Annotated in this window: 40 protein-coding genes and 2 pseudogenes; 10 read left to right on the top strand and 32 right to left on the bottom strand. The window is 71.2% G+C overall.

Annotated elements, in window-relative coordinates:
- Window positions 1–133 precede the first annotated feature (133 nt).
- From ACFT4A_RS30395 to ACFT4A_RS30410, 4 genes are all read right to left on the bottom strand, one after another.
- Entirely contained in the window at window positions 134–538 is a 405-nt protein-coding gene (locus ACFT4A_RS30395) for a hypothetical protein (RefSeq protein WP_382836234.1), read from the bottom strand.
- A 544-nt stretch (window positions 539–1,082) separates the two neighbouring features.
- Complete coding sequence (locus ACFT4A_RS30400; protein ID WP_382836237.1) at window positions 1,083–1,661, bottom strand: dihydrofolate reductase family protein; 579 nt, start codon at window positions 1,659–1,661, stop codon at window positions 1,083–1,085.
- Window positions 1,662–1,821: 160 nt separating this feature from the next.
- Window positions 1,822–2,358 (bottom strand): hypothetical protein, encoded by a 537-nt coding sequence (locus tag ACFT4A_RS30405; RefSeq protein ID WP_382836240.1) that lies wholly within the window; start codon window positions 2,356–2,358, stop codon window positions 1,822–1,824.
- Between the two features lie 430 nt (window positions 2,359–2,788).
- Window positions 2,789–3,082 (bottom strand): hypothetical protein, encoded by a 294-nt coding sequence (locus ACFT4A_RS30410; protein ID WP_382836243.1) that lies wholly within the window; start codon window positions 3,080–3,082, stop codon window positions 2,789–2,791.
- Between the two features lie 845 nt (window positions 3,083–3,927).
- On the opposite strand from ACFT4A_RS30410, the gene ACFT4A_RS30415 reads away from it, so the two are divergent.
- Entirely contained in the window at window positions 3,928–4,182 is a 255-nt protein-coding gene (locus tag ACFT4A_RS30415; protein ID WP_382836390.1) for a DUF6193 family natural product biosynthesis protein, read from the top strand.
- A 21-nt stretch (window positions 4,183–4,203) separates the two neighbouring features.
- Here ACFT4A_RS30415 and ACFT4A_RS30420 read toward each other — a convergent pair whose 3' ends face one another.
- From ACFT4A_RS30420 to ACFT4A_RS30430, 3 genes are all read right to left on the bottom strand, one after another.
- Window positions 4,204–5,541, bottom strand: coding sequence for an erythromycin esterase family protein (locus ACFT4A_RS30420; RefSeq protein WP_382836246.1), 1,338 nt, complete (start codon window positions 5,539–5,541; stop codon window positions 4,204–4,206).
- 113 nt (window positions 5,542–5,654) lie between these two features.
- Window positions 5,655–7,616 (bottom strand): spermidine synthase, encoded by a 1,962-nt coding sequence (locus ACFT4A_RS30425; RefSeq protein ID WP_382836249.1) that lies wholly within the window; start codon window positions 7,614–7,616, stop codon window positions 5,655–5,657.
- Window positions 7,617–7,723: 107 nt separating this feature from the next.
- Complete coding sequence (locus ACFT4A_RS30430; RefSeq protein ID WP_382836251.1) at window positions 7,724–8,602, bottom strand: oxygenase MpaB family protein; 879 nt, start codon at window positions 8,600–8,602, stop codon at window positions 7,724–7,726.
- A 204-nt stretch (window positions 8,603–8,806) separates the two neighbouring features.
- Between ACFT4A_RS30430 and ACFT4A_RS30435 the strand changes: the two genes are divergently transcribed.
- Both ACFT4A_RS30435 and ACFT4A_RS30440 read left to right on the top strand, forming a co-directional pair.
- On the top strand, window positions 8,807–11,338 hold the full coding sequence (locus ACFT4A_RS30435; RefSeq protein ID WP_382836254.1) for a SpoIIE family protein phosphatase: 2,532 nt from the start codon (window positions 8,807–8,809) through the stop codon (window positions 11,336–11,338).
- 103 nt (window positions 11,339–11,441) lie between these two features.
- Window positions 11,442–11,864 (top strand): DUF350 domain-containing protein, encoded by a 423-nt coding sequence (locus ACFT4A_RS30440; RefSeq protein WP_184598941.1) that lies wholly within the window; start codon window positions 11,442–11,444, stop codon window positions 11,862–11,864.
- 65 nt (window positions 11,865–11,929) lie between these two features.
- On the opposite strand, the gene ACFT4A_RS30445 is transcribed toward ACFT4A_RS30440, so the two are convergent.
- The 19 genes from ACFT4A_RS30445 to ACFT4A_RS30535 form a co-directional block, all read right to left on the bottom strand.
- Window positions 11,930–12,985, bottom strand: a complete 1,056-nt coding sequence (locus ACFT4A_RS30445; protein ID WP_382836257.1) for an NAD(P)/FAD-dependent oxidoreductase — start codon at window positions 12,983–12,985, stop codon at window positions 11,930–11,932.
- 10 nt (window positions 12,986–12,995) lie between these two features.
- On the bottom strand, window positions 12,996–13,514 hold the full coding sequence (locus ACFT4A_RS30450; protein ID WP_382836259.1) for an isoprenylcysteine carboxyl methyltransferase family protein: 519 nt from the start codon (window positions 13,512–13,514) through the stop codon (window positions 12,996–12,998).
- Complete coding sequence (locus ACFT4A_RS30455) at window positions 13,511–14,599, bottom strand: type III polyketide synthase (protein ID WP_382836262.1); 1,089 nt, start codon at window positions 14,597–14,599, stop codon at window positions 13,511–13,513. Before ACFT4A_RS30455 ends, ACFT4A_RS30450 begins: the two co-directional genes overlap by 4 nt.
- A gap of 94 nt (window positions 14,600–14,693) precedes the next feature.
- The gene (locus ACFT4A_RS30460; RefSeq protein ID WP_382836265.1) at window positions 14,694–15,545 is read right to left on the bottom strand and encodes a UbiA family prenyltransferase; all 852 of its coding nucleotides are present in this window, start codon (window positions 15,543–15,545) and stop codon (window positions 14,694–14,696) included.
- 251 nt (window positions 15,546–15,796) lie between these two features.
- Window positions 15,797–16,297 (bottom strand): hypothetical protein, encoded by a 501-nt coding sequence (locus ACFT4A_RS30465; RefSeq protein WP_382836268.1) that lies wholly within the window; start codon window positions 16,295–16,297, stop codon window positions 15,797–15,799.
- A gap of 102 nt (window positions 16,298–16,399) precedes the next feature.
- Window positions 16,400–19,339 carry a hypothetical protein gene (locus tag ACFT4A_RS30470; RefSeq protein WP_382836271.1) on the bottom strand — a complete coding sequence of 980 codons (2,940 nt, stop codon included), beginning with the start codon at window positions 19,337–19,339 and terminating at the stop codon, window positions 16,400–16,402.
- 2 nt (window positions 19,340–19,341) lie between these two features.
- Window positions 19,342–21,180, bottom strand: coding sequence for an HSP90 family protein (locus ACFT4A_RS30475; RefSeq protein ID WP_382836273.1), 1,839 nt, complete (start codon window positions 21,178–21,180; stop codon window positions 19,342–19,344).
- Between the two features lie 87 nt (window positions 21,181–21,267).
- On the bottom strand, window positions 21,268–22,260 hold the full coding sequence (locus tag ACFT4A_RS30480) for a hypothetical protein (RefSeq protein WP_382836276.1): 993 nt from the start codon (window positions 22,258–22,260) through the stop codon (window positions 21,268–21,270).
- Between the two features lie 154 nt (window positions 22,261–22,414).
- A complete protein-coding gene (locus ACFT4A_RS30485) occupies window positions 22,415–23,080 on the bottom strand; it encodes a hypothetical protein (RefSeq protein ID WP_382836278.1) in 666 nt (221 codons plus the stop codon).
- A 183-nt stretch (window positions 23,081–23,263) separates the two neighbouring features.
- Window positions 23,264–24,469, bottom strand: a complete 1,206-nt coding sequence (locus ACFT4A_RS30490) for a glycoside hydrolase family 64 protein (protein WP_382836281.1) — start codon at window positions 24,467–24,469, stop codon at window positions 23,264–23,266.
- A 167-nt stretch (window positions 24,470–24,636) separates the two neighbouring features.
- Window positions 24,637–31,896, bottom strand: a complete 7,260-nt coding sequence (locus ACFT4A_RS30495) for a MupA/Atu3671 family FMN-dependent luciferase-like monooxygenase (protein WP_382836393.1) — start codon at window positions 31,894–31,896, stop codon at window positions 24,637–24,639.
- Window positions 31,897–31,943: 47 nt separating this feature from the next.
- Window positions 31,944–35,228 (bottom strand): type I polyketide synthase, encoded by a 3,285-nt coding sequence (locus ACFT4A_RS30500; protein WP_382836283.1) that lies wholly within the window; start codon window positions 35,226–35,228, stop codon window positions 31,944–31,946.
- The gene (locus tag ACFT4A_RS30505; RefSeq protein ID WP_382836285.1) at window positions 35,228–36,490 is read right to left on the bottom strand and encodes an MFS transporter; all 1,263 of its coding nucleotides are present in this window, start codon (window positions 36,488–36,490) and stop codon (window positions 35,228–35,230) included. Before ACFT4A_RS30505 ends, ACFT4A_RS30500 begins: the two co-directional genes overlap by 1 nt.
- A gap of 290 nt (window positions 36,491–36,780) precedes the next feature.
- Entirely contained in the window at window positions 36,781–38,943 is a 2,163-nt protein-coding gene (locus ACFT4A_RS30510; RefSeq protein ID WP_382836288.1) for a glycoside hydrolase family 127 protein, read from the bottom strand.
- Between the two features lie 34 nt (window positions 38,944–38,977).
- On the bottom strand, window positions 38,978–43,195 hold the full coding sequence (locus ACFT4A_RS30515) for an Ig-like domain-containing protein (RefSeq protein WP_382836291.1): 4,218 nt from the start codon (window positions 43,193–43,195) through the stop codon (window positions 38,978–38,980).
- On the bottom strand, window positions 43,150–45,084 hold the full coding sequence (locus ACFT4A_RS30520) for a glycoside hydrolase family 127 protein (RefSeq protein ID WP_382836294.1): 1,935 nt from the start codon (window positions 45,082–45,084) through the stop codon (window positions 43,150–43,152). Before ACFT4A_RS30520 ends, ACFT4A_RS30515 begins: the two co-directional genes overlap by 46 nt.
- A 70-nt stretch (window positions 45,085–45,154) precedes the next feature.
- Entirely contained in the window at window positions 45,155–45,976 is an 822-nt protein-coding gene (locus ACFT4A_RS30525; RefSeq protein WP_215124615.1) for a carbohydrate ABC transporter permease, read from the bottom strand.
- A 31-nt stretch (window positions 45,977–46,007) separates the two neighbouring features.
- Window positions 46,008–46,961, bottom strand: a complete 954-nt coding sequence (locus ACFT4A_RS30530) for a carbohydrate ABC transporter permease (RefSeq protein ID WP_382836296.1) — start codon at window positions 46,959–46,961, stop codon at window positions 46,008–46,010.
- 52 nt (window positions 46,962–47,013) lie between these two features.
- Entirely contained in the window at window positions 47,014–48,333 is a 1,320-nt protein-coding gene (locus tag ACFT4A_RS30535; RefSeq protein WP_382836299.1) for an ABC transporter substrate-binding protein, read from the bottom strand.
- A gap of 267 nt (window positions 48,334–48,600) precedes the next feature.
- Between ACFT4A_RS30535 and ACFT4A_RS30540 the strand changes: the two genes are divergently transcribed.
- Complete coding sequence (locus ACFT4A_RS30540) at window positions 48,601–49,632, top strand: LacI family DNA-binding transcriptional regulator (RefSeq protein ID WP_382836303.1); 1,032 nt, start codon at window positions 48,601–48,603, stop codon at window positions 49,630–49,632.
- A gap of 21 nt (window positions 49,633–49,653) precedes the next feature.
- Here ACFT4A_RS30540 and ACFT4A_RS30545 read toward each other — a convergent pair whose 3' ends face one another.
- Window positions 49,654–50,895, bottom strand: coding sequence for a glycosyltransferase (locus tag ACFT4A_RS30545; RefSeq protein WP_382836306.1), 1,242 nt, complete (start codon window positions 50,893–50,895; stop codon window positions 49,654–49,656).
- 154 nt (window positions 50,896–51,049) lie between these two features.
- Complete coding sequence (locus ACFT4A_RS30550; RefSeq protein WP_382836309.1) at window positions 51,050–51,439, bottom strand: cupin domain-containing protein; 390 nt, start codon at window positions 51,437–51,439, stop codon at window positions 51,050–51,052.
- Window positions 51,440–51,639: 200 nt separating this feature from the next.
- Between ACFT4A_RS30550 and ACFT4A_RS30555 the strand changes: the two genes are divergently transcribed.
- On the top strand, window positions 51,640–52,026 hold the full coding sequence (locus ACFT4A_RS30555; RefSeq protein WP_382836312.1) for a hypothetical protein: 387 nt from the start codon (window positions 51,640–51,642) through the stop codon (window positions 52,024–52,026).
- Window positions 52,027–52,029: 3 nt separating this feature from the next.
- Window positions 52,030–53,004 (top strand): tyrosinase family protein, encoded by a 975-nt coding sequence (locus tag ACFT4A_RS30560; RefSeq protein ID WP_382836315.1) that lies wholly within the window; start codon window positions 52,030–52,032, stop codon window positions 53,002–53,004.
- A 1-nt stretch (window position 53,005) separates the two neighbouring features.
- Here the strand turns inward: ACFT4A_RS30560 and ACFT4A_RS30565 are convergent, their stop codons facing one another.
- Entirely contained in the window at window positions 53,006–53,452 is a 447-nt protein-coding gene (locus ACFT4A_RS30565) for a hypothetical protein (protein WP_382836318.1), read from the bottom strand.
- A gap of 89 nt (window positions 53,453–53,541) precedes the next feature.
- On the opposite strand from ACFT4A_RS30565, the gene ACFT4A_RS30570 reads away from it, so the two are divergent.
- The 4 genes and pseudogenes from ACFT4A_RS30570 to ACFT4A_RS30585 form a co-directional block, all read left to right on the top strand.
- Entirely contained in the window at window positions 53,542–54,240 is a 699-nt protein-coding gene (locus ACFT4A_RS30570; RefSeq protein ID WP_382836322.1) for a helix-turn-helix transcriptional regulator, read from the top strand.
- A gap of 62 nt (window positions 54,241–54,302) precedes the next feature.
- Window positions 54,303–54,557, top strand: a complete 255-nt coding sequence (locus tag ACFT4A_RS30575) for an EF-hand domain-containing protein (protein ID WP_189729715.1) — start codon at window positions 54,303–54,305, stop codon at window positions 54,555–54,557.
- A 310-nt stretch (window positions 54,558–54,867) separates the two neighbouring features.
- Window positions 54,868–55,020, top strand: a pseudogene (locus tag ACFT4A_RS30580) (transporter); the annotation flags it as partial.
- Window positions 55,021–55,058: 38 nt separating this feature from the next.
- Window positions 55,059–55,340: pseudogene (locus tag ACFT4A_RS30585) on the top strand (hypothetical protein); the annotation flags it as partial.
- A 96-nt stretch (window positions 55,341–55,436) separates the two neighbouring features.
- Here ACFT4A_RS30585 and ACFT4A_RS30590 read toward each other — a convergent pair.
- The 3 genes from ACFT4A_RS30590 to ACFT4A_RS30600 all read right to left on the bottom strand — a co-directional run bounded on the left by ACFT4A_RS30590 (window position 55,437) and on the right by ACFT4A_RS30600 (window position 57,561).
- Complete coding sequence (locus ACFT4A_RS30590; protein ID WP_382836325.1) at window positions 55,437–56,444, bottom strand: trypsin-like serine peptidase; 1,008 nt, start codon at window positions 56,442–56,444, stop codon at window positions 55,437–55,439.
- Window positions 56,445–56,666: 222 nt separating this feature from the next.
- Entirely contained in the window at window positions 56,667–57,143 is a 477-nt protein-coding gene (locus ACFT4A_RS30595; protein WP_382836328.1) for an SRPBCC family protein, read from the bottom strand.
- Between the two features lie 127 nt (window positions 57,144–57,270).
- The gene (locus ACFT4A_RS30600; RefSeq protein WP_382836331.1) at window positions 57,271–57,561 is read right to left on the bottom strand and encodes a zinc-ribbon domain-containing protein; all 291 of its coding nucleotides are present in this window, start codon (window positions 57,559–57,561) and stop codon (window positions 57,271–57,273) included.
- Between the last annotated feature and the right edge of the window lie 110 nt (window positions 57,562–57,671).

The following is a 57,671-nucleotide window of genomic DNA, read 5'->3' on the forward strand; positions in this document are numbered from 1 at the left end:
CTCTCGAGGAGCGGGGCCCGGGCCGGGTCGCGTCGGGCGGAACCTGGACCACGGGGCTCTGAGGGAGGCCCGGGCTACCCGATCTGTGCAGGGCCGTTGTCCCTCACTGGCCGAATGGTCCTTTTGGGCCAGCTCAGCCGGTGGGCTCCTCCTGACTGCGACGGCGCCGGAGGCGTTCCAGGACGGGTGACCGCGGTCGGCGGTCGGCGACCTCGTTCAGGAGGCGGCGCAGCTCGCGATCGAGATGCCCGGCGTCCGGGGTCGCGGCGAAGCCGGGGTCGGACAGAAGATCAGCGCACTGCTTCATGAGACGGGTGAGCCGGCTTCCTCCGTCGGCGACCGCTATCTCCGTGGCTCCTTCGGTTCCTGCCCCCCGTATGCCCGAAGTGATCGCTTCGGCGAGGGTGACGCCGCTCGCACCGGACTGCAGGACCGTCTCTTGCGCGGCGTCGTATTCGGCCGCGGACGGCGACCATGTGCTGGCGGCCAGCTCGCTGCGCAGAGATGCCATCGCGGCGTGAGCGTCGGTGAGTGTCATGCCTGTGAGCCTACGGCGTGGCGTCCCGCTGGCCGATCCGGCCAGTCAGGGCAGGCCTCCCCGGGCAACGCCACGGCAGCAGTCGCCGTCAGCGGCCGCGGCGCAGTTCCTCAGCTCAGTCCTGGAGCGGCACGGCCCCCGGGGGTCCCGGCCAGCCCTCCAGGAACCCGCGCCGCACCCTGCGCGCGAGGGCCGGGACATTGGCGCAGTCCCGATCCCGTACGACGGTCCCGTCCTCGCTGCGCCGTCGACCCGGCCTGCTCCACCACGGCCCCGGCACGCGGGTATCGCGCGGCCACCGTAAGCGGGCACGCCTTCGCCGGGCTCGGGGCATGGTGGAGGTCGCAGCCGCCGTCGAACAGGCCGCCTTCAGGGGGCAGGAATTGATCGGCGCCCGGTGCGCGAGCCGGACTGGACCGGTGTCGGGCCGCGCTGCTTCCTGGGCCTGCACCGACGGCCCGGCGCGTAGCTCTGGCCGGGGCGGTTGGTTTGGGCGTGGCTGGGGTGGCATCGTGTTCCGCGTCCTCCCCGTGGGTGGATGGGCTCAGGTGTGCAGGGTGGGCCGGTAGATGAGTTCTTGGATGTGGCCGTCGAGCGTCCGGTGCTCGATCAGCTCGAGGTCAAAGTCGGCCGCACCTCGAAAGACCGGATCCAGCCCGGTCTGAGCGGTGATCACAGGGAAGAGCGTCACCTGGACTCGGTCGACCAGACCGGCGGCCATCAGCGCACGGTTCATCGACAGGCTGCCGTGCGAGCGCAACGGCACCTCGGACTCCTCCTTGAGCCGGGCCACGACATCGACGGCATCGCCGCTCACGACGTCCGCGTCCGGCCAGTCGAGGGGACCTTCCAGTGTGGTCGACACCACCGTTGCCGGCAGGCTCCTCATCCGTGTGACCCATGGGTCACGGACCTCGGACTCCTCGGTGCTCGAGGCCAGCATCCGCGCGAACGCCCGGTACGTGTGGGCACCGAAGACCATCCGCTGCTCCTCGCCGTACAGGGCGAGACGGTGGTCCAGAAGCTCGGGGCCCTGCTTGCCCCAGTAGCCCGTCCAGTCACCGCCGGCGGCACCGAAGCCGTCGAGGCTGGAAAAGACGTCGAATGTGTAGGCAGCGGTCATGATGCTCTCCTCGGGGCCGGTCGATCGCGTGCTGGAGTTAGAGACCGGCCGCCACGGCGGGACTCATCGCCCACGGACTCATGAAGTTCGGCCGCCCCGGAAGCAGGCCCCGGGGTTTGGTGGCCTGATCAGCCCGTGCGGCACGTTGGCGGCGGAAGGGTCAGGCGGTCCGGCAGAGCATCGCCGGGCCGGCCGGTGCCGCGGCGCGGGCCACGGTCGCGTGCACGGGGCGGGCGGTGCGGGCAGCGGCCGCGGTCGCGGTCGCGGCCTGAGAGTGGTGGTTCCGCGCGAAGACGACAAGGCGCAGCACCGCGAACCGTGCGACACCGGCGAGCGCGCCGGCGGACAGATAGACGGCCTGCTCGAGCACCGCACCGGGTGCGGCCACCCACTGGTGCAGGGCCAGCATCGCCACGCAGGTGGCCGCATAGGCGGCCGCCGCGGACCCTGCCGACTGCGCATGCTGGCGCCACGTCGCGCGCCCGCCGGCGCCGAAGGTGAAACGGGCGTGCAACTCGGTGGCGATGAGCGTGGAAACCGCGGTGACCAGGGCGTTGGCCAGAACCCACGGGATCCAGGAGGCGAGCGCCGCCACGGCGAAGCTGGAGGCGAGTCCCACTCCGCCGCCGCACAGCACGAAGCGTGCGAAGGCGATCGTGACGCCGGGTGCCGCCTCTTGCCGACTGTGCGCTGCCATGACCCAACCCCCTTGATCGGCCACTCCCCGAAACGTGCACCTCTCGGCTTGTTGCGCCGCCCCCAGGTGTAGTTTCTTACGATGGAAACGCTACGTTGCGTTCGCAGTATGGGCAAGCATATTCCCCGCCGAGAGTCACCATTTGCGCAGGCAGTGGCCCCAAAATCGTTGCAATAGCTTCAGGATAACGCAACGACCAGGAGCTGTTCATTGCAATGGACTGAAGGTGAACGCTCAGGACGACCCGAAGAGATGCGCTGGGCGGGTCGGCGGTCGGGGATGCCGCCGAGTGCAGCGTCAATGACCGGGCCAGCGAGCATCGGGGCTAGGTCGCTGCAGCAGTGAGGGTGGTGACGGCTGATGAACGATCGAGAGGCTGATGCCGACGGCGGCGAGTGTCGTGGTCACCTGCTACGACGAACTCGCCGGCCTAGGCGTTGGCGTGGCGGCGCCGGGCCATCTTCCGTGGAGCGGCATGGTGCGCGGGCTCACCCGGATGAGCTGCGTGCTGACGCCACAGCCACAGCGACGTCATGGACAGCAGAGCGGTGAAGACAGCCAGGAACAGCACCGATACCCACATCTGCCGGCTTCCTGGGGCTGCCCATCCCGCCGATGCAGCCGAGGCGGCCCAGAGGGCGGCACCTCCGGCGTAGAAGATACGCATCCTGCGCAGCTGCCGCAGGGCTCGTACGGATTCGGCGTGATCAGTTTCCGGTGCCATGGCGACGCAGGTACCCCGATGCACGTCTCCATCACCTGATCGTGCCGGACTCCGCCAGCCGCATGACGAACGGCAGTTGAGCGGGGAAGACTGGGGAGGTCAGTACACAGCCCGGCGGCTGTGTCCGCACGCGTCCTGCCTGTCAGGTTCTGCCGCGCTGGGCGTAGTAGAGACGGGTGGTCAGGTAGCTGGAGTACACGCCGGGTTCGTAGACCGTGTCGGGGTCGAATTCGATGGTGGTGGTCGTGGACGAGCTGTAGTGCAGGCTGGTTCCGCCGCATCCGGCGCTCTGGCTGTATGGATGTCAGCGCCAAAGCCCTGGCGAATTCCGTTCCGGTGAGGGGCGGGACGACGAATCCCGGATCGTCGAATGCTCCTTCCATCCAGCGGGCGAACTGCTCGGCGTTCATGGGGATGCGGCGTTCCTCGCGGCGTCTCCGGTCCTCAGTGGAAATGATCATGGTTTCGTAGTCGTTCCAGACCACTTCGGACAGATCCCGGTCGGGAAAGGTGAGTTCGTGGGCACAGAGCAGGGCGGGCATCCGTTGGTCGCACTGCCGGGCGTAATCCTCCGCGCTCTCTTGAGGCCCTGGACGCAGGGTGTCCGTGGTCGTCGTGGCAGTACTGCGCCACCTGCCCGGGGCTCGAGCAGGGCGCGCAGTGCGGTCTCGAACTGCTCGATCCAGGCGGTCCGTGGCGGGGTCCTGCGGCTCAACTGTTCCCGGGCCCGACGGCGGAGATTGTCGATATCGATGAAGGTCCTGTACGCCGACGTCGCGGGCTCCGGCAGCCTCGCCGGAGCGAGGCGGAGGGCGGTCTCGATGCCGTCGCCGTCGAGTCGCCGGATGCCGCTCCGCTGGTCCGTGCGATCGTCACGAGTTCCCTGGCGCACCGGGAGCCACTGGGCACTGCGCTTCTCGTCCACCACCCGCCCGCGCCTGACTGTGGTCCGATCGTGCCTGGACGCGGACAGCGGCGGCACGTACTGGGTGGGCAGGGGGGCCGGCAGCCAGGTCCTCGGGCGATTCGGAACAGCGTACGAGGCTGTGGCACTGACTGTGCGTCAGTTGCCGTCCGGCCTGAGACCCGCCCTGCCTTGAAATGACTTGCCCTGCGGTGGCCTACCGGTCCCGCAGTCTCGCCGCCTCCACCCGGTGCAGGTGGATGAGGATGTCGTGGGTGCGGGCCAGGGGTATGTCGTACTCGCGCTCGGGGTAGACCGTGCCGATGCTGCGGGTCGGGCGGGCTTGCTCCAGCCAGTCGCGGGCGGGTTGCGGCACCGTTCGCAGGTCGACGGCGTAGTCCCGGAGGCCGACGCGGTCGAGTGTGTGCTCGTTGAGGCCGGGAGCGGCCGCGGGGACGGTGAAACGCCGCACCGTGCCGTCCGGCCCGGTCGAGTTGAACGAGCCCCGCTCGAAGGTGAAGCCCACGCTCACGTACGCCTCCCCCAGGCGGTCGCGCAGGAACGCCCCCTGCATTCTGGGGTAGTTGGCCGGGTCAGGGGTTTCGAAGCCGACGTGGGCGTTGTGCGCCGACAGCAGGATCCTGGTGCCCGTGTGCCGCTGCCACCAGGCCGTGTTGTCCGCCATGACCTGGTCGCGGTAGCGCATGACGTCCGCGTGCTGGGTCTGGTCGTCGAAGGAGTAGAAGCGCGCGACCTGGTCGATCGCCCTCGCGTGCTGTACCGCCCAGTCGCCCGCCGTCCCCCTCGGGGACCGCTTGAGCAGCAGGTCGAGGGCCTCGCCGGTCCGGGCGGCCATCTCCCGGCGCTCGGCGAGGGGCCGGTTCATGTACTGCTCCATGTACGCGCCGAGCGACACGGTGGGCCGCAGGCCTCGATACAGCTCCGTCATACGGGCCTGGAGGTCCGGGTGGGCATGTGCGACGTAGTCGGTGACCTTGTCGTACAGCTCCGGTCCGGCCCAGCCGAGGTCGTCGCCCATGAAGCGGACGGGGTCGGTGGGGTGCCGCCGGTTGTGGGCGCGCATCCATTCGACGAGCGCCAGGTAGTCGGTGTTGTTCCACCAGAGGTAGGTGCCCTGGAACTCCTCCCGCATGATGCGGCGCGGGTCTCCCTTCCCGTACAGGACATAGTCGTTGAGGCGCAGGCCGGTGCTCCAGCTGACCTCCAGTGCGAAGGTCCTGAAGCCCTTCTCCTCGACCAGGTGGCGGAAGAGACGGTGTTTCATGGCGAAGAAGTCGTGCGAACTGTGCGTGGCCTCGCCGACGCCGACCACCTTCGCGCCGCCGATCATCCGGGCAAGGGCGCGCAGGTCGCGGGTGTCACCGCCGGGTTCAACGGTGCGTAAGGGGTGGGCGGCGCGGTCGAGGGCGGCCACGACGGTGCCCTCCGTGGCCGTTGTGGTCGTCGTGGCGGAGGCTGTCTGCGGCAGTGTCAGCGCCGTGCCGGTGAGGCCGGCGAGCAGGGTGAGGGCGAGTCCCGTCCGAAGCGATTTCATGATCCCAGGTTCTCGTTGCGGACCGGCGTCGCCCATCCGGCTCTCCTCCGAACCCGGGTGGGGAGGACCACCGGCCGCGAAGGGGGTTCTCCGCACCTCGGCGAGGAGAGGCATCAGGTCCTGGAAGCCGCCGTCCCGCTGCCGGCCACGCGCATGGCGATGCCCGCCCCCAGGTAGAGCACGGCTACGACCAGCAGGAGTGTCTGATAGCCCGTCACCAAGGCCAGGTACTCCAGCGCGCCGCCGGTCAGCGCGCCCAGCAGGTTCGCGCCGAAGGCCGAGGTCGGGTCCGGGGCGTGGGCGAGGCGGTCCGAGAAGATGAGGTTGGCGCAGAAGATGGGGGCGAAGGCCAGGGCGATGGCGCAGGCGAGGCGGGCGGGGAACGGCAGGGACAGGACGGCTTCCGCCGGGACGAGCCAGGCTGCGGCGAGGGAGCTGAAGAGGAGCAGCTGCAGCAGGATCTGGTTGACGTGCCGCAGCTTGCGCCGGACCTCGACCGCTGCCAGGACCGCCAGGAGCACGCCGATGAAGACGAGGGCGTTGACCAGCCAGGTCGTGCCGAAGTAGAGGGCGAAACCGATCACGTTCTTGGTTTCCAGCAGCATGAAGGCCGCGCCCAGCAGGAACATGTCGGTGTAGCGGACGGTGCTGCGCACGCGCACCCCGGCCAGGCGGACCGAAAGGAGCGTCACCAGCAGCATGGCGCCGAGCGCGCCCAGGTAGAGGGTGGGAATGCTGCGGTGGAGCAGGTAGGGGAAGGGGTGGTCGTCGGTCGCGGCCGCCGGGACCGTGCCGCTGGGGCGCCAGACCTGGTCGCAGGACTGGTCGGCGGTGGTCATTCCGGCCACCAGCACGGCCGCGTTGCGTTTGAACGTCGTCAGGCAGGGGGCGTGGCCGTAGACGTCGTCGAGGGTGCCTGCGAAGCGGTCGACCAGCCAGCTCTTCCGGTAGTAGTTGTACATGGCGAACGCGCCGTCGGGGGTGAGATGGTCGCGCGCGGCCTCGAATGCCTCTCGGGTGAACAGGTAGCTCTCCAGGCGCAGATTGCTCGCGCCGGCCACCAGGGTCAGTGAGTCCGGCAGGGCCAGGACGATGAGGTCGTACTTGGTGTCCGTCCGCTCGAGGAAGGCCCGGCCGTCGTCGATGTGGACGTGCACCCTGGGGTCGTCGTAGGGCCTCGCGGGGTGCAGTTGGGCGCCGATCTGCTGCAGCCGGGGGTCGATCTCGACCGCGTCCACGTGTTCCGCTCCGTATGCCAGGGCGACCGCGACGTCGTTGCCGTTGCCCGCTCCGATGACCAGCACCCGCTTGTGGGGGTTGTCGGGCGTCTGTTCGTAGGCCTCCCGGTAGGGCGAGTTCGCGCGCATCAGCACCGGGAGGGGTGCGGTGCTCTGGTGCGGGACGCCGTTGGCGGAGATGTAGTAGGTCCGGGTCTTGGTCGGTGAGGGTTCGAGCTGGATCTTGTAGTAGGGCGACCAGGTGATGCCGGTCGTCGTCGACTCCAGGAACAGCACGACGACCATCGCCGTCAGGGGAATGCCGTACAGCAGTGTGTTGCGCCGGCCGCCGAGGATCAGCAGGGCCACGGCGGCCAGTACGCCCCATACGACCGAGGGGGCACGCAGCCAGGACAGCACGGCGAAGGACACCGAGCCGGTGAGGCTGCCGAGCAGGTCGTAGCGGTAGGCGTTGAGTGAGGGGAGCAGGCGGAAGAGATCGGCGGTGATCTTGCCGATGCCGGCCATGATCAGCGCGGTCAGCAGGAAGATGACCGGCAGCGTCACCCACTCGGGCAGGCCGGTGGTCTTCACGGCGGTGAAGTAGATGACCTGGCCGCTGCTCTGACGCACCTGCACCGGGAATTCGCGGACCAGGACGACGAGCAGTACGAGCGGGACCGGTGTCCAGCGTTTGAGCCACTGTCCGCGCTCGGCGGGGATCAGGAACCCGATGCCGATGCCGAGGAACGATCCCAGCAGGATGAAGTTCGAGAAGTAGCTGAGGTGGACGACGTTGGCGCCGGCCCACCTGATCAACGCCAGCTCGACGAAGAGCATGGTGCTGCTGGCCAGCATGAGTCTCAAGCGCACCGAGCTTTCGGTTTGCCCGGTTTCGACCCGCTTCATACGCATGCACAGTGCCAGCTCGGGAGCGGCGAGTCGAGGTGCCTTGCCGGTGACTGCTAGGCCGCGTCGCGGGACGGTGACATGGCCCAGCGGATGCCCGCGGTCACGGCCGTGCCGAGCGGGCGGACGCACGGGCTCTCGGCGACGGGGAGCCGTGGCAGCCGCAGGTCGCGCGAGGCCCAGAGCGGCAGGAGGGAGACGGCGTTGGCGGCGATGACGCCGTACGGGAGGCGGGCGAGGAGCGGGACGGGCGGGTTCAGCAGCAGGAAGCGGGCCGAGCTGCGCGCCTCTTCGGTGGCGCGCAGCTCGCCGCGGTAGTCGGCCAGGCGCGCGGCGAGTTCGGCGGCGTTCACCGGCGGGTCCGGGACGCCGAGCGCCATGGCGATGCGTGCCATGTCGGCGACGTAGGCGTCGCGTCCCTCGGCGTCGAGGGGATGCGCCCCGTAGCGCTGATGGGAGCGCAGGAAACTGTCGACCTCGGCGATGTGCACCCAGCACAGCAGATGCGGGTCCGCGGCGGAGTAGGACCGGCCGTCGGCGGTCGTGCCGCGCACCGTCTCGTGGACGGCCCGTACGCGGTCACAGGCTTCCTGCGCGCTGCGGGCGGGCCCGTAGGTGGTGACCGCCAGGAAGGTGCTGGTCCGCTGCAGCCGACCCCAGGGGTCTCCGCGGAAGCCCGAGTGCCCGGCCACGGCGGCCATGGCCAGGGGATGGAGCGACTGGAGCAGCAGGGCCGACAGACCGCCGATGAACATCGAGGCGTCCCCGTGCACCCTCCTGACGGGCCGCTCGGGGCCGAACCAGCGGGGACCGGGTGTGCCGTGAATACGCGCCCGGTTGCCCGGGCCCTCCGGACCCGCCACACGGGAGAAGATCTCCCTGCCGAGCCGGTCACGCAGCGAAAGGCCGCCTTCCGGGAGGAGTCTCCTGGGCATCGCGTCCTCCTGACCAGGGCGACGGATGGATCGGTTCCTCTATGACTTCTTCTGCCCCGGTTCCTCTCTCGGAGGCCTCTCGCGGGCGTGGCAGCCGGGTGCGGTGGGTGAACAGCTCTACTAGCCTGGACACTGCTCGACGAACGTTCTGCACGGAACCTGTGCGTCCACCGCCGGCGGTCGGACGACCTAGGTGGGCGGATCATGAGGACACGGCCCGGGGGTGGGAGCAGGCCCCTGGGGCTGACCAGTACCTCGGTCCTGGCGAGCGGCTTCCTTGCGGTGCTGATCGGTGTCGCGTTCGCCGTCCTGCTGCAGGTCATCGGTGACTCCCGCGGCTTCACGGCCGACGCGCGGGCCTCTCGCGAGGCCATCACCGCCGCCAGCACGTTCGAACAGCATCTGATCGACCTGGAGACCGGGCAGCGCGGCTTCGTCATCACCCGGGACGAGGCCTTCCTTCAGCCCTGGCAAGCGGCCCGGGAGTCCTATCCGGCCGAGGCCAGGCGGCTTCTGGCGTCGGCGACCTCGCCGCAGCAGCGCCGCCTCGCGGGACAGATCAACAGGGACGTCGACTCCTTCCTCACGGACTACTCGGTCCCGCTGGTCGAGGCGGTCCGGCGGGACGACCCCTCGGCCTCGAGTGCGGCGGTGACGGCTGAGGGCAAGCGGCGGGTGGACGCGCTGCGGGCCCGGTTCACCACGTACATCACCGATGAGCGGGCCAAACTCCAGGAGCGCCAGGACGCCACGGACGCCAGCGCCCAGCGGGCCGTGGTCGTGGCGTGTGCGGGACTGGCCGGGCTGACCGGGCTCATCGTCACGCTCACCGTGTTCCAGCACCGGGCCATCGTGCGGCCGCTGCGGCGCGCGGCCTCGGCGGCCGGGCGGCTGGCGAAGGGCGATCTGGAGGTACGGGTGCCGTCCAGCAGGGTGGCGGAGGTCGCCGCGCTGGCAGCGTCGTTCAACACCATGGCCGCCTCGTTGCAGGAGAGCCGCGCGCGGACCGAGGAAGCACGTGAGCGTCTGGAGTTCTTGTACACGCGCCTGGAGCTGCTGTACGGGGCGAGTGTGTCGGTGGGGACGGGGCTGGACGTGGAGCAGACGGCCCGCGAGTTGGCACGGGTGGCGGTGCCGGAGTTCGCCGACTTCACCACCGTCGACCTGCTGGAACCGGTTCTGCGCGGCGACGAGCCGACCGCCGGCATCGACAGGCGGCTGCGCCGGGTGGCCGCGGACGGGGTCAGGGACGACGCCCCCTTGCTGGGTCTGGCGGACCCGCCGGAGCTGACCTCGCCCCCGCCTGAGTCCCGGGCGCGGCTCTCCGTGCGGGCCAGGCTCGACGCGGACCTGCGGGACAGCACCGAGTGGACCTCGGAGCAGCCGGAGGCGGCGGCGCGCGTCCTCGCGTACGGCATCCACTCCAGGATCAGGACACCGCTGCAGGCCAGAGGGGTGACGCTGGGCACGGTGGACTTCTGGCGCAGCCGGCCCGATCCGTTCGGGCCCGACGACGTCGCCTTCGCCGAGGAGCTGGCCGCCAAGGCGGCGGTCGCCGTCGACAACGCGCGCCGGTACACCCGGGAGCGGTCCACCGCGCTGGCCCTGCAGCGTCACCTGCTGCCGCAGCATCTGCCCCACCAGACGGCCGTGGAGGTGGCCTCCCGCTACCTGCCCGCCAAAACACGGACCGGGGTCGGCGGTGACTGGTACGACGTGATCCCGCTGTCGGGCAGCCGGGTCGCCCTGGTCGTCGGGGATGTCGTCGGGCACGGCCTCCAGGCCTCGGCGGCCATGGGCCGGCTGCGCACCGCCGTGCGCACGCTGGCTGATGTCGACCTGCCGCCCGACGAACTGCTCACCCACCTCGACGACCTCATCCTGCACCTCTCCGAAGGCGAACCCGCACCCGGCGGGCAGGGGGACGACGAAGGGGTGGACGGCTTCTGGTTCTCCGCGGCGGACCTCGGTGCCACCTGCCTGTACGCGGTGTACGACCCGGTCTCCCGCCGGTGCGCGCTGGCCACGGCCGGGCACCCGATGCCCGCTGTCCTGGCTCCGGACGGCACGGTGCACGTCGTGTCGGGGCATGTCGGACCCCCGCTGGGGATCGGCGGGCTCCCCTTCGAAGTCACCGATCTGGACCTGGACGCCGGGAGTGTGCTCGCCCTGTACACCGACGGCCTTGTCGAGGCGCGCCACCGGGACATCGACGTCGGGCTGGCCGAGTTGTGTCTCGCCCTGGCGCGGCCCGCGGACTCTCTGGAGGAAGCGTGTGACACGGTGATCGGTTCCCTGCTCACCGACCGGGCGGCCGACGACGTGGCGCTGCTGCTGGCCCGCACCCGCGCGCTGCCGGCGGAGCATGTCGCGACGTGGCAGGTCCCGGCGGAGCCGGTCCAGGTGGAGCGCGCTCGCAAGCTGGTCGTGGAGCAGCTCGACGCCTGGGGGCTGACGGAGGCGACGTTCGTCATCGAGCTGGTGGTGAGCGAGCTGGTCACCAACGCCATCCGTTACGGGCAACCGCCGATCAAGCTCCGGCTCATCCGCGATCACACTCTGATCTGCGAGGTGTCCGACACCAGCAGCACCGCACCGCATCTGCGGCGTGCCCGGGCCTTCGACGAGGGCGGGCGCGGACTGCTGCTCGTCGCCCAGCTCACGCAGAGCTGGGGCACCCGGCAGACGACGACGGGCAAGACCATCTGGTGCGAGCAGGCGCTGCCCGCGCAGTGACAGCGCCAGGGGGGCCGGTCGGGGCGCCGAACAGGTGCGTTACATTTTGCTGTTCCTTGACCGCGATCATTCACGATCTCTCACGCTACGGAGCCGCCCACCCATGAGCGACATCGTCAACGGACTTGGCAGGGCCACCGCTTACGGCGGACTGGGACTGGTTCTGCTGGTCCTCGGCATCGTCCTGGTCGACGTGCTCACGCCCGGAAAGCTGGGCCGGCAGATCTGGGAGCAGCGCAACCGCAACGCCGCGATGGTGCTCAGCTCCGCGCTGCTCGGTATCGGCGGCATCGTGTTCACGTCCATCTGGACGACCTACGAGGACTTCGGCAAGGGACTGGTCTCGACGGCCGCGTTCGGGCTGCTGGGTCTGGTGATGATGGCGGTGGCGTTCCTGGTGGTGGACCTGATCACGCCGGGGCGCCTGGGCGCTGCGCTGGTCGAGCCGGAGCCGCACCCCGCGGTCTGGGTGACGGCGTCCTGCAATCTCGCGGTGTCGGCCATCCTGTCGGCGTCCATCGCCTGACGGGTCTTCCCGACGAGTGGGCCGGTCAGCCCCCTGCCGGAGGTGTCCGGCCAGGGGGCTGACCCCTACCCGGTCGGCCGGCCGGACCCGGACCGCTCCCCCGCCGGCCGCGCCAGCATGCCGACGGCCGCGGAGAACAGCCACGGCAGGCGTTGTGCGAGGGGTACCAGCGCCGCGCGGGCCGGGAGCGGTCTCGTCGCGGCGAGGAGCGCGTGCGTCAGCCAGCGGTAGCGCCGGGTGAGCTGCCGCCACTCCCTCTCGTAGGCCGTCGGATCACCGGCGGTGATGGCCCGGATCGCGGCGGACGCCTGCGCGAGCGCCAGGGCGATGCCCTCGCCGGTCAGCGCGTCGACGTAGCCGGCGGCATCGCCCACGAGCAGCACCCGGCCGGCCGTGCGCGCGCTCGCGGTCTGGCGGAACGGGCCCGCGCCCCGTACCGGTCCGGCGGGGACGGCCCCGGCCAGCCGCTCCCGCAGTTCGGGGAAGGCGGCGAGGTGCTCGTCGTAGGGCCGGCGGGCGGTGGTGAGGACCGCGACGCCCACGAGGTCGTCGGCCACCGGGGTCACATAGGCCTCCGCTTCGCGGGACCAGTGGACCTCGACATGGTCGCTCCAGGGGGCGAGCGCGTAGTGGCGCCGCAGGCCGTGCCGCGGACGGGTCCGGCGCGGGCGGTTCAGCCCGAGGGCACGGCGGATCGGTGAGTGGAGGCCGTCGGCCGCCACGAGGTGGTGGGCGCGGGTGCCGTCGACCGTCACCCCGTACTTGTCCTGCTCGATGTGACGCGCGGTGCGCTGGTCGACGCGTACGCCCGCTGCCAGCACCGCCTCGCGGAGCAGCGCGTGCAGCGTCGTACGGCGCACTCCGCGCCCCGGGCCCGCTCGGAAGTCGGCGTCGACGCGGCGGGGACCGGCGACGTAGCGGATTCCCCGCAGGTCGCGCCCTGGCGGGTGCACTCCCAGTGCGGCCAGGGCGGTGACGGCGCCCGGCATCAGGCCCTCGCCGCAGGCCTTGTCGACGATGCCGGGGCGCTGCTCCCAGACGGAGACGTCGAGCCCGGCCCGGGCCGCGTGCAGGGCCGTGGCCAGGCCCGCCGGTCCGCCGCCGACGACGAGCAGATCCATGGGTGTCTCCTCAGGCCAGCCGTGCCAGGGCGGCGTCCTCGGCGCGGATGCGGGTGGCGAGCAGGGACGCGTTCAGCGCGGTGAAGACGATCGCCGTGGCCCAGGCCGAGTGGACGAGGGGCAGCGCGAGCCCTTCGACGGCGACGGCGACGTAGTTCGGGTGCGGGATCCAGCGGTAGGGGCCGCCGGTCACTCGCGCGGCGCCGGGTACGACGATCACCCGGGTGTTCCACTGCCGGCCGAGGGTGGCGACGCACCACCAGCGCAGCCCCTGCGCGATCGCGACGAGGGCGAGCATGGTCCAGGCCAGGACCGGTACGACGTCCGGACGGCTCATCCACACCTCCGCGAGGGCACCGGCGAGCAGTCCCGTGTGCAGCACCACCATGAACGGGTAGTGCCCCCGCCCGGACTCGACGCCGCCCCGCGCGAGACTCCACGCGGCGTTGCGACGGGAGACGGCCAGCTCGGCCACCCGCTCCAGGGCCACGGCCAGCACCAGGATCGTGAACAGGGTCTCGCTGGTCACTGCCCACCGCCCGGTGCGCGAAGGAGCACGAGTTCGGAGCAGAAGCCCGGGCCCATGGCGAGCATGAGCCCGTAGGAGCCGGGCGGGGGCGGCCGGTTGGCGAGTGTGTCCGCCATGACGTGCAGCACCGAGGCGGAGGACAGGTTGCCGATCCGGCGCAGCGAGTCCCAGGTCACGCTCAACGCCTCCCGCTCGACGCCGAGGGCGTCCTGCAACGCCTCGAGGACCTTGGGGCCGCCGGGGTGCGCGACGTACCACTCGAGATCGTCGCGGGTCAGGCCGTGATCGGCGAGGAAGCCGCGGACGTCGTCGCCGACGTGGCGGCGCACCAGGTCGGGGACAGCGGAGTCGAGCACGACTCTGAACCCGCCCGAGCCGATCTCCCAGCCCATCATGCGTTCCGAGTCGGGGTAGAGACGGCTGCGCGAGGCGAGCACTTCGGGAGCGGCCGGGTCGTCGGACTGTGCGAGGGGGTGCTCGGACCCGACGGCGACCACCGCCGCGGCGCCGTCCCCGAACAGGCCGCTGGCCACGAAGTTGGCGACCGAGGTGTCGTCGCGCTGGAGCGTGAGCGAGCACAACTCGACCGACATCAGCACCGCCACCGCGTCCGGGCGGCCGCGCAGCAGGTCGTGCAGGCGGGCGATGCCGGCCGCGCCGGCGACGCAGCCGAGGCCGACGAGGGGCAGGCGCACCACGTCGGGGCGCAGGCCGATCTCCGCCGCGACGCGGGCCTCGAGGGAGGGCACGGCCAGGCCGGTCACCGTGCACGAGACGATGTAGTCGACGTCGGCCGGTGTGAGGTCGACGCTCTTGAGCGCGTCGACGACCGCGCGACCGCCGAGTTCGACACCGGCCCGGATGAAGACGTCGTTCGACTGGCCGAAGTCCTCGATCCGGCCGTACTCCTCCAGCGGGAGCACGGTGTGCCGGGTTTCGACACCCACGTTGCGGTGGAACCGTTCGACGACGCCGCGATCGACCGTGTTGCCGACCAGTGTGGTGGTGACGGACTCGGTGATCTCCTCCTGCCGGTGGCAGTGCTCGGGCAGGGTGCCGCGGACGCTGAGGACGCGCATGGTCATGCTGGCTCCTGGGATCGGGCGGTGGGGGGCGACGAGCACCCGGTCGGCGCGGTCGGGTGGGGCCGCCGGGGCGGTCGCGAGGTCTGCCGCGCCATCAGCCGGCCGTCAGCAGTGCGACGTCGAGCAGGGCGATGGTCATCGCGGCGCGGAAGGGAGCGCGCCCGCGGGCGCACAGCGTGACCACCGCGAGGACGGCCACCAGGGCCAGGGCCGGCCATGTCCACGCGGGAGGGGAACCGGCGGGTCCGGCGACGGCGAGCACCGAGGCGGCGGTGAGCAGCACGGCGGCCAGGACGCGCGAGCGGTGTTCGCCGATCCGGTGCGGCAGGCCGCGGACACCGGTGCGTTCGTCGTCGGCGAGGTCGGGCAGCACGTTGAGCAGATGCGCTCCGACGCCGAGCGCGGCGCCGGCGCCGGTCGTCCACCATGGCGCCCAGTCCGGGTCCGGGCCGGCGAGGGTGACGACCGAGGGCAGCGTCCCGAAGCCGCACGCGTACGGCGCCCAGGACCACGGGGTGGCCTTGAGCCCGAGGTTGTAGGCGTGGCCCGCGCCGGTGGCGAGGACGACGTTGACCAGCGCGCTGCGCCAGCCGCCGAGCGCGGACAGCACGAGGGAGGCGACCGCGGCCCCGGTCAGGGCCCGCGCCACCCAGCCGGCCGGGAGGGAGCCGACGGCCAACGGCTTGTCGGTACGGCCCACGGCGCGGTCGCGCGCGAGGTCGAGCAGGTCGTTGCCCCAGCCGATCGTGAGCTGGCCGGTGAACACCGCCGCCGTGACGGCGACGGCGTGGAACGGGTACAGGCCGCCGCGGAGCGCCAGCAGGCCCGTGATGACAGTGACCGCCAGAGCGGGCCCGCCATGGGCGGCGGCGAGCAGCGCGAGCACACGGGACGGTCTGTGGCGCGCCGGGGTCGTACCGGCCGTGTCGGCCGCGTCGGCGGACATCGGCGTCACCGCGCCGCTGCAGGCGCCTGAGACGTCCGGCAGGTCGCGTCGTCGCACGCGTCGGGGCCGCCGGGCCGCCGCCGGGCGCGGCCGACGAGGGCGTGCAGGCCCTCGGCCCGAGGGCGGCGTCCGACGGAGCCGGTGTGTCCGGTCGACCCGGTGAGCACGATGCGCATGGAGCATCGGTCCCACATTGCCCGTCCGCTCACACGAAGCGGTCCGGCATCCGGTGGAACGGGCATGCCCGGCCGCTACGCGGCGTCGTGGATGACGAGCTTGAACTCGGCGAGGGTCAGGAGGCGGGAAGCGGCGTCGTTGTGCGTGACGCGGAGCGCGACCGGAGTGCCCGGGGCGACGAAGATGCCGTGGTTCTTGACGTAGTACTGGCCTCCTGGTGTCGGCGTGCGGTGCTCGGTCGCCGTGGTGTCGTTGGGGTTGGGCGTCAGGCCCAGCGGGTCGCGGACGTACTGGTCACGCAGCTCTGTGTAGCCGCCCGTGCCACTGGCGGAGTCCCACTGGATCATCGCGTGCAGATGGCCCCAGCCGGCTTTGGACGGCCAGATCAGACCGCTGCGGTCGTCCGTCGCCCAGTTGTTCACCACGTAGCCGTCCGGCTGGACGGCCTGGTGCATCTCGAATGCGTCCGTCGGCTCCGCCGCGCCGAAGGGGAACCGCACGATCTTGTACGTGGTTCCCGGCGCGATGAGCTGAGGGGTGTCGACCTTGAGCGAGCAGACCTGGACTCCGGGCACAACGCCACCTTCCGTAGACCTGGTTCAGCTCTGCCCGTCGTCGGCCGACGGCATGCGGCGCCGGTGCGGCCCGCCGGAGGCGGGGCGCTCACGCCCGCCGGGTCACTCCTCGTCGCGCAGTCGGGCCGCCAAGGACGTCAGCGACTCGGTCTCCTCGGTGTGGCCCAGGGCGGTCAGGCGGGAGATCGCCGCGTCGAGGCGGGTGAGGGCCGGGGCCGGGCGTTTCAGGTACAGGCCCTCGACGGCACCCGCGAGGCGGACGCACTCGGCCCATTCCTCGGCTCGGTCGTCCTCCGCTCCCGGCTCGCCGAGCAGGGTGAGGGCCTTGTCCAGGGCGGCCAGGGCGTCCTCGTACTCGCCCACGTAGGCGTTGACCCGCCCGTATTCGTAGGCCAGGGCCGTGTCCAGGGAGCGGCCGCGTGCCTCGTACTCGGCGGCGCGGGCCTCGTCGGCGATCCGGCCCGCGTCGGCGAGCAGGGCGAGGGCGTCGGGCAGGCCGTCGGGGCCCTGCTGCTGGGCCTGGAGGCGGGCGAGTTCACGCAGGCAGTTGCTGAGCTGCTCGTAGCGCGGGGCCCGGGCATGGGCGGCGCGTGCCTGGTCCGCGACGTCGCGGGCCCGGCCGAACTCGCCGGACTCGCCGAGGAGTACGGCGGTCTCGGCGGCGATCATGACATGGCTCCCCGGGTCGTCGTCCCAGCCGGCCGACTCGGCCGCGAGGGCGATGAACTCCGCCGTGGCGGCCTTGAGGTCCTCCCCCGCGTGCAGGGCGCGGGCGCGGGTGAGGCGCAGCTGGGCGACGAGCCGGTCGTCCAGCTCTCCGGCGGCGGCGTCGGGTTCGGCCAGCAGGGAGTCGAGCAGGGCGATGCAGTCCTCGACGCGGCCCAGGTCGAGGCTGAGCTGGGCCGCGTTGCCGTAGGCGCAGAACGCGTCCGTGCGGCTGCCGCGGCGGAGGTCCAGCTCCGCGGAGCGCGTGAGGTGCCGCAGCGCCTCGTCGGGGCGGCCCAGGTGCATGCAGGCCTCGGCCAGATCGCCGTGGAGGCGGGTGGTGTCGACCGTGTCGGCGGGCCAGTCGGAGGCCCGTCGCATGCCCTCGGTCAGGTCCGCGTGCGCGGCCTGGGCGTCCTGGAGGCCGAGCTGGAGCCGGCCGCGCAGTCCGAGTGTGCGGGGCAGGTGCCAGGCGGGGCCCTGCGCCTTCAGCCGGTCGAGGAGAGCGTCGATCTCGGTGACCGCGGCGGGCAGGTCGCCGGAGATGGCGTACGTGCTGGCCCGCAGCAGCAGGGCGCCGGAGATCTGGCCGGGGACGTCGTGCCGGGTGGCGAACGTGTGCAGCAGGTCCACCTCGGCGAAGACCGGCGCGATGTGGTCCTCGCTTCTCGAGGTCTGCAGGCGCAGGGCGAGGGCGGTGGCCCGCATCCGGAGCAGGCGCGCCTCCAGGTACGGGGCGAGGTCGGGCGTCTCCTCGTGCAGGCGGACCATGGAGGCGTGGGCGTCGGTCAGCGTGGCGGCCTTGGTCCCGGCTTGGTCGGCGTCCTCCGCGGGGAGTTCGGCCGTGGCGAGCAGGGCACAGGCGCGGGCGAGCGCCGCGTGCCCCGGTGCTGCGGCGTCGTCGTACAGGGCCGCGGCCTCTTCGTGGAGGGCGGCCGAGTCGGCGAACTCGTCCTTCTCTCCCGCCCGGTTGGCCTCTTCGGCCAGCAGGTCCGCGCGCAGGAGTACGAGCGGGCCCACGGCCGGGTCGTCGGGGTGGGTGTAGTCGCGGGCGGCGACGAGCGTGCGCAGCCGCGCCCAGCAGGCCTGTGCGTCCGGGTGTCCCTGCTCGTCCAGGGTCCGTGCCCGGAGGATGAGTTCGGGCAGCGACTCGGGGACGGCGGCCTCGGTGCGGGCGGCGGTGGCAGCCACCGGGGCGGCCGGGGCCACGTCGTCGAGGCTGCGGGGGCGCAGGGTCAGTTCCAGCGACTCCAGGAGCGGGGCGCGGTCGAGGCGGGCCCTGCGGCGGTCGGTGTGGGCCGTGGTGGCGTTGCGGGTGTCGAAGCGGGCGGCGAGGTCGGCGGCGCGGCTCCGCACCTCGGCGCGCAGGGCGGCCACCGTCCAGGTGCGGCCCGCGTAGCCGGGGGCGGGCAGTTCGCCGCGGCCGAGGAGTTCCACCCGCTGGAGGAGGACTTCCACGCCGGTGAGGAAGCCGAGCAGGTCCAGCGGCGAGTCCACCTCGTCGAACAGGCTCCGGTTCTCGGCGAGCAGTTCCAGGCCGCGTGCCTCGTTGCCGGTCAGCGCGCAGAACTCCAGGTGTCTGCCGACCTCCTGGGCCATCGAGGGGTTGCGGCGGCAGCCGCGGTAGCCGGCGAGGTGCAGTTCGCGGGCCCGGTCGGTGCGGCCGGTGCGCAGCAGGGGCAGCAGCGCGTACGAGACGGAGCGGGCCGGTTCCTCCTGGCAGGACTCTTTCCCGGCGAGGACGGGTTCCCAGGCGCGCAGCGCCCGCTCGTCGTCGCCGGCCGTGAGGTGGTACAGGGCGCGTTCGCAGGTTTCGCAGGCCTCGCAGTCGCTGAGCGGGGTGCGGGTGCGGCTCGCCCAGAGCTCGTAGGCGAGGGCGGTGTCCTCGCCGACGTGGACGGCGAGCTGGTACGCCTGTCCGTAGTAGGGCTGGAGGCCGAGGCCGGCCTTCTCGTAGCGGTCGCGCATCTCCTGCTGCCACTGGCGCAGGCTGGCCAGGGGTATCTCGGGCAGCGCGCGCAGGGCGTTGGCGACCCACTTGAACCGCCAGAACAGCATGTGGCGCAGGCGTTCGTCGAAGACGTCGGGCTGCTCGTCGAAGAGGGTGAGCAGGCGGGCGAAGACGACGGGCGACTTCCGGGGTTCGGAGCCGTAGGTGTACGCCTCCTGCAGTTCGAGGAGCGCGTGGACGAGGGGGACGGTCTCGGCGAACTGCTCGGCGGTGTCGACGAGTTCCTCGGCCGTGACGGTGCGGGTGCGGCCGTAGGGGCGCCGGTCGTTCTCCTGGAGCGCCTGGTACAGCTCGTCCGTGTTCTGGGGATGGGGTGCGGTCGGCATCGTCAGCTGTCCTTGCGGAGGGCGTGGGCGAGGAGGTCGAGGAAGGAGCGGTTGATGAGGCTCGACTCGGCGGGCCTGAGCGGGCGCCGGGACAGCATCGCGGCCTGCCCGTAGAGGGCTTCGGCGCTGGTGCGGGCCAGTTCGGGTTCGTCGATGGTGACGGCGGTGCGCACCAGCGGGTTGAGCTGGTTGAGGATCAGCTGGGCCCGCGGGGCCTCCTGGCGGAGGGCGCCGAGGATGTCGCCCCACAGGCCGCCCTCCTGCTCGCGGGCGAGCTGGGAGCGGGTGCGTTCGTGCCGGGCCTCGCGGCTGTCGACGAGGAGGGCGGGGGCGGAGGCGGGCTGGAAGGTGCGCAGCGCGACATCGCAGTCGAAGACGGCGAGGGCGTCTCGGGCCTGGGCCAGGTAGGCAGCGGCGGCCAGTTCCGTCTCCCGGTCGACGGGGTCGAGGTGGGCGGTGAGGGTCGCCGGGTCGAGGTCGGCAACGGCGGCCTCGGGCCTGATCTCGGGCAGCCGGTGGACCAGTTCGCGGTCGTAGGTGTAGCCGCCGTTGACGACGCCGAGCCCGGCGGCCGAGGCGATCGCCGCGACCTGCCGGAACTCCTCCACGCTCGATGTCACGAGCACCGTGCGGTGGGTGCGGGCGAACTCGTCGAGGGTGGTGTGCCCGTCGGTGGTCTCGAACGGCAGCCAGGGCAGCAGCATCCGCAGGATCTCGTCGTCGTGCACCGCCAGCGATTTCACGGCCAGGTGGTGGGCCTGGAGGAAGCGGTGGAGCAGGTCCGGGTCGCTGGCGGCGGCCCGGGCGATCCAGGCGCGCAGCCGCTCGGCGAGGGCGTCGCGGACGGCGGCGAGGGTGTCGTCCTCGTACAGGGACTCGCGGGACGCGGTCGGGCGCAGGCTCTCGGCGTCGACGACGCAGCGGACGAAGAAGGCCCACTCGGGCAGGATCTCCTCGGCCTGCTCGGACAGCAGCATGCCCTTGACGTGCACGCGGTGGCCGTGGCGGCGCCCGGCCGGCACCGTCTCGGGCAGCACGCAGGCGATGCCCTTCAGGCCTACGGCCGGCAGGTCCAGCTCGATGGTGTCCAGCGGGGTGAATCCGAAGACCTCTTCGCCGTACGCGGCGAGCGCGCGGGAGCGGGCGCCGGGGGTTGGGTACGTACGGGACCAGGGGGCGGGCTCGGGGTTGACCGGCGCGCCCGGACCGCCTGTGCCGTCGTCGAAGGTCACGGGATGACGCAGCAGGGAGCCGAAGTGGCGGGCCAGCGAGTGCACTTGCGCCGGGCGGGTCCACTCGCCCGCGTCGGCGCGGGGTGTCAGGGTGACGGTGGTGCCGGGCCGGGGGCGGGCGGAGGAGGGCAGGGTGCGGACGGAGTAGCTGCCGTCGCCGCGTCCGCGCCACTCCACGGCGGGTGCGTCGGGGGTGCGGGCGGAGCGGCTGAGGACGTGGATCTCGTCGGCGACCAGGAAGCAGGAGAGCAGGCCGATGCCGAACTGGCCGATGAAGTCGGCACGTTGCTCGGCGACCTGCTCGGCGCGCTTGCTGCTGCGGCCGATGGTGGCGAGGAAGGTGTGCACATCGGCCTCGGTGAGACCGACGCCGTCGTCCTCGACGCGGACCACGGAGCCGTCGGCGTACAGGCGGATACCGAAGGCGCCGTGAGGCTCGACGGCGTGCCGTGCGGTGAGGGCGTCGACCGCGTTCTGCATGAGTTCGCGCAGGTAGACGCGGGGGCTGGAGTAGAGGTGGTGGGAGAGGAGGTCCACCAGGCCGCGGAGGTCGACCTGGAAGGTGCGGTCGGGGGCGGCGTGGTTGGCCGTGTTGTCGCGCAGGGGCATGGGTCAGTCCGGGGTGAAGGGAGCGGCAGGAGTGGGCGGTGGTCCGCGAGACCGGCCTAAGACGGGTGGGACGGTGTGGCCGGTGGCTCAGAAGGCCTTGCGGAAGCGCGCGTACGCTTTCTCCGCGTCCGCCATGAAGGTCCACGGCCACTCGGTGATCACACCGTCCAGCTCGCGGAAGACGTTGGAAGCCTTGCTGCTGCCCGCCAGCGAGAGGGCCATGGCGAACATGTTGTAGTCGCCCTGCCAGCCCAGACGGCGCTCGTACGCGTGGTGCAGGATGCTGCGCTCCGCGGCCTCGCGCAGCTCGGTCCGGATCCGCGGATGCTGGAGGCAGTCGCGGTCGTCGGACTCCACCCAGTCCTCGATGTGCGCCATGGCGATGACGCAGCCGAGCGGGTGTCCTTCGGGCGCGGCGGCGAAGGCCTTCCGGGCGAACTCCAGGGCCTGGCCCGGCTCTCCGCCCCAGCGCGGCTGGAGGTGCGACACCCACTCCAGATGGATGTCCGGGTTCAGCGGATCACGGCGCAGACCCGCCGCGAGCCGGGCGTCCTGGACGCTGTCGTCGAGGGACATGCCGCGTCCCGAGGTGAGCAGATGACGCCACGGCGTGACCCAGTCGGGCCGCAGCTCGGCGGCCTCGAGCAGGTGCTCCTCGGCGATGCGCAGCCGCTCGTAGAAGGTCTGCCACTGGTCGCGGGTGACGTCCACGGCACGGGCGGAGGTGCGCGCCTCCCAGCCCCAGGCGACATGGCGCGCACCCGATATCAGCAGTGCGGTCGCCCGGAGCTCCTTGTCGTCCTTGTCCTCCTCGGCGGCCCGGACGATCCACTCCTCCAGACCGTCCACATCCGTCAGCTGCCCCAGGATCGACTGCTCGCGGCCGAGGTCGAAGGGGGCCAGCGCCGCCTTGACCGCCGCCCAGTCACCGGCGTCGGCCGCCTCCAGCAGCGCGAGCACCCGCGCGTCCCCGAGCGCGCGCAGCCTGTACACGCCGTTCTTCTGTCTGCGCGGGACGGGAAGGGCGTGCGGATCCGCCTCCGGTCTCTCCGCGCCCCTCCCGAACAGCTTGCCGAACATGCCGCGCCCTCCCCTGGTCCCGCGTGATCGTCCGGAGCAGCATAGACCGCACCACTGACACCGCTTCCACAGGGTTTTCACCGGTACTCCACGGGACCGGTGCACCGTACGGCGGGTCGATCGCGTCACGGGCCCGCGAGCGACGCCGGCACACTCATGACCTGGTGAAGACCTTGTCCTGGGTGTCGCCGGTGGAGCACAGCTTCTTCTCGTCGGCCGTCATCTTGCGGGACTTGACCACGACCGCGCTGTGCTTGCCGTCCGTGCCGTTCGGGGCGGGGCCGGTGACCACGTCGGGGACGAACCAGTAGTAGTGGCCCCACTTGGGGTCGTCGTAATGGGTCTGCCAGGTGCCGGATATGCGCTGCATCACCTGGGCGCGGGAGATCCAGCCGACTTCTCCCGGCTTCACGTTCACGGTGAAGGAACTCGTCTCCGTGTGCGAGCTCTGCCAGGTGTAGTTGTACGTCGCGGTGACGCTGGCCGTGATGATGCCTTCGATGCCTCCGCCGACGGTGACCGAGCCTCCCACCGAGTGGGAGGAGCCGACGGTGTCGGCCCAGGACATCGACTGGGCGGCGGGTGAGTCGGTGCAGTTGAAGAGCAGTTCGGACACCTGGCGCGGCTCACCGAGGTACGCCTTGCCGAGTTCCGGGGAATTGAAGGAACACTTTCCCTCTCCGGAAGCGCAGTCGGCCATGATCTGCGCCTCGGTGGGCTGTTCTTCGGCCGCGGCGGGCACGGCCGCCGTCGCGATCGCCCCGAGGGCCGTCGCCGTCAACGCCAGCGTGCGTCCGCCGTTACGCAGGGTGTGATTCATCGTCATTTCGTTGGTGCCTCTCACCATCGCATGGGGGACAGTGACCAGACCCCTCCTGTTACGGGAGGGGTCTGCAATCACCGCGTGGTGTCAATGAGGCTCACGTAAACCGCAGTTCATCTACACCAAGGAACAGTAAAGTTGTATTTGATTTTCAGAATTGCTGAACCGTCAACTTTGCCGTCAGTCGAGCGGGTCGAGGGTGAGATAGGCCTGGCGCGGACTGCCGTCGTGGACGAGTGACTCGTGGTGGCCGACGTCGTCGAAGGCGAATGCGTAGGCCTTGCCGTCGACCGTCTGCGCGTGGATCTTGCGCGCGTAGTGGTTGGTGACGTTGTCCCTGTAGAAGGCGTCGGCGCCGGAGTCCGGCTGATTGGGGTTGACCAGCAGCGTGGAGCGGTTGAAGCCGGCGCACAGGGTGCGTGAGATCGGGCCGCGGACCAGGTCGTTCGGCGCGTCGAGTTTCCGGTGGCAGCCGAAGACCGAGGAGGCGTCCGGTCTTTCGAAGCGGGTGACGGTGGCGCCGGCACTGTTGGTGAAGTTCATGACGCCGCCGGAGACCCGGCCGTAGTACTTGGTGCCGGGCTGGTCGGCGAACGGTGCGACCGTCAGGGTCGAGGTGGAGTACTTCTGCCAGACGCGGTTGATGTAGTCGTCCATGACGCTGGCCGGCAGTGCGCCGGTCTCCAGTCCGTACAGCGGCGACAGGGCGCGCAGTACGGCGCCGTCGGACCGGGTCTGGATCAGGTTGGCCCAGCCTCCGGGCTGTCCCCTGAGGGCGTTGAAGAAGCCGTTGTACCCACCGGGCTTGAGCCGGCCGGTGCGCGCGGTGCTTCCGTCGGCTCGCTGCACTCCCACCGCGTAGGGCACGGAGAACATGTCGACCTGTGTGCTGTTGATCCACAGGCCCGAGTCGTTGAGGGTGTACTCCGACCAGTTGAACAGGATGTTCCGGTTGGGGTCGGTCGGGTTCTGCACGGCGGGCTGGACCAGGCCGCCGGTGGTCAGCTTGAACACCAGTTTCTGGCCGTAGGAGAAGTACACGCGGCCGGAGAACTTCGGCATGCGGATCGTCGCCGACTGGCCCGCGGCCGGGCCCGGGATCGACGCGTCTGGGGCAGGGGTCGGCGGGTTTCCGCCCGCCGGCCAGGGGTGGAAGGTGCCGTTCGCGTCGGCCCAGCCCTGCCGTCCGGTCGACAGTTCCGTGCCGAGGTTGTAGATGTACACCTGCTCGCCACGGGCCGAGTTGTTGGTGATCTTCAGGGGGATCGTCGCCGGGACGGCGGCCTGGGCCGGAGCGGCGGCCCCGGTTGCGAGCAGTGAGCCGCTCAGGACCGTCGCGAGGGACAGTCCGACGGCCGTGGCCCGGCGTCTGAGGGTCCGTAACATGCTCTTTCTCCGTTCGGGCAGGGGACCGATGCGGGAAGCTTTGAGAGCGCTCTCAGAGCGTGCCGTTTTGGTACGGACCTGTCAATGAGTCGGGACGCACGGTCTGGCGCGCGTGGCAACGGGGTTGTCCGTGCCGCCACCCCTCGGGGCGGCGGCACGGACCGGGGTCAGTCCCCGAGCGCGCTGCCGGTCTCGTCGCGCAGGAGGGCGACGTAGTCCCGGGTCCAGCCCTCGATCGTGGTGCGGTCCCAGAGGTCGGCCGAGTACTCCACGAAGCCCTGGAGCCGGTCCCCGGCCGGGACGAGGCCGACGGTGAGTTCCGTGCGGGACGCGGCGGGCGCGAGGTCCTCGATGGCCGTGGTCAGCCCGGGCAGTTCGATCTCCGCGTCCAGGGAGCTCTGGTAGGCGAAGCCGACGTCCAGCCGGTCCGGCACGGCCACGCCCGTGCGCTCCCGCAGCGCGGGGGCGATCAGGCGTACCGGCATGGCCCGGTCCATGCACTCCACCGCCGTGCGGGCGATGCGGTCCGTGAGGCCGGTGAAGGAACCGGCGGCTCCGTCGCGTACGGGCAGCGCGAAGCCGGTGATCGTGCAGGCCAGCAGGGATTCGAACGCCCGGCGTTCACGGTTGGCGTAGGAGATGTTGAACACGACGTCGCGCTGTCCGGACTTCCGCGCGAGCAGCCGGCCCAGGGCAGCCGCCGTGACCACGAAGGGCGTCGTGCCGCGCTGTCGTGCCAGGCGTTCGACGGCGGTCCGCACCTCGGCCGGCACGGTGAACATCACGGCACCGCCCCGGCCACTCGCCTTCTCGGGCCGCGGGCGGTCCAGGGGCAGGTCGACGTTGAACGGCACTCCGTCGAGTTCGCGCAGCCAGAACCGCAGCTTGCTTTCGTCGGCGGCCTTGTCCGCCTGGCCCCGCTGCCAGTGGGCGTATTCCACGGGCTGGCACTCGACGGGAGGCAGGGCGTGGGGTTCGCCCCGGACGGCAGCGCCGTAGAGCGCGGCCAGTTCCTTCAGCAGCAGGCTGACGGACCAGCCGTCGCAGGCGGAGTGGTGCAGCACGAGGAGCAGGACCCAGGTGCTCTCGCCGGTGCGCAGGAGGCGTACGGCGATCGGCGTGTCGTGGGCGGGGTCGATCGGTGTCTCGGTGACTTCCGTGGCGGCCTTGTCCAGGGCTGTCCGCCGCTCCCCGGCGGGCCGTGCGGTGAGGTCCTCGATCGGCAGGTCCACCGCACCGGGCCGGAGCACCTGCTGCTCCCAGCCGTCGCCGCTGGGGACCAGACGGGTCCGCAGTCCCTCGTGCCGCTCGACGAGGCCGGTCAGGGCCGTGCCCAGGGCCGCCGCGTCCAGATCTCCGGAGAGGGTGATCCGCAGGGCGACGTTGAAGACCTGGGGCAGGTTGTGTTCGGCGTGTACCGCGGCGAAACGGGACTGCTGGGCGGTGGCGGGCGCCCGGCGTTCCACCGAGCCGGGTCCTTCGTCGGGGTCGGATCCCGGGCCCGACCGCATCTCGTCCGCTGCCAGGGCCAGTTGGGCCGTCATGGCCCGCAGGGTCGGCTCCTGGTAGAAGCTCAGCATCGGGTACTCGGTGCCGAACTCCTCGCGGACCTGGTTGACCAGCCGCATCGCGGTGATCGAGTGGCCGCCCAGGTCGAAGAACGAGGCGTCGGCCGCGATGGCGTCCGCGTCGATGCCGAACTCGTCCGCCCACAGCTGCCGTACGCGCCGCTCAATGTCCGTGCGGTGACCGGCTTCCGGGGCATCGCCGACGGTGGTGCCCGGCCTGGGGGTCGGGGCGGTGGTGACGAGGTCGGGCGTCGGCAGCGCGGACCGGTCCAGCTTGCCGTTGCCCGTGACGGGAAGGTCCGGCAGGACCCGCCAGGCGCGCGGTACCAGGTACTCCGGCAGCCGGGCCGCCAGTTCCTCGGCCACGAGGTCGGCGAAGGCCTGCCGGTCGTCGGCTTCCGTGCCGATCGGGTCGGCGGGGACGGCGTAGGCCGCGAGGTAGGCCTCACCGCGGTCGTTGCGGCGGGCCAGCACGGCCGCTTCGCGGACTCCGTCCAGGGCGTTGAGTACGCGGGAGACCTCTTCCGGCTCGACCCGGAAGCCCCGGATCTTCACCTGGTCGTCGGCCCGGCCGCAGAACTCCAGCGTCCCGTCACCGCTCCAGCGGACCAGGTCGCCGGTGCGGTACCGGCGGGCGTCCGGGCCGCCGTGCGGGTCCGGCAGGAAGCGCTCCTCGGTGAGTTCGGCGCGGTGCAGATAGCCGAGGGCCACGCCGGGGCCGCCGACGTACAACTCCCCCACCGTGCCGACGGGCACCGGGCTGCCGGACGCGTCGAGCACGCTCAGCGTCACGTTGTCGACCGGGCGCCCGAGCGCGATCGCGGCGGCGGGGTCCTCGCCCTGTGCGGGCACGGTGTGCGTGGTGCACAGCACGGTGACCTCGGTCGGCCCGTACACGTTCACCGTCTCGTACGTCGCCTCGGGGCGCGGCCGGGTGCGCAGCACATCGCCGCCGAGCAGCAGGTGACGCAGGGGCGGCTGGTCGGCCGGGGGCAGGCGGAGCACTTGTTCGCCGAGGGCGGTGGGCAGGATCGAGAAGGTGATGCCCTGCTCGGCGTACCAGCGGGCCAGGGACCGCGGATCCCTGCGCAGTTCCTCGTCGGCGACGACGACCGACGCTCCCGCGGTCAGTGCCGGCCAGATCTCCAGGAGCGAGGCGTCGAAGCTCTGGCTGCACACGACGGCGCTGCGGTCGGCCCGGGTGAAGGCGAAGCGCCGGTGCTGCCACGCGCACAGGTCGACGACGCCACGGTGTGCCACCACGACGCCCTTGGGCGTGCCGGTGCTGCCCGAGGTGTAGAGGACACAGCACGGGGACCGGCCGTCGGGGGCGGACGCCACGTCATGCAGGGGCGGTGCTGTCGCGTCCGGCGGTACGACGGTCACGTGCCCGGGCAGCTTCAGGGCCGCCGCCTCCTCGCGCGTCGACACCAGCGTCCCGGCCCCGCACTCGGCGATGATCTGTTCGGCGCGTGCCCGGCCGAGGGAGGGGTCGAGCGGGACGTAGGCGCGGCCCGTCTTCAGCACGGCGAGCATGGCGACGACGAGGTCGGCGGAGCGCGGCAGCCACAGGGCGACCGTCCCCGCCGTGTCGCCGCCGGTTGTGTGGCGCGGCTGGAGGGCGGAGGCCAACTGCTCTGCCCGGGCGTCCAGTTCGCCGTAGGTCAGTCGGGAGGTTCCGCTGATCACCGCCGTGCTGTTCGGCTGCGCGGCTGCCTGCCGGGCGACGAGGGCGTGGACGGTGGTGTCCGCCGACGGGCGGGAGGGGCCGTGCTGCCAGGACCGCGGTACGGGGTCGCCCTCGGCCGCTGGGTCGACGGCCGTGGCGGCGAGCCGTGACAGGGGTGCCTCGGGGGTGTCGACCGCGGCCGTGAGCAGGTCCTGGAAGGTGGCGAAGAACCGGTCGACGGTGTGCTGGTCGAACAGGTCGGTGTTGTACTCCAGATGGCAGCGGATGCCGTGCGGCTGGTCGGTGAAGTAGACGGTGAGGTCCGTGAGGGACTTGTCCGGGCCGGCGTCCAGGGGCGTGGCCTCGATGCCGGGCAGGTCGAAGCGGAACGGTTCGGCGCGCTGGAACTCGGCGAAGGCCTGGAACACCGGGGTCCGGTCGACCGCCCTGGTCGGGGCGAGTTCGCGCACCACCGTCTCGAAGGGCACTCGCGCGTGGTCGTACGCGTCGAGGGCGACCGTGCGCACGCGCTCCAGCAGCGCGGAGAACGCGGGATCCCCGGACAGGTCGAGGCGCAGCGCGAGGGTGTTCACGAAGAAGCCGAGCAGATGCTCGGCCCGCTCGGGACGGTCCGAGATCGGGGTGCCGACGACGATGTCCGTCTGTCCGGTGGTCCGGTGCAGCATCGTCGCGTAGCCGGCGAGCAGGGTCATGAACAGGGTGCTGCGGCTCGTGCGGCTCAACTCGCGCAGGCGACGCGAGAGTTCCGGGTCGAGCGTGTGGAAGACCGCCCGGCCGTTGGAGGTCATCGTCGCGGGGCGGGGCCGGTCGGTCGGCAGGGCCAGGACGGGCAGCTCGCCGCCGAGGGTGCGGCGCCAATAGGCCAGGTCCTCCTCAGCCTCGGGGCTGTTCGCGGACGCCGCCAGTTCGCGGGCGTGGTCGGCGTAGGTCCAGGTGAGGGCCGGGAGGTCGGGTGTGGTGGACTCGCGTTCGGCCCGGTAGAGGGCGGACAGGTCGCGGGCGAGAACGGTGGCGGAGGCCGCGTCGACCACGATGTGGTGCAGGGACAGCACGAGGACGTGCTCCGCCTCGGCGAGCCTGACCAGCCGGGTGACGAACAGCGGGCCGTCCGCCAGGTCGAAGCGGCGTGCGCTCTCGGCCGACAGGACCTGCCGCAGTGTGCTCTGCGGGCTGCCGGTGGCGTCCACGAGCTCGACATCGGGCTCGGCGGAGGCCCGCACCACCTGCCGGGGTTCGCCGCCGGTCTCCCGGAAGACCGTGCGCAGGCCCTCGTGCCGGGCGACTAGGCCGCGCAGCGCCGCGCGCAGGGCGGGGACGTCGAGGGGGCCGTCGAGGCGGATCGCCTTGATCTCGTTGTAGGCGGTGCGTCCCGGGAGCAGACGCTCCAGGAACCAGATCCGTTCCTGGCCGGGCGACAACGGGGCGTCGGTGGGGGCGTCCGGCGCCGGGGCGGGCGCGGCGGGCGGCCGACCGTACTCGCGGCGCAGGGTGTCCAGACGCGGCAGACCCCCGCGTAGCGCCTCCTCCGCGACACCGAAGTCGACCAGGGCGACGATCTCGTCGGCGCCGGCAGCGGTCACCGCGTCCACCACGGGCCGCACGCTGTCCACCGTGCCGATCAGGGCTCGCTGGTCGCAGTAACGGCCGTAGGCGCGGCGGAACACCGCATCAAGGTCGTCCTCGCTCAGGTCGGCCAGGTCGATGCTGTGTCCGAGGCTGTTGGTGACGCCGCTGAACACGGACAGGGACGCGCGCATATAGCGGGACAGCGGTTCGTACGCCTCGGTCCGCGCGGTGTCGTGGTCGTCGGCGAGGTAGGTGTGCAGCAGGACGGCCACCCGCCCGGCGTCCGGGTCCAGGCCGTGCGAGGCCCGGGTGCGCCGGTAGAGGGCGATGTTGTCCCGGAGCTGTTCGACGGTCTGGGTCATCAGGTTGGTGACGATGCCCAGGTCGTGTCGGGCGGCGAGTTCGTACGAGGCGGGGTTGCCGACCACCGCCGTGTACAGGGGCGGGGCGTCCTGGACCGGCCGGGGGAAGAGCCGTACCTCGGCCTCGCCGTCCCCGCTGGTCCGGCGCACGGCGTCGCCGCGCCAGAACTTCCGTACTTCTTCCAGCTGTTCGTACATCAGCTCCTTGTGCCGGCCGAAGCGGTCGGGGAAGAAGACGAAGTCGTTGGCGCTCCAGCCGCTGGCGACACCGATGCCCACGCGGCCGCCGGAGAGGTTGTCGACCATCGACCACTCCTCGGCGACCCGGATGGGGTCGTGGAGGGGCAGGACGACGGAGCCCGCGTTGAGCCGGATGCGGTCGGTCTCGCGGGACAGGGCGGCGGCGAGCACCGCCGGGTTGGGGAAGAGACCGCCGAAGGAGTGGAAGTGCCGTTCGGGCATCCACAGCGAGTGAAAGCCGTGCCGGTCGGCGAACCGGGCCACGTCCATGAGGAGTTCGTACTGCCCGGTGCGGGGCGTGGCGGTGTCCTGCGGGTAGTCGCCGAAGAAGTACACGCTGAAGTCGGGCGTGCGCGGAACGGCTTCCTTCGTGGGTGCCGTGCGAGGTGCGGTGACCGCCGCGGCGTTCCAGGCCATGGAGGCCACGGGGGCGACTGTCGGTGCGGGAGTGGCCGGTGCCGGTTCCGGCGGTGCCGGCTTCAGGGGGGCTGCCTTCGGCGGTGCCGTCTTCGGCGCCACGGGCCGTGTCCCCGGGAAGAAGCCCGCCGACCGCAGTTCGCGCAGCGATTCCCGTACGGCGTCGGCGATGAACTCGATGTCGCCGTCCGAGTGGGCGGTGGACAGGAAGAAGTTGCGCCACTCCCAGACATGCACGCCACGCAGCATCAGGTGGTGGTAGAGCAGCTCCATGTCGGCGCGGTGCTCGAAGCGGAACTGGGAGCCGAAGTGGCTCATCCGCAGCGGGTACTCCTCGGCCTCGAAGAAGCCGTTCAGTGTCGCGGCCAGTTCGGCGGTGCGCGCGTTGAGGCGCTCCTGGAGGTGCGGGCTGTGCTCCTTGAGGTGGGTCAGGACGGCGCGGGCGGCGACCATCGACACCGGGTGCTGGATGTACGTACCGCCGAAGAAGGTGGTGTCGGCGGGCGGGTAGCTGTCGTCGCCGTAGGACCAGTAGCCGCCGTCGACGCCGTCCATGATGTCGGCGCGGCCCGCGATGGCGCCGATGGGGAAGCCGCCACCGAGGAGCTTGCCGTAGGTGGCGAGGTCCGGGGTCACGCCGTACAGCTCCTGCGCTCCGCGCGGGGCGGGGCGGAAGCCGGTCAGCATCTCGTCGAAGAGCAGCACGATGCCGTGGCGCTGGGTCAGCTCCCGCAGCCTGCGCACGAACTCGACCGGCTGGAGCTCGGGGTGCCGGCTCTGCACCGGCTCCACCACGACCGCGGCGATGTCGCCGGCGTTCCGGGCGATCGCCTCCAGGGCGGCCTCGCTGCCGTAGTCGAGGACCAGCAGGTCGGAGACGGCGGCCTGCGGGATGCCCCGGGAGACGGGCACGGTGATCTGGCCGGTGCCGCTGTTCGAGGCCCGGCCCAGGACGTTGTCGGCGTGGCCGTGGTACGCGCCCAGGAAGGAAACGATCTTGTCGCGGCCGGTGGCGGCGCGGGCGAGGCGGATGGCCGCCGAGTTCGCCTCCGTACCGGAGTTGGCGAAGGCCACCCGCTCCAGCCCCGTGAGGCCGGCGAGGAGTTCCGCCGCCTCGCCGGTCTCGATGGTGCGGGGGCCGAGCTGGATGCCCCGGGACAGGTGCTCGCGCACGGCCTCGGAGACGAAGTCGGGCTCGTGGCCGAAGAGCAGGACGCCGAAGCCCATGGTGATGTCGACGTACTCGTTGCCGTCGACGTCCTCGAGCCGTGCCCCGCTCGCCCGGCGGCCGGCGATGGGGTACAGCATCTCCTTCGTGCCGCTGCGGAAGCCGACGACGGCGCGGCTGTCGGCCAGGACCCGGCGGTAGCGCTGGGCGATCCGCTTGGACGTCGGCGTCTTGGCCGTGTAGCGGCGTACGAGGTCGGTCAGGTGCTCCTGCTGGGTGTGCGGCGAGACGTCCTGGACCATGCCGGAGGACTTCGCGACCGTCACACGGGGTCCGTGGATCCGAGGCGACTGCGGGGCTTCCGGAGCGGGGGCACCGCCCATCTGCTCGGCGATGCGCTGCGACAGTTCGGTCATCGCCGCCAGGTCCTGGTCCAGCGCGGCGGAGATGCCGTTCAGCCCGGTCACTTGGCCACCTTGCCGTTGAGGCGGTCCGTCACCGAGGCGGTCTGGAGGGCGAGCAGCTGGGAGAGCTGGGACATCATCTGCAGCTGTATCTGGGACATCTGCTGGATCTTGGCCGCGAGGTCCTCGAGTTCCTCGCGGGTCGCGTACTCGGGAGCGGAGGCCGTGCCGGCGGGGGCGGGCTCCGGCGTCGGTGCCGGTGCCGGTGCCGGTGCCACGGGAGTGGGTGCCGGTGGCGGTGCCACGGGCTGTGCCGGCTCGGCGCTCTGGACCGGCGATTCGGTCGGTGCCGTCCCGGTCGCGTCCGGCATGTGGGCGACGATGAACTCCGCCAGCCGACGCGGCGTGCCCGTCTCCTCGAGCAGCTGTCTCATCGTCACCTTGACGTGGTGCGCCTGCTCCAGTTCCCGCAGCACACTGATCATCTGCAGCGAGTCCGCTCCGAGGTCGAAGAAGTTCGCGTCGCCGACGATCGCCGACGGATCCCCGCCGAGGTGCCGGGCGGTCGCCTCGACGACGCTCTGGAGTACCCGTGCGACCGCTGCCTCTTGCTGCACCACTTCGGTTCCCTTTCTCGCTGCTGTTCTCGTACTCGGGGGCGTCGACCGGTGCCCCATCCAGTGGTCCTGGTGCTGGAATCGGTATCCGGGCAGCGGGACGCGTCTGCCGCCGCTGCCCGCCAGGAGCGCGTCCCAGCCGACGTCCGCTCCGGCGCAGTGCAGTCCCGCCGCCGCACCCCAGAGGGTCCCGAGTCCGGTGCCGCGCCGCAGGGACGGCAGCGCCGGTACGCCGGGCAGCGCCCGGCGGGCCAGACCGCTGAGGGTGGTGTGCGGGCCCATCTCGAGCAGGACGCCGGGCGACTCGGTGCCGATGCCGCGCAACGCCTCGTCGTAGCGGACGGGCTCGCGGGTATGGCGTAGGAAGTAGTCCGTGCCGGGGATCCAGCCGGGCGGGCGGGTCGCACCGTCCAGGGCGCTGACGAAGGGGATGCGCACCGGCCGGAAGTCCACGTCGTCGAGGACCTTCTCGAACTCCACCAGCATGGGTTCCATCAGGGCGGTGTGGAAGGCGCGGGTCACCGGCAGCCGCTGCCCCGGTGTGCCGCGTTCGTCCAGCAGCGCGCACGCCCGGTCGACGGCGGTGACGGGCCCGGCGAGCACCTGGGTCCGGTCTCCGTTGCTCACGGCCGGCTCCAGTCCGGGAACCTCGGCGGTCAGGGAGAGGGCGGCCGCCCGGTCGATCGGCGCCGCGACCATCGCGCCGGGTGCGCAGCGCTGCTGCATCAGCCGGCCTCGTTCGGTGGTGAGGCGCAGCCCGTCCTCAAGGGACAGGGCTCCGGCCGCGTACAGCGCGGCGTACTCCCCGACGCTGTGCCCGGTCACGGCGTGCGGTTCGACGCCGGCGTCGCGCCACAGCCGGACGAGGGCGCACTGCAGGGCGAACAGCGCGGGCTGCGCGGTGTCCGTGCCCCCGAGCGGCCCCTCCCCCGGCGCGTCCGCCGGGTCCGCCGTGCGCAATCCGTCGAGCAGGGAGTCGCCGGTGAGGTCGCGGTAGTGCCGCTCGCAGGTGTCGAGCACGTCGCGTACCGCGGGGTAACGCGCGTAGAGGGCGTCGGCCATTCCCGGGTACTGGCTGCCCTGCCCGGTGAACTGGAACGCCACGCGCGGGGTCCTCTCCCCGGATGCCGTCCCCGTGGTGACCGCCGCGGGGGCGGTTCCGGTCAGCCAGGCGTCGAGGGCCTCGGCCAGGGCTGCCGGGGTGGAGCCGCGGACCGCGAGACGGTGACGCCCGTGGGCGCGGCCGAGGGCGGCGGTGGTGACGAGGTCCGCGAGGTGCGGTGCGGGCGGCTGACGTAACCGGTCGCGGAAGGCGCGGGCGTTGTCCGCGAGGGCCTCCCGACTGCTCCCCGAGACCAGCAGCACATCCGGAGGCGCGGTGTCGCCGGTCCTGGGTGCCGGCTCGGGGGCCTGTTCCAGGATCAGATGGACGTTGGTGCCGCCCACGCCGAGTGAGGTGAGGCCCGCGCGGCGGGGGACGTCGCTCTTCGGCCAGGGCCGGGCGGCCCGGGGGACGTAGAAGGGGCTGTGGTCGAAGTCGATGAGCGGGTTGGGTTCGCTGAAGTTCGCCATCGGGGGGATGACTCCGTGGCGCAGGACCAGCAGGGCCTTGACGAGGCCGGCCAGTCCGGAGGCGGCGTCGAGGTGGCCGATGTTGGCCTTGGTCGAGCCGAGGGCGCAGTAGCCGTCGCGGTCGGTGTCCTCGCGGTAGGCGCTTGCGGCTCCGTCGAACTCGATCGGGTCGCCCTTGAGCGTGCCGGTGCCGTGGGTCTCCAGGTAGCCGATGGTGTCGGCACCGACCCCGGCGCGTCGCAGGGCCTGGCGGACGGCCGCGCGCTGGCCCCGGGCGCTCGGGGCGGTGAACGCCTTCTTGTCCGCGCCGTCGTTGCTGATGCCCCAGCCGCGGACGACGCCGTGGATGGTGTCGCCGTCGGCTTCGGCCCGCGCCAGCCGCTTCAGGACCACGGCCAGGACGCCCGTGCCTCCCACGGTGCCGTCGGCGCCGGCGTCGAAGGCGCGCAGGCGGCCGGACCGGGACAGGATCGAGCCCTTGACGTAGCGGTAGCCCAGGACCTGCGGTACGTGGACGGCGGTGGCGCCGACGAGGGCGATGTCGCAGTCCCCCATGATCAGTGACTGCGCCGCCGACTGCACGCCGACCAGGGAACTGGAGCAGCCCGTCTGGACGTTGACGGCGGGTCCGGTCAGGCCCAGCCGGTAGGCGACCCGGGTGGCGGTGAAGTCGGCGTAGTTGCCGACCGTGACCTGCATGCCCGAGGTCCAGTCGGGCACGGGCCCGTTGGGCAGGACGTTGTTGAGCAGGTAGTTCTGCATCGTGTACAGGTGATAGCCGGTGCTGGCCCAGACGCCGACGCGGGTGCCGTCCCGCTCGCCCGGGTAGCCGGCGTTCTCCAGGGCGTGCTGGGCGCATTCCAGGAACATGCGGTGCTGCGGGTCGGTGAGCTGCGCCTCGCGGGGGCTCATCGCGAAGTGCCGGGCGTCGAAGCCGGCGATGTCGTCGAGGAGCCCGGAGGCGCCGACGAAGTCCTCCGCCTCGTACTCCTCGGCGGGCACCCCGGCAGCGGCGAGTTCCTCGTCGGTGAAGCGGGTGATGCAGTCCGTGCCGTCCCGGATGATCCGCCAGAAGTCCTCGGGCGTGTCGGCGCCGGGCAGCCGGAAGGCCATGCCGATGACGGCCATCCGCGGGTCGGGCTCGCTGGTGCTCATCAGCCGCGTCCCTCCGTCACCGTCGGCTGGTCACGGCCGGCCGGTTCCTCCGCGGGCGGGTCGGGTTCCGTTCTGCCCCGGCGCAGCAGCCACCCGAGCAGGATCAGGCACAGGACGATCGCGAGGCCGTGGAAGGCGCCCACCACCTGCAGCGGCGAGAAGACCTCCAGGAGCGCGCCGCTGACGAGCATGCCGAGCCCGAACCCGAAGTTCTCCACCGAGGCGGTGAGCCCGAAGAGGCGGCCGCGCTGCTCGTCGGGTGCGGTCTGCAGCCTCGACACGTAGACGATCTCGGTGAACCCGTCGGCGGCTCCGGCCACCAGCGCGGCGATGACGGCGGGCACGGTCGGCAGCCCGCTGAAGACCACGATGAACCCGGCCGACATCACACAGGCGCCGAGCGCGAACGCCCGCTCCCCCGGGGTCTGTCCGGACTTCTTGGTGACCCGGCCGATGACCTGCTGGGCGACGATGTTGCCTATGGCCCAGGTGGCCCAGAACTGGCTGATGAACGTGGCCGGATGGTCGGGGTCCAGGCTACTGGAGTAGATGGGGAGGGCGACGTTGTGGGACGAGGAGCCCAGCCCGTCGACGGCCCGGATGGCGACCATCGCCATGAGGACCGGTGCGGTGCCCAGCAGCATCCGGGCCGTCCAGCGCGCGGCACCGGAGTCCTTCGCGGAGCCGGAGCCCGTGGCGGCGGGGGCCGACCGGGTGCGGACGGGCAGCAGGAAGAGCATGGTCGCGGAGACCAGGAAGGTCGCGGCGTCCAGCGCGAACGCCGCGGAGTAGCCGAGTTGCGCCACGACCACGCCCGATGAGGCGAAGCCGGCGATCATGGCGAGCGAACGCCCGGTCACGAGCAGCCCGTTGGCCCGGACGCGGTGTTCCGCGCCGACGATCTCGGGGATGCTGCTGCGCAGGGCCACCTGGGAGAGCGTCGAGCAGCCGCCCGTGACCACGGCCAGGACGTACAGCAGTCCGGGGCGTATCCCGTCGGGGGCGAGCAGCAGCGACAGCAGGGCCACGGCCTGGCACAGATCGGCGCCGACCATCAGGCGCTTGCGGTCGTAGGCCGAGACGAGCCTGCCGCTCACCCAGCCCGACACGACACTGGTCGCCAGGCGTACGGCCATGAAGAGGCCGGCGGCCAGCGCGCTGCCGGTGGCGTCGTAGACGAAGACGTTCAGCGCCACCATGTTCAGGTAACTGCCGTACGCCGAGATGCCGTTGCCCAGAACGAGCAGACGGAAGTACCTCATGCACCTTCCTCAGGTCTGCATCAAGGGGTGTGAAGGGTGTGAGACCGGGATCGCCTGGCCCGCCCGCTCAGTGGCGGTGCGGAATCCAGGCGGACGGAAGGGGCCGGTGAGGTCGCCCGTCGTATGGCGTGTTCATGCCCTGTTGCCGGCCCAGCACAGAAACCATTCCCCCCAATACGCCACCGGATGGCGGCCATTGAGTCGACACCCAAGCAGACCCGGACAGGCCTGTTCAAGACTCGGAAGTGGTCCAGACGACTTCCGGTCCGAATTTGGCGATTTCGGAGCGTTCAGCGTCTCAGGTCCGCGTTGTTCGCGGCCGTGACGACCCGGTCGCGTTCGGTGCGGGTGAACAGGTTTTCGGACAGCCAGCGGTCCGCGAGAGTGCGTACGGCGCGCACGAACTGGGCGGAGGCCGGGAACGGGGCCTGTTGCCACAGGGCGTCGAGGAAGCTCTCGCCGTCGGAGCGGGCGCGGTTGGGGACGCCCGAGTCGACGGTGCCGAACACGATGACGGGTTCGGAGCGCCTGAAGTAGGCGTGGTAGGGGGCGTCGTTGCCCAGGTGGAAGGGGGCGAGGGTGAGGTTGTGCGTGGTGAAGTGCAGCGGGCGGGACGCTGGTTTGATCGCGTCGGCCAGATCGCCGCGAAGCGTGAAGTCCTTGTAGAAGGAGAAGGTGCGGAACTGCTGCTCCGGGCTTTGGGCCGTCAGGAGGAGCGGGCCGTAGAAGAGTGCTTGGACGCTCCGGTCGTCCAGGGCTCGTTCGAGGTGCAGCCGGTAGGGCGTCGAGAGGCGGATGCGGTCGCCTCGGCGCCAGTCTCTGTCCAGGGTGAGGTAGGTGCCGGGCGCGGCTTTCGTCCGGTGCGGGGCTCCGTTGACCGTGACCGTGACGCCTGTGGTGGCCCAGGACGGGATGCGGAGCTTGACGGCGAGTCGGCCGCCGCCCTCGCGGAAGGTCAGGGTGCGTACGCCCTCGGCCGGGTACTCGCTCGTCTGCTCGATGACGAGGCCGCGCTCCGGCCAGCGCAGGGTGGAGGCCAGGTACAGGTTGACGTACAGGGTGGTGCCGTCGGCGGAGCGGAAGTAGACGGAGTCCTGGTACTTGGTGTGGTTCTCCATGCCGGTGCCGCCGCAGCAGGTGCCGGTGTTGCCGAATCCGCGTCGTACGCCCGGGCCCATGCCGACGAAGTAGGTGACCTCGGGACTGTCGGTGCTGGAGGCGTCCCGGCGGGAGGCGAGAATGTGGTTGGTCAGGCCCCGCTCGTAGTGGTCCATGTAGGCGGGGTCCGGCTCGTGGAAGAAGAGCTGCCGGCTCAGCTTGAGCATGTTGTACGTGGCGCAGGTCTCGGCGTTCTTGTCGTCGAGGGTCGCCGCGATGGCGCCCCGGGCGCGAAACATCTCGCCCTGACCGGTGCCGCCCAGGGCGTAGGTGCGGGAACTCTCCACCATGCCCCAGAAGTTGCGGGCCGCGGCGGCATAGGTCTCCTCGCCGGTGTGGTCGAACAGGCGGAGGTAGCCGGTGAACTGCGGGATGTGCTGGTTGGCGTGCTTGCCCTCCAGGACGTCCCGGTTCTCCGCGCAGGCGTTGAGCAGCGTGGTGTTGTCGAAGCAGCGGGCGGCGGCGAGATGTTCCGGCCGGCCGGTGAGGGAGTACAGGTCCGTCATGACCTCGTTCATGCCGCCGTACTCACCGGCGATGTAGATGGACCACATGCGTTCCAGCTGCGCCTTCGGCAGCCGGCCCAGACGGCTGTGCACCCAGTCGCCCATCTTCGCGGCGATGGTCAGCGCCTGCTGGTTGCCGGCCAGGGTGTGCGCGTCCAGGAGCCCGCGCATGATCTTGTGGCAGGTGTAGTACGGCGCCCAGATGGTGGGGTAGGTCGTGTAGCTCTCCAGGAGGATGAACTGCGTCTCCGGGTAGGCAGCCAGATAGCCGGGGTGGCTCGGTTTCGGGTCGCCGTGTTCGGCGAGGGCCTGCTGGCACTCGCCGAGGGCCGTGATCAGGTAGTCGAGCTTGGACTTGAGGGCGGCCTCGCGGGTGTCGGCGTACGCCTGCGCGATGAGGGTGAGGAAGTGGCCGCCGTAGTGGCCGCGCAGGTTGCCGTCGACGGTTTCCCAGCCGCCCGGCGGCCGTGCGCCGCGCGTGTCCAGTCCGGCGTTGGCGCGGAAGACGGCCAGGATGCGGTCGGCCGGGTAGGCGCGGGCGTAGTCGAGCATCAGGTCGCGCTTGGCCCGGAAGACGCCCCCGCCGAGCGTGACCTGGTCCAGGCCGAAGGGCCGCACCGTCCAGGTCGGCGGGGCGGGCAGCGCTCTCGCGGCGGCCTCAACGGCCTCGGCCGTGGAGCCGGCGGGGGCGGCTTGGGCAGGCGGGCCGGAGGCGATGAGCGGGGTCGCTGTGGCCGCGGCCCCGGCGGTCAGGCTCAGCACGCGGCGTCGGGTGGGTGGCTGGAACATGGCGCACTCCGATCGTCGTCGGTCGTCGGTCGGGTCATCGGCGGGCGGGAGATGTCCCACCCGGGTCGCGCGGGGGTGTCACGGTGATCGTGGCCGTGGCGCGGTGGGAGGTGTCCGGCACGGTTCCCCTGACCTCGAAGGTCCCGGGTCCGGCGTACTGGTCCGGATCCACCGGGTCCCAGGTGACCCGGGTCCGGCTGTCCCTGGAGCCGTCGTTGTAGGTGGCGACCACCGTGGCGGGGAGCACGGGAGGCCTGCCGGGGCGGGTGGTGACGCGTTCCCCCGCGATGCCGGCGATCTCGACCGCGTCCGTGTGCCGTACCCACACGGTGGCGGTGACCGGCTGGGCGGTGCGGTCGGCGAGGCCGGTGACCGTGACGCTGGTGCCGCCCTCGGCGACCTGGTCCTCGGTCAGGGCCGGCCAGGCCACGGGTGAGCGGGCCGTGGAACCGTCGGCGTACGCGAGCGTGACCTGCTCGGGCAGGTCGGGGACGGTGCCGCGGAGGGTGGGGATGTGGGTCTCGCGTACCGACTCCGGTGCCTCGGCGTAGACCTTCCATTCCTGGACGCCGAGGGCGAGATTCGGGTGTCCGGTGAGCTTCGCCCGCAGTGCGGTGGTGGTGACCGGGGTGAACGTGGTGCGGTTGTAGCGGTTCTCGGCGGTGCCGTAGCCGCTGGGGGCGGGGACCTCGCGCCAGGTGTCGCCGTCGCGGTACTCGATGACCCAGGAGGCGGGCACGCCGACCCCGTCGGCCGCGCCTGGCTGCGCGTCGCGGAAGAAGTACAGGTCGGAGCCGTCCACGCGGACCGGGTCCTCCCAGGTGTACTGGATCCACTGGGTGTCCTTCTGGGGCCAGCTGCCCCAGCGCGGGGCGTCGGACGACGAGGCCGGTTCGCGGCCGTCGTTGATCGCGGCCACCGACTCCCAGCCGGAGGTGTAGGACGCGGTGGGGGTCGCGGACGGTGCCAGGTTCACCCGGCCGTCGCCGAGCTCCTCGACCTTCACCACGACCCGCTTCGACGACGTCAGCGCGCCGTCGGTGGCAGTGAGTTCGAGGGTGTAGGTGCCTGCTTTGGTGAAGCGGGCGACGGTGGTGGGGGTTCGGGGGTCGTCGAAGATGACGGTGCCGCCGTCGGGGGCTTCGGCCGTCTTCCAGGAGGCGGAGAGTTCCCTCTTCGGCAGTCCGTCGTCCTCGGTGATGCCCGTGAGCCTGACCTGGCCCGGCCGGGTGTACGTGGGGTCCCGCCAGGCCTCGACGTAGGGAGGCTGGTTGCGGGCCGTCGGCGGTCGCCCGTCGGTGTCGTAGGCCTGGATCTCCTTCAATCCGCTGGTGTGGCCGTCGCGGTGGCGCATGAGGACGCGCAGCTTCTCCGTGGTCACCTTTTGGAAGCGCACCCGGTTGAGGTTGGCGCGCGGGTAGGCGGGTGACTTGGCGGGCCGGGGCACGTCCTTCCACTGGCCGGACCGGTCCTGGTACCGCACGGTGTAGAGGGCCGGTTCGGCGTATCCGCCGGGCTTCTTGTCGCTGGAGAAGTGCAGCCGGACGTCGTCGACCGTGCGTGTGCGGCCGAAGTCGATCTCGTACCAGTCCTCGGAGTTCCCGGAGCCGCGGGCGCCCCAGGAGGGCTCGTTGACGGTGAAGCCGTCGACGGCTCCGGCGACGCCCCGGCCCTCGGCCTCGTGGGAGGCGCGGGCGGTGGCGCCGGCGGCGAGGTTGTTCCCGGCTCTGCCCGAGAGGTCCCGGCCTGCCTTGGCGAACAGGTCGGTGACGCGCTCCTTCGAGCCGTAGGTGACGGCCTGCGGCTCTGCGACATGCGTGCGCAGGCCGGTGGTCCTCACCTTGGCTCCGCCGCCGTCGGGGAGGGCGACCTTGCGGGTCGTGGGGTCGTAGACGAGGTGGGTGAGGCGGTCGGCGGTGAAGGCGAGCTTCCCGTCGAGGTAGAGGGAATACCCCTCGGGGACCCGTTTGCCGTACGGGCGCTTCCCGTCGCCGGGTTCGTCCCACAGGACGGCCGCGTCCGTGCCCCGGTAGTTGATGTCGGTGACCGCGAAGTGCGGCCAGTCGACGTCGATCGGCCACAGCTCGATCTTCCGGTCGTCGCGCGGCCTGAACCCCATCGCGTCCTCGATGACGGTCCAGTTGGTGGTGCCGAGGATGGTGTGGTGGATCCAGGAGCGGTAGCCGATCTTCTGCGGGTCGGCACGGCCGTCGGACCAGAACTCGTTCTGGTCGGGGTACCGGTTGTCGCCGTCGATGTAGTGGGCCCAGGCGTTCCAGGACAGCAGCTTCTTGTACCAGGTGCGGTCGATGTACTTGCTGGGGTACTTCCGCAGCACCGAGGAGAGGAAGCGGAAGGTGACGGTGGAGTTGATGACCGAGAAGTTGTTGCTCCCGGGGTGGCCCTGCTCCGCCGCCTCCGCCTTGTCGGCCTGGTTGGCCGTGAAAAACGGGAAGACGGGGTACTGCTTCGCGTCCGCCCACAGCCGCAGCGCCTCCAGGTACTGCGGGTCCTCTTCCGGCGTGGGCATCAGGCCCACGCTGTACGGGTAGTAGTTGTTGATCTCCTTCCAGGGCACGAGGGTGTCGCTGGCGACGTGCCGGTGCTTGAGCAGCTTGTCCTTCGGGTCCCATAGGTGGTCCAGGACCGCCTTCTTCACCCGGTTCGCCGTCCCTCGCATCTCCTCGGCCTTCGCCTTCTCGCCGAGCAGGTCGTAGGCGCGGGCGGCCGCCGTCGCGTTGCTGTAGACGTAGGCGGATTCGGCGCGGTCCAGGTTGCCGGGCTTCCAGTCGAAGGAGACCGCGTCGGCGTCGTTGCCGGTCATCGCGCCCCAGTCGTACTCGATCAGCCCGTTGCCGTCCTCGTCGTAGTTCTCCAACTGGCCCCGGACGTCCTTCTCCGCGTACCGGGCGAGGTTGCGCACGATGCCGTCGGGGCCGCCGTGCACCTGGTAGGAGCGCCAGGCCGCCTCGGAGATGTATTGGGTGTAGCTATTGGACCAGTTCTCCGGGTCGCCCGGGTTGTCGGTGTACTTGCCGCTCTTCGAGACCTCACCGGCCGACACCCACGGGCCGTACGAGTAGCTCGGGTCGCGCAGGTACTTGAGGTCGTCGACGAACATGCCGACCGTGAGGGCGATGGCGTTGTTGTAGCCGAGGACGCCCTCCATGGAGGTGGGGAACTGGTAGTCGCTGCCCGGGATGTCGGCGTCGAGGTAGTTGTAGCGCAGCAGCCACCAGCGGTAGTACAGCGTCTTCTCGATGTTGTCGTCGGGGATGTCGAGGTAGGGCAGGTTCTCGGCCCACCAGCGGTTGTACGTCCGGACATGCCGACGGAAGGCGGTGGCCTGGGACGCGGTGCGCAGGGAGTCGTACTCCGGGCGGGAGTCGGTGATCTCCTCGGTGACGAAGCCGAGTTGCACCTTGGTGGTGAGGGTGCGCCCTGCCGGCAGCGTCAGCGTGCGGGTCAGCGACTCGCCCTCGGGGGCGAAGCCGTCACCGCTGAGGCGGGGGAAGACGGTCGTGAGGTTGTTCTTCGCGGGCACCGAGCCGGTGAGCTCACGGCCCTCGGCGGTCGTGGTGTACGGGGAGGTGGCGCGCAGCCGGACCTCACGGCGCTCGGCGCCGGTGTTGGTGAGCGCCAGGTTCGTGACGGCGGCGTTCGCGTCGGTGATGAACTTGGTCTGTGTCACCTTCAGGCCGGTGGCCTCGTGGGTGAACTCGCTGCGCCAGTAGCTGGGGGTCTGGGTGCGGGCGCCGGTGTTCTCCCGCAGGGTGAGGTTCTCGCCGTCTACGTTCAGGGTGATGGTGTACGCGGACCGGTTGTCGATGCTCTCCCAGTAGGCGACCTTGCCCGCGAAGCCCAGCTGGGACGGTGTGTGTTCCTTCATGAACAGGGCCCGTCCCCGGGTGAACAGCCAGTCCCCCGCCGGATCCTCGCCCTTGCGGGCCAGCATGCGGTCCATCCAGAAGTCGGTGCCGTTCCCGGCCTTGCGGTCGGCCTCGTACTGGGCGCGCAGGGTGCGGTGGACGGTGAAGCCCGCCGGGAGCGTGGGGACGGGGTGGTCGGATCCGGAGTAGACCGGGTAGCCGATCGCCGCGTTGTCCGCCGCTGCCGGGCCGGTGGCGGCGAGCGGGGCCAGCAGGCCAAGGGCCAGCGCCCCGGCCAGGATGCCGCGGCGGTGTCGTCTTCGCTGTGCGGGCACGGCTACCTCTCGGTGGGCGTCGTCGGGGGCGGGGTCGTCGGCAGCCACACGCGCATGGTCGAGGGGCCGCGGTTCGCCCAGGAGTGGTAGGGGACGAGCGTGATCGCCTCGTGGTCGGCCGTGGGTTCGGTGGCTTCGTCGACCGGCTGGTACGGCCAGGCGGTGTTGTGCGGTTCGGCGAGCTCACCGGGCGCGAGGACCGTGTCGTCCGGCCCGTCCTCCGGTGCGGCGGACGGGTCCACGCGGAGCGCGTCGACGTCGTGTCCGTCCGGCAGGTCGGTGGATTCGGCGCAGTACACGAGGGGCCCGCGCTGGACGGCCACCGTGCCGCGTGTCGCGTCGATGCGGGGATCGGACCGGATCCAGCGCGGGGTGACGGGCAGTTCGAGGCGTATCTCGTCGCCGGGCCGGAAGACCCGGGTGAGCCGCGCCGGGCCCGGGGAGACCGTACGGCGCTTCCCGTCCGGGTCGACCAACGAGGCCGTCTCCCCCGCCGTCCACTCGGGGACCCGCAGGGACAGGGTCCAGGGGCGGGCCGGGGAGCGGCTGATCCGCACGGCCACGGTCCCGCCGGACGGGTAGTCGGTACGGATCCGCAGCGCCACGCCCTGCCCGTCGGCCAGGGAGGTGGCGAGTTCCGCGTCGGCGTACTGGTGCAGTTGCAGGCCGTCGTCGTCCGCCGTCGCCAGGTACGCCGGCAATTGGGCGAGCGTGCGCGCCACGTTGGTCGGGCAGCACGACACCGCGAACCAGGGGGCGCGCAGGCCCGAGTCGGCGCGCGGGCTGACGCGGTCCGCCGGGGGCACGGTGCCCCGGTGCCGGCGGTGCAGGGTGTTGGCGTAGAAGAAGGACCGGCCGTCCTCGGACGGGGAGGCGGCGATCACGTTGAACAGGGTCCGCTCGGCCAGGTCCGCGAAGCGCGGCTCCCCGGTGGCCAGCAGCAGCCGCCAGGCGAGCATCACCGAGGCGACACCGGCGCAGGTCTCCGAGTAGGCGCGGTCCGGTGGCAGCACGAAGTCGTCGCCGAAGGCCTCATCACGGTGGTGCGAGCCCATCCCGCCGGTCAGATAGGTCCGCCGGGCGACCGTCGCCTCCCACTGTCGTACGACGGCGGCGAGCAGCTCGTCGTCCCCGGTCTCCACGGCCACGTCGACCGCGCCGGCCGCGAGGTACAGGGCGCGCACGGCGTGTCCGCGCATGGCCGTGGCCCGGCGTACGGGCAGGTCGTCCTGGAAGTAGGCGCGGCCGAACTCGATGTCGGCGAGGGTGCCGTGGCCGCGCCGGTCGAGGAACAGGGCGGCCTGGTCGAGGTAGCGCTGCTCCCCCGTCAGCCTGGCGAGTTCCACCAGGGCCGTCTCGATCTCCGGGTGCCCGCAGAGGCCCTGGTTGCCGCCCGGTCCGAAGGTGGCGCAGAGGTGATCGGCGGCCCGCCGGGCGATCTTCGTCAGCTCGCCCTCGCCCCGGGCGCGGGCCTGGGCCACACCCGCCTGGACGAGGTGCCCGTGACAGTAGAGTTCGTGGCCCCATTCGAGGTCGCTGTAGCGGGGCTGCTGCCCGGGGCGGCCGAAGGCGGTGTTCAGATAGCCGTCCGGGTGCTGGGCGGGGGCGATGACATCGGTGAGCGCGGCGACGTCCCCGTCGTACGGAGCACCCGCCCAGGCCATGGCCTCCAGGAGCTTGTAGATCTCGGAGTCGGCGAACTCCCGGCCGCGCCGGTCGGTGTGGATCCGGCCCTCGGCGGCGGCCCGGAAGTTGCCGGTCCAGCCCTCGCGTTCCATCCAGTCGCGGCAGTGGCCGAGCGTCGCGGTCGCGTTGGTGTGGCGGCGCCGGGCCCAGAAGCCGCCGGTGATCCGGACCTCGTCCAGGCCGAGCGGGCGCAGCCGGCCCCGGGTCGGCGCCACCGGCAGCACGAGCGGGCGTGCCGTGTTCTCCCTCACCAGTCCATGCCTTCGTCCACGTCCTTCCGGTGGTGGTCCGTCTGGTCCGTCGAAACGGCTCTGCGGTGGCTCAGCCCTTGAGGGCGCCGGACATGAAGCCTCTGATGTAGTGCCGTTGCAGCAGCAGGAAGAGCAGCAGGCAGGGCACGGCCAGGACCACCACGCCCGCCTCGGTGGCGCCGTAGTCGACGGCTCCCATGCTCTGCTGCCGCAGGTTCGCGACGGCCAGGGGCAGCGGTGCCTTCTCGCTGTCGGAGATGAGGATCAGCGGTGCGATGAAGTCGTTCCAGGCGGCGAGGAACGCGAACAGTCCCACGGTGATCAGTCCCGGCCGCACCGCCGGCAGGAGCACCCGGCGCAGGGCGCCCGCCGTGCCGCAGCCGTCGACGAGGGCCGACTCCTCCAGTTCGCGGGGCACCGCCTCGAAGGAGATCCGCATCATGAAGGTGGCGAACGGCAGTTGGAACATGGCCAGGACGAGGCTCAGCCCGATCAGCGAGTTCTGCAGATGGAGGCGGCCCAGCAGGACGTAGAGCGGGATGAGGAGGGTGGCGTAGGGGACCATGAGGATGGCCAGGGTCAGCAGGAACAGCAGGTTCTTGCCGGGGAAGTCGAAGCGGGCGAAGGCGTAGCCGCCCAGGAGGGACACCCCGAGGGTCAGGGCGACGGTCAGTGCCGAGACGACCGTGCTGTTGAGCAGGTACCGCCACAGGCCCGCGTCGTACTCCAGCAGCGTCCGGTAGTTGCCGAGGCCGTAGCCGGACTGCTGGGCGGTGCCGGGCTGGCCGCTCACCGACGCCCAGGCGTTCCACAGCAGCGGGAAGAGGAAGATGACGGCCAGGGAGCCGGCGACGACGTAGTGGGGCGTCCGGCCCAGGGCGCGGGTGAGCACCGGGGTGTCCCTTCTCATGAGGCGGCGGGTGTCATGACTCGTCGGCACGGCGCAGGCCCCGGAACTGCAGGGCGTTCAGCAGGAGCAGGGCGGCCAGGACGAGGATCGAAAGGGCCGCCGCGGTACCGAGGTTCAGCCGCTGGAACGCCTCCCGGTAGATCAGCTGGACGACGGTGACCGTGCTGTTGTCCGGGCCGCCCTTGGTGAGGATGAAGAACTGGTCGAAGGCGAGCAGGGAGCCGGTCACGCACAGCAGCAGGCACAGGGCCAGGGAGGGCCGCAGCAGCGGCAGGGTGATGGAGCGGAAGATCTGGGCGCGGCTCGCGCCGTCCATCCGTGCCGCCTCGTACACCTCGTGCGGGATGCGCTGCAGGCCCACGAGCAGGATCAGCATGTAGAAGCCGGCGAACTTCCAGACGATCAGGAACACCGTCGACCACAGGGCCGACGTCGGTGAGCCGAGGAAGGACACCGGGTCGTCGACGAGGCCGAGGCCTTCGAGGATGCGGCTGAGCGGACCGGTGGTCGGGCTGTACAGGCCCCAGAACAGCAGGGACGCGGAGGCCAGCCCGAGGGCGCCGGGCAGGAAGTAGACCGTACGGAAGAAGCCCGCGCCCGGGCGGGACTCCTGCACCAGGAGGGCCAGGAGCAGCGCCAGGGCGAGCAGGACGACCGTGACGATCACGGTGTAGAGGAGGGTGAAGCTGATCGCGGGCCAGAACAGGGTGCTGTCGGTGATGTCGGTGTAGTTCTCGGGGGCGTTGACGCCCCGGTCTCCGCCGAGCAGCGGCCAGTCGCTGAGCGACATCTGGCCGACCAGCAGCAGGGGCAGCAGGAAGAAGACCGTGACGAACACCGCCGTGGGGGTCGCGTAGGCCAGGCCCTTGGCCCTGCGCGAGCGCCAGCGGGGCGGGGGTGTGCCGCCCTGCGGCTGGGGCGAGGTCACGTGCGCGGCCGTCGCCCGGACTGCCACTTTCACCGGCATGGCTCTCCTTGGCCGTAGGACGTCTTGGCCGTAGGTCGTCGGGAGGGTCGGTTCAGTCGGCCAGTGAGGCGGTGACGGCGTCGTTGTCCTTCTCGACCGTCTTGCCGTCACCGAAGACGGCGTGGCGCATCAGCTCCAGCCAGGGCCCGTTGGGGTCGTTGAAGGTCTGGCCGAACTTCATCGCGTACGGGGTGCGGCCCTCGGCGACGAGTTCGTTGATGGTGACCAGGCGCGGGTCGGCCTTGGAGTGCTTGTTGGACGCGAGGTCGGTGCGGGCCACCACGTCCTTGTGCGCGGCGACCACGTCGACCTGCGCCTTGTCGCCCACGGACCAGGCGAGGAAGTTCCAGGCCTGGTCGGCCGACTCGCTGGTGGCCGAGATGCCGATGGCGTCGCCGCCGACGAAGGTGGACTTGCCGCCGTCGGGGCCTGGGATGGGCGCGACGCCGAGGTCGAGGTCCTTGGGCATCAGCCCGAGCGTGGTCGACGGCATGGGCATCACGCCGACCTTGCCCTTCGGGAAGATCCCGGTCCAGGTCGTGCCCGTCTCCTCGCGGGCGCCGGGCGCCACGATGTCGTCGCGCACCCAGCCGCGGTAGGTCTCGTAGACCTTCTTCGCGGCGTCGGAGGCGAGATTCGCCTCGGTGCCCTCCTTGTTCAGGACGTCCTCGCCCGCGGCCCAGACCGACGGCCACCAGGTGAAGACGCCGCAGCCGCCGCAGTTGCCGCCGAAGAAGGTGCCGTCGACACCGCCGCCGAGCGCGTCCACGGCCCGGGCCTGCCGGTCCCAGTCGCCCAGGGTGGCGGGCGGCTTCTCGGGGTCGAGCTTCGCCTTGCGGTAGAGCTCCTTGTTGTAGAAGAGCACCGACAGGTCGAGGGTGTGCGGGACGACGTACTTCTTGTCCTCGTACGTACCGGCCTTGATGTGGGACTGGGCCAGGTGCTCGGCGAAGGGCAGGGCGTCGACGCGTTCGGTGAGGTCGGCGAAGAGGCCGCTGGAGGTGTAGTTGGGCACGAACACGACGTCGGAGGCGAACAGGTCGGGCAGGTCGCGGGAGCCGGCCGCCGCGCCGACCTTGGCCTGGTAGTCGTCGGTGGGGACGACGGTCAGCTCGATCTTGTTCTTGTGGCTCGCGTTGTAGGCCTTGACGAGGGCCTCGCTCTGCGGCCGGGTCGCGGCCCGCGTCCACATCGTCAGCTTGGTGCCGTCGTCGACGCCGCCGGCGGTCGCTTTGCCCCCTCCCCCGCCGGAGCCGTCGTTGTCCGAGCCGCATGCGGTGACCAGGCTCGCGGTGGCGAGCAGGGCGATGGCACCTGTGACGAGGCGGCGTCTGTGTCCACGCGGTCCGGCCGTGCTCCCCGTGCTCCCCATGGTCGATTCCCCTTGTGTCGCGGCGGGCCGTGCGCGGGCCTGCCGGTCGGGACAATGATGTGGTGGCACTGAACTGAGTGGCGGAAACGGGCCGAAAAGGCTTTCTGAGACGCTAAGGACGCATCCCACTACCCGTCAATCCCCTTGCGTGAAGCGGTTTCTGAGATGAACTCGAAAACGCGGACCAGCACAGGACCGAAAATTTCCGCGTACTGTTTGGGGTGCCCTCGACGGCGTCGGCAGGCGACGCGAGACAGGAGAAGACCCATGGCACAGGCCACCGGCCCCTCGCGTTCGCAGCCAGCCACCCTCAGCGATGTCGCCCGGCTGGCGGGCGTGTCGATCGCCACGGCGTCCAAGGCCCTCAACGGCCGCAGCCAGGTACGGGCGGAGACCAGGACACGCGTGATCGAGGCGGCCGAACGCCTCGCGTTCCGGCCCAACCAGGTGGCCCGGGGCCTGCTGGCCGGCCGGACGGGCACCGTGGGTCTGCTGACCAGCGACCTGGAGGGCCGGTTCAGCATCCCGATACTGATGGGCGCCGAGGACGCGTTCGGAGCGGGCGAGGTCGCGGTGTTCCTGTGCGATGCCCGCGGGGACGCGATCCGCGAGCAGCACCATGTTCGCGCACTGCTGGGCCGCCGGGTCGACGGTCTCATCGTGGTCGGCAGCCGGACCGACCCACGCCCGTCCCTGGGACGGGAGTTGCCGGTCCCCGTGGTCTACGCGTACGCGCCGTCGGAGAATCCGGAGGATCTGTCCATCGTCCCGGACAGTGTCGGCGCGGGCCGGATCGCCGTGGAGCATCTGCTGGCCTGCGGCCGTACCCGGATCGCGCACATCACCGGCGACCCCGGATATGCCGCCGCGCAGGAGCGGGCCGAGGGTGCCCGGGCCGCGCTCGACGGTGCCGGACTGGCCCTGGTGGGCGAGCCTCGGTTCGGGGCGTGGTCGGAGGGCTGGGGGCGGGCGGCCACCGCGATGCTGCTCGACCAGCACCCGGAGGTGGACTCGGTGTTGTGCGGCAGCGACCAGATCGCCCGGGGCGTCATCGACGTCCTGCGCGAGCGTGGGCGGCGGGTGCCGGAGGACGTGGCGGTCATGGGCTTCGACAACTGGCGGGTCCTGACGTCCGCGTCCCGGCCACCGCTGACCAGTGTCGACATGAACCTCGAACAGGTCGGACGGGCCGCCGCGCACGCCCTGTTCACGGCGATCTCCGGCGGCACGCGCCGCTCCGGGATCGAGACCCTGCCCTGCCGGGTGGTGATCAGGGGGTCGACGGTGCCGCTGTCGTAAGTCGCGGCGCCCGGTCGCCGCTCAGGACGCGAGCCGGTCCAGTGCCGCCAGGACCGGTGCCACACCGTCCTCCTCGGCCAGGCGGCCGGCGACCTCCTGGGCGCGGCCGCGATGGGCCGGATCGCCCACGGCCCGGCGCAGGGCGGGGGCGAGCGCGCCGGCGGTGAGGCGGCGCAGCGGGACGGCGCAGGGGGCGGTGCCCAACGCGACGAGACGGGCCGCCCAGAAACCGGCGTCGAACTGCACCGGCACCGGCACGGACGGGACACCCGCGCGCAGGACGGCCGCGGTGGTGCCGGCTCCGGCGTGGTGGACCACGGCGGCCGTACGGGGGAACAGCGGCGCGTGCGGCACATCGCCGACCGTGATCACGTCGTCGGTGCGGGCGGCCAGGCCCGCCCAGCCCTGCTGGATGATGCCGCGCAGTCCGGCCGCGCGCAGGGCACGCACGATCTCGCCGCTCAGGCGCTCCGCGTCCGGCACGGTGGCGCTGCCGAGTCCTACGAAGACGGGGGCGGGCCCGGCGGCGAGGAAGTCCTCCACGTCCGGGGGCAGGGCACGGGTGTCGTGCGGCCACCAGTACCCGGCGATCTCCAGCCCGGGCCGCCAGTCCCGCGGCCGGGACACCACCACCTCGCTGAAGCCGTGCAGCACCGGCCACCGCGCCCGCTCATGGGCCCGGCGCATCACGGCGGCGCCGGGCAGGGTCATGCCGTGCCGGGTGCGCAGCCGGCGCATGGCCCGGGTGAAGACCTGGTCGACGGCGGTGGTGACGGCCAGTCCGCCCAGGTGGTTGCCCACGGTGCCGAGCGAGCGTCCGCCGAGCATGGGTGCCCCGAACTCCCTTGTCGGGTGCTGGGGTTGGAGGAACAGTCCGAGGCTGGGCAGGGTCAGGCCCTCGGCGATGGCGCGGCCCAGCGGTGCCACGGCACCGGCGGCCAGCACGGCGTCGGCGCCGCGGGCCGCCCGGACGAGGTCGTCGGTCATCTCCTCGGCCGCCGACCGGGCCATCGACACCACGCGCAGCAGTTTGCCGAGCCCCGTCGTACTGGCGTGCAGACCTCGGCCACGCTCGGAGTGCAACTCGGCGTGCGGGTCGACCGGGGTCGGGTGGAAGCGCACTCCGGAGCCGACGGTCAGCGGCTCGAACAGTCCGTGGGTGACGAGCGTGACCTCGTGCCCGCTCCGCGCCAGCCCGGCGCCCAACCCGGTGTACGGCGCGACGTCGCCGCGCGATCCCGCCGTCATGATCACCAGCCGCATGGTCCCAGTGTGGCCCGGCGAGGCGGACGACACATGGTGGATGGCGGCAGGGGTCCGAGAATCGCCGGTGCGGGTGATGCCGCCGGCTTCCGGCAGCTTCCTGAGACCCGGGAGCGGCGCGCCGGGGCGCCCTGCGGTCTGGGTTCCGTCGGTGTCACGTGCTGGGCCTGGTACGAATCCGCATGCCCGGGCGGCGACGGTGCACGGTCACGTAGGACAAGCCGCTGCTCCCCGCGACCAGGCTGCGTTCGCTGCCGTGCGGCAGCCAGACCAGACTGCCGGGGGCCAGGGGCTGCGGGTCTGCCGCCGGGCCGAGGATGCCGTCACCGGCGACGACGAGCAGGAGGACGTCGAGGTCGGGCTCGGTATGCGCGTCGATACGCCCTCGGGGTGGGATGCGGATCAGGTTGGCGTCCAGCTGCCGCCCTGACTCGGCCAGTCGCCACAGCGCACCCGCCGGTGTCGAGTCGTCAGAGATGAGCGACTCGACGTTGCACAGCACCCGCGGGAGGGGTGCGCCGGGGGTCGTCTCTGCGTCGGTCATCGATCTGCCACCGTCCGATACGTGCCTACTGCTGCCTTCGGCAGGGTACGGCCGACCGCGACGCGAACCAGGGCGGAGACCGCGGCAGGCGACCCACCTGTTTGCCGTACTCGACGTGCGGCCGCACCCGGGCACTCCGAAACTCGGAGCAGTCATCGTGCCGATGGCCCTTGACGTCTTGCGCTCATGAAAGGTGTCTTGTGACCCCCGAGGAACTGGCTGCGGCTGCCGACCCCACGATTCTTGGAAACTACCTGGCGGAGTTGCCTCAGCAGCCGCACCACCACGGGCCCCTGACCAGCATCCGCGAAGACGAGTTCCAGGGCCACCACATCGTCGTCAAGACGACCTACGAGATCACGGTGGACGGTGCGCCCCTCACCGCTCCGCTCATCGTGTCGAACGACGGTCAGGTCCACAGCCATGCCCTGCCCACCTACGAGTTCCTGTCCGCGACAGACACCGTCCGGGCCCTGATCGAGAACTTCCCCGCCGACTTCCCGGGCGGCGACGGCCCTGGTGACGGCGACAACGGAGGCCATCCGCACCACCACGGTCACGGGCCCGACCACAAAGGGGGCGTCTGACACATGGCCGTCGTACGCAGGAACATCATCACCAGCCCCGACGCCCGGGACGCCTACATCGAAGGTGTCCTGCGCCTCAAGCGGGAAGACTCGACACTCAAGACCACCGCGTTCGGCATCCCCGGACCACCCGCGCCGGTACGGACCTATGACCTGTTCGTCATCTGGCACGTCAAGGCGATGATGACTCCCGTCCCCCCGAGCGGGAACGTGAACATCCGCAACGCGGCGCACCGGGGCCCGGTATTCCTGCCGTGGCACCGGTTCATGCTGAATCTCCTGGAGGCGCACCTCCAACGAGTCCTGGACGATGCCGGGTTCGGGCTTCCGTATTGGGACTGGTCGATCGACGGCTCGCTGCCGGCCCCCGAGACGGCACTGATCTGGAAGCCGGATTTCATGGGTGGGTCGGGCGATCCGGTAGCCGACGGGCCGTTCGCCTTCAAGCCCAGCGACCCGAACGGTTTCCGGGTCAGGCTGGAGGCTCCTCCGGGCGTCAGCCTCCGCCAGACGAACAGGGGCTTGCGCCGCAAGTTCCGGAGCGGTTCCCCGACTCTCCCGAACGCCCTGGACGTGGGCGCCGCCTTCAATACGCAGCCGGCGCCGCTCGGGGACCCGGACCTCGCCACGTACGACTTCGCTCCCTGGCTCCACAACTCGCGAGGATTCCGGGGGCGGCTCGAGGGCTTCACCGGAACGGGGCTCCACAACCAGGTGCACCGGTGGATCGGTGGGGACATGGCTCCGGCCTCGTCACCGAATGATCCGGTCTTCTTCCTGCACCACGCCAACGTGGACCGGCTTTGGGAAGGCTGGATGAATCGGCACGGGCGGAACTATGTCCCCACGATGTCGGAATCAGCGGAGCTCCTGGGCCATCGGATCGATGACCCGCTCATCTCGCCCCTGGGCGCGGGCGCCACTCCCCGGAAGACGCTCGACAACACCGCCCTGTTCACCTACGACGTGGTCCCCTGAATCAGCGAACGCCTGGTGGCCGACGAGGCAGCCGGTAGTGCTGGGCGAGCCGGGCCAGGGCGACGGCCCCGAGCAGAAGACCGAAGTCGCGCAGCGCGATGTCGTAGTAGCCGGGGATGGTCAGCAGGTTGACGATGATGCCTGCCAGCCATCCGGCCACCAGCCAGCCTCCGAAGCGGGGGGCGATGGCGACGAGCAGTCCCGCGACGATCTCGATGGCACCGACGGCGTACATCGCCGCTTGGGCACTGCCGGGCACGACGTCGTTGATCCAGGGCGCGAGGTAGGTGGGCCAGTCCACGAGCAGGTTGGCGAACTTGTCCAGCCCGAACAGGATCGGCGCCAGGGTGAACCCGGTACGCAGGATGACGAATGCCTGGTAGCCGGGGTCGGTGAATTCAGATCGCCGGGGGACGGCGGACGTGGTGGTTGTGGTGGGGGACGACATGACCGGCTCCCTCTATCGATGACTCTCATTAACGATAGAAGCGCGGCGACGTTCTTTAGTCAATGACCATGGGTTTTACACTGGTGTTCATGGACCACCCGCAGCAAGCGCCCCGTGCCGACGTTTCCGCGGTCGCCGCACTGGACGAGCCGACCCGGATGCGGCTGTATGGGCACGTCGTGCGCCAGCCGGGGCCTGTCAGCCGCGACGAAGCCGCCGCCGCCCTCGGTCTCGCACGTCAGACCGCGGCGTTCCATCTGGACCGCCTGGCGGACGAGTCGCTCCTCGACGTCGTCTACGAACGGCGCAGCGGCCGCACCGGTCCAGGAGCGGGCAGGCCGGCCAAGCTCTACAAGCGCTCCACCAAGCAGGTCACCGTCAGCCTGCCCGAGCGGCACTACGAGCTGGCCGGACGGCTCCTCGCCCAGGCCATGGAGGAATCCGAAGCCACGGGCGAGCCGGTCCGTATCGTCTTGCACCGCAAAGCCCACGACCTCGGCGCCCAGCTCGCCGGCCAAGGCGACACGGGCGTCTTCGACCTGCTGGAACGGTACGGATTCGAGCCCCGCTATGACGGTGACGCGATCGTGCTGGGCAACTGTCCCTTCCACGCGCTCGCCCGTGACCACACAGAGACCGTCTGCGGTATGAACCTGCGCCTGCTCAGCGGCGCCCTTGAAGGCCTCGGCACGAAGACCCTCCAGGCATGCCTGGCCCCGAGTCCCGGCTACTGCTGTGTTCGCCTGGAGCCGGCTTCCTGCCCGGAGGGCAACCCGGCCGGCGCGTAGGGCGTCCTCACCGGTGAGCGGGATGCATCTGCCCGCCTGACCTCCATACGACGGGGACAACGATGAGCGACAAGGCCCGCAAGCTGTTCGAGGCGCTCGACCTCGACCACGACGGGGTTCTCACCCGGGAAGAGGTGATCGTCGCCCTGCGCACGAACGGACCGTCCCTGGCCGCCTCGGGCGTACTGCCGTACTGGGGAGTGCAGGACGTCGACGCCTCCTCCGCGTTGTTCGACACGGCCGACCAGAACGGGGACGCGGTACTGACCCTCGACGAGTTCGCCGCGGTGGTGGACCGGCGGTTCGGCTGGAGCTGACGGCCACACTTCGCGGCGTGTGCGGAACGGGCTCGACGTCCTGGCCAGGGACACCCTTCTGGTCCGCCGACTGGACCTAGGACCAGTCGGGCTGTGCGGATCGCCTCTCCGCACATCCATGTCCTCTCTGAAGCCGTACACCGGACCGCGGCCTGCCGTTGGCGTCAGCCGTCCGAGGGTGTGGGCCTTGTGTCCGTGCCGGTTTCGGCTCCACCACGGCTTGGGGCGGACCGTCGCTCAACGGTCCGGGTCGAAGACCTCGGGCCAGGCGAACATGTCGGGATCGTGCTCGTGGAGGCAGGGGATGCAGCAGGTCCTCGGCGTCGCCGACCCCACCAGCACCCAGACCGTGTGGAGCGCCCAGTACGCGGGCGTCACTCCGCAACAGGTGATGGTGCGCACCCTGCCGTACGTCCGGGCGGTCGCCCTCGGCTGCCTGTGCGTCACCGCCGCCACCCATCTGTACTACGCGCCGCACGACGCGCCCGGTGGGATCTGCCTGGCCTACGGCAACTCGGCGGTCCGCACCTGTTGCACCGGAACAACAGCACCCACGTCGTCTACAACAAGGACAAGTCCAGCGGCGGCGACATCATGATCACCGAGGTCGGCAACGACTTCAGCAAGCGCAACCACCTCGGCGTCCTCTGCAACTCGCGCAGCGCGGCGCCCGAGAACGGGCGCGCCTCGGCGCCTTCCTTCGGCACCGACGGCGGCGTCCCGTACATGACCTACGAGGCGGGAGAGAGGCTCGCGGGGGCCATCGCGGTGGCCCGGGGCTGACTCGACGCGTCGGCGAACCGCCGGCGGCGCGCGGGAAACCGGGTCCTCCTCCGCGGTTGGGCGGAGGAGGACCCGGCTCCCGGCCGGTGCGATGGCTCAGGACGACTGGGCGCTCTGGTACAGGTTCTGCGCGTCCGCGCCGAAGTACGGGCCGTACATGGCGTTGGGCAGGAAGTTGTACTTGAAGCTGTTCACCGAGGACTGCAGGCCGGTCCCGGTGGCCTCGTCGAACTGGGTGAACCACGGGCCTCCGCTGGAGCCTCCGGTCATGTTGCAGGTCAGACCGTGGTCGCTGGAGAGCAGGAAGTCCCGGAAGGTGGTTCCGCTGCAGTAGATGAACTTCTCGCCGTCGTACGGAGCGGCGGCCGGGAAGCCGAAGGAGTACATGGGCTTGTTGTAGCCGGTGTTGAAGCCCAGCCCCTGGCCGCCGACGACGTCGGTCAGCTGCTTCCCGTCCAGCGGGGCCACGACGGCGGCGCCGATGTCGTAGTTGATGTCCTCACTGGCCGTCCACTGCGGCGTGGACAGGGTCTTGGACGCGGCCCAGGTGCCGTACGGGCGCTGTCCGTCGTGGTAGCCGGGCACGAACACCCAGTTGGTGTGCCAGGCTCCCTGCATCTTCACGCAGTGCCCGGCGGTGAGGACGGTGCTCTTGTTGGCACTGGTGACGGCGTTGCCGGAGCAGGAGGCGGTCCGCCCCTGGTAGGTGAAGAACACCCGCCCCGCGGTCTTGGCCACCGCTCCCCCGCCGGACCAGGGGCCTCCGCCGTGCGGGATGGCCATGGGGCCCACGTCGGAGACGGGTGCGCTGGGTGCCACGACGGTCGCCTTGCCCTTGCGCGGTGCGGATGCCCGTACGTCGGAGCGGTCGACGGACAGGACGTCGAGCGGGGTGGCCGCGCGCATCCGCTGCGGGGTCCAGAAGTCGAGGGCGCGTTCCTGCGCCGAGGGTGCCATGGCTCCCGGTTCGGGCGCGGCGCTCGCCGGTGCGGCGGTGACACCGGTCGCCAGGAGTGCGGCGACGCCGGCGAGGGTGCCGAGGACGGTGTGGCGAACGCGGGTGGTGCCGCCGGACGATCGAAGGCTGCGGGGTCTGCCTATCACGCGGTCTCCTTCTGCTGCGAGGGCCGGGCGGCGGGGAACCGTCCGCCCGGTCAGGCAGGGGTGTCACTGCGGACAGTCAGAGGGCAGCGTGCCACCAGGAGGCCGATATGGACAGGTGCATGTCATGACGATGGCCGAATCATCACCTCTCTTCTCCGCGTGCGCGCGCAAAAGGACCCGGCCTCCAGGATGGAGGCCGGGTCCTTGGACGGAGCGTGAGGGTCAGAGGGCGGGGCCGGTGCCGCCGGGCTGGATGCGTCCGCGCCAGGCGCCGGACTCGGCTCCGCGCTCCTCGATGTACTGCTTGAAGCGCTTCATGTCGCCCTTGACCCGGCGGTCGATCGTGCCCGTCATGTCCGCCGCCTTCTCCGCGGCTCCACTGGGCTGGATGTCCATCACCAGCTCGACCCTGGTGTGCGTGTCGTCGACGCGCTCGAAGCGGACAGAGCCCCTCTGATCGACGTCACCGCTGGTCGTGCGCCACGTGACGCGCTCGTCGGCCAGCTGGTCGACGATCTCGGTGTCGAACTCGCGCCGCACCCCGCTGATCTTGGTGGTCCAGTGGTTGTGGCGGTCGTCCAGTTGCCTGACCTCCTCGACGCCCTCCATGAAGTTCGGGAACTCCTCGAACTGCGTCCACTGGTTGTAGGCGGTGTGGACGGGAACGTCGACTTCCACGGTTTCCTTGATGGTGCTCATCTCGGTATGCCTCCGTTCTCCCTTGTCGACTGCGGGAGGCCCGTCGACCCGCTTCACCGGTCCGGGCCCGTGGCGGGGCGGGTACCCGAGATCTTGGGGTTACCACACGGATCTGTGCCTTCGGTGCCTAGAAGCGGTGTTGCTGCTGCTCCTGCTGCCCGTACGTCTGACCGCCCTGGCCGCCCGTGCTCTGGGTCTGCAGCTGCTCCGCCTGCTCCTTGGTCACCTTCTGTTCCGCGCCGCAGAAGGTGCACTGCGTCAGGTACTTCGTCGAGATCGGGAACAGCGGCACGAAGAACAGCGTGAACTTCGTGACGCGCTTCCTGAGCGTGTGCGCGGCGGGGTTGCCGCACTGCCCGCAGACCAGCGTCAGTATCGCCAGCTGGTAGAGGTACCCCTTGGTGCCAAAGATGATCACTTGACGGTCCTTCCCGGATCGGATCTGCTCCCAGTGTCCTGTATCGCGGTCCGCCGGGACGAGTCGGCAGCCCGAACGGCCCGGGCCACGACGACGTGGCCCGGGCCGTG

It is taken from the genome of Streptomyces sp. NPDC057099, from assembly GCF_042671245.1.
GTDB classification, from domain to species: domain Bacteria; phylum Actinomycetota; class Actinomycetes; order Streptomycetales; family Streptomycetaceae; genus Streptomyces; species Streptomyces purpurascens.

What these genes read in the sequence shown, in the direction of transcription:
- ACFT4A_RS30395 (WP_382836234.1), bottom strand. Translation starts at nt 538, where the DNA reads ATGACACTCACCGACGCTCACGCCGCGATGGCATCTCTGCGCAGCGAG.
- ACFT4A_RS30400 (WP_382836237.1), bottom strand. Translation starts at nt 1,661, where the DNA reads ATGACCGCTGCCTACACATTCGACGTCTTTTCCAGCCTCGACGGCTTC.
- ACFT4A_RS30405 (WP_382836240.1), bottom strand. Translation starts at nt 2,358, where the DNA reads ATGGCAGCGCACAGTCGGCAAGAGGCGGCACCCGGCGTCACGATCGCC.
- ACFT4A_RS30410 (WP_382836243.1), bottom strand. Translation starts at nt 3,082, where the DNA reads ATGGCACCGGAAACTGATCACGCCGAATCCGTACGAGCCCTGCGGCAG.
- ACFT4A_RS30415 (WP_382836390.1), top strand. Translation starts at nt 3,928, where the DNA reads ATGCCGCTCCGCTGGTCCGTGCGATCGTCACGAGTTCCCTGGCGCACC.
- ACFT4A_RS30420 (WP_382836246.1), bottom strand. Translation starts at nt 5,541, where the DNA reads ATGAAATCGCTTCGGACGGGACTCGCCCTCACCCTGCTCGCCGGCCTC.
- ACFT4A_RS30425 (WP_382836249.1), bottom strand. Translation starts at nt 7,616, where the DNA reads ATGCTGGCCAGCAGCACCATGCTCTTCGTCGAGCTGGCGTTGATCAGG.
- ACFT4A_RS30430 (WP_382836251.1), bottom strand. Translation starts at nt 8,602, where the DNA reads ATGCCCAGGAGACTCCTCCCGGAAGGCGGCCTTTCGCTGCGTGACCGG.
- ACFT4A_RS30435 (WP_382836254.1), top strand. Translation starts at nt 8,807, where the DNA reads ATGAGGACACGGCCCGGGGGTGGGAGCAGGCCCCTGGGGCTGACCAGT.
- ACFT4A_RS30440 (WP_184598941.1), top strand. Translation starts at nt 11,442, where the DNA reads ATGAGCGACATCGTCAACGGACTTGGCAGGGCCACCGCTTACGGCGGA.
- ACFT4A_RS30445 (WP_382836257.1), bottom strand. Translation starts at nt 12,985, where the DNA reads ATGGATCTGCTCGTCGTCGGCGGCGGACCGGCGGGCCTGGCCACGGCC.
- ACFT4A_RS30455 (WP_382836262.1), bottom strand. Translation starts at nt 14,599, where the DNA reads ATGACCATGCGCGTCCTCAGCGTCCGCGGCACCCTGCCCGAGCACTGC.
- ACFT4A_RS30460 (WP_382836265.1), bottom strand. Translation starts at nt 15,545, where the DNA reads ATGTCCGCCGACGCGGCCGACACGGCCGGTACGACCCCGGCGCGCCAC.
- ACFT4A_RS30470 (WP_382836271.1), bottom strand. Translation starts at nt 19,339, where the DNA reads ATGCCGACCGCACCCCATCCCCAGAACACGGACGAGCTGTACCAGGCG.
- ACFT4A_RS30475 (WP_382836273.1), bottom strand. Translation starts at nt 21,180, where the DNA reads ATGCCCCTGCGCGACAACACGGCCAACCACGCCGCCCCCGACCGCACC.
- ACFT4A_RS30480 (WP_382836276.1), bottom strand. Translation starts at nt 22,260, where the DNA reads ATGTTCGGCAAGCTGTTCGGGAGGGGCGCGGAGAGACCGGAGGCGGAT.
- ACFT4A_RS30485 (WP_382836278.1), bottom strand. Translation starts at nt 23,080, where the DNA reads ATGAATCACACCCTGCGTAACGGCGGACGCACGCTGGCGTTGACGGCG.
- ACFT4A_RS30490 (WP_382836281.1), bottom strand. Translation starts at nt 24,469, where the DNA reads ATGTTACGGACCCTCAGACGCCGGGCCACGGCCGTCGGACTGTCCCTC.
- ACFT4A_RS30495 (WP_382836393.1), bottom strand. Translation starts at nt 31,896, where the DNA reads ATGACCGAACTGTCGCAGCGCATCGCCGAGCAGATGGGCGGTGCCCCC.
- ACFT4A_RS30500 (WP_382836283.1), bottom strand. Translation starts at nt 35,228, where the DNA reads ATGAGCACCAGCGAGCCCGACCCGCGGATGGCCGTCATCGGCATGGCC.
- ACFT4A_RS30505 (WP_382836285.1), bottom strand. Translation starts at nt 36,490, where the DNA reads ATGAGGTACTTCCGTCTGCTCGTTCTGGGCAACGGCATCTCGGCGTAC.
- ACFT4A_RS30510 (WP_382836288.1), bottom strand. Translation starts at nt 38,943, where the DNA reads ATGTTCCAGCCACCCACCCGACGCCGCGTGCTGAGCCTGACCGCCGGG.
- ACFT4A_RS30530 (WP_382836296.1), bottom strand. Translation starts at nt 46,961, where the DNA reads ATGCCGGTGAAAGTGGCAGTCCGGGCGACGGCCGCGCACGTGACCTCG.
- ACFT4A_RS30535 (WP_382836299.1), bottom strand. Translation starts at nt 48,333, where the DNA reads ATGGGGAGCACGGGGAGCACGGCCGGACCGCGTGGACACAGACGCCGC.
- ACFT4A_RS30540 (WP_382836303.1), top strand. Translation starts at nt 48,601, where the DNA reads ATGGCACAGGCCACCGGCCCCTCGCGTTCGCAGCCAGCCACCCTCAGC.
- ACFT4A_RS30545 (WP_382836306.1), bottom strand. Translation starts at nt 50,895, where the DNA reads ATGCGGCTGGTGATCATGACGGCGGGATCGCGCGGCGACGTCGCGCCG.
- ACFT4A_RS30550 (WP_382836309.1), bottom strand. Translation starts at nt 51,439, where the DNA reads ATGACCGACGCAGAGACGACCCCCGGCGCACCCCTCCCGCGGGTGCTG.
- ACFT4A_RS30560 (WP_382836315.1), top strand. Translation starts at nt 52,030, where the DNA reads ATGGCCGTCGTACGCAGGAACATCATCACCAGCCCCGACGCCCGGGAC.
- ACFT4A_RS30565 (WP_382836318.1), bottom strand. Translation starts at nt 53,452, where the DNA reads ATGTCGTCCCCCACCACAACCACCACGTCCGCCGTCCCCCGGCGATCT.
- ACFT4A_RS30570 (WP_382836322.1), top strand. Translation starts at nt 53,542, where the DNA reads ATGGACCACCCGCAGCAAGCGCCCCGTGCCGACGTTTCCGCGGTCGCC.
- ACFT4A_RS30575 (WP_189729715.1), top strand. Translation starts at nt 54,303, where the DNA reads ATGAGCGACAAGGCCCGCAAGCTGTTCGAGGCGCTCGACCTCGACCAC.
- ACFT4A_RS30595 (WP_382836328.1), bottom strand. Translation starts at nt 57,143, where the DNA reads ATGAGCACCATCAAGGAAACCGTGGAAGTCGACGTTCCCGTCCACACC.